This window comes from Enterococcus sp. (assembly GCF_022711995.1).
GTDB lineage: Bacteria > Bacillota > Bacilli > Lactobacillales > Enterococcaceae > Enterococcus_D.
On sequence record NZ_JALAHI010000158.1, the window covers coordinates 1 to 57,671 of the forward strand.

52 protein-coding genes, 1 riboswitch and 2 other annotated features (1 of these 55 running past the window's edge) are annotated in these 57,671 nt (G+C 43.6%); of the genes, 44 read left to right on the forward strand and 8 right to left on the reverse strand.

Features of this window, described 5'->3' with window-relative positions; all coding sequences use genetic code 11:
- Positions 1-392 precede the first annotated feature (392 nt).
- The 12 genes from Q0A12_RS15445 (at position 393) to Q0A12_RS15500 (ending at position 13,451) form a co-directional block, all read left to right on the forward strand.
- A complete protein-coding gene (locus Q0A12_RS15445) occupies positions 393-5,312 on the forward strand; it encodes a hypothetical protein (protein WP_291293518.1) in 4,920 nt (1,639 codons plus the stop codon).
- Between the two features lie 18 nt (positions 5,313-5,330).
- Complete coding sequence (locus Q0A12_RS15450) at positions 5,331-5,678, forward strand: LPXTG cell wall anchor domain-containing protein (RefSeq protein WP_291293519.1); 348 nt, start codon at positions 5,331-5,333, stop codon at positions 5,676-5,678.
- The gene (locus Q0A12_RS15455; RefSeq protein ID WP_291293520.1) at positions 5,638-6,348 is read left to right on the forward strand and encodes a WxL domain-containing protein; all 711 of its coding nucleotides are present in this window, start codon (positions 5,638-5,640) and stop codon (positions 6,346-6,348) included. Before Q0A12_RS15450 ends, Q0A12_RS15455 begins: the two co-directional genes overlap by 41 nt.
- Positions 6,349-6,362: 14 nt before the next feature.
- Positions 6,363-7,157, forward strand: coding sequence for a WxL domain-containing protein (locus tag Q0A12_RS15460; protein WP_291293521.1), 795 nt, complete (start codon positions 6,363-6,365; stop codon positions 7,155-7,157).
- A 12-nt stretch (positions 7,158-7,169) separates the two neighbouring features.
- Entirely contained in the window at positions 7,170-7,913 is a 744-nt protein-coding gene (locus Q0A12_RS15465; protein WP_291293522.1) for a WxL domain-containing protein, read from the forward strand.
- Positions 7,914-7,984: 71 nt separating this feature from the next.
- A complete protein-coding gene (locus Q0A12_RS15470; RefSeq protein ID WP_291293523.1) occupies positions 7,985-9,046 on the forward strand; it encodes a DUF916 and DUF3324 domain-containing protein in 1,062 nt (353 codons plus the stop codon).
- Complete coding sequence (locus Q0A12_RS15475; protein ID WP_291293524.1) at positions 9,036-9,824, forward strand: class A sortase; 789 nt, start codon at positions 9,036-9,038, stop codon at positions 9,822-9,824. Before Q0A12_RS15470 ends, Q0A12_RS15475 begins: the two co-directional genes overlap by 11 nt.
- 36 nt (positions 9,825-9,860) lie before the next feature.
- On the forward strand, positions 9,861-10,343 hold the full coding sequence (locus Q0A12_RS15480) for a hypothetical protein (protein ID WP_291293525.1): 483 nt from the start codon (positions 9,861-9,863) through the stop codon (positions 10,341-10,343).
- Complete coding sequence (locus Q0A12_RS15485) at positions 10,321-11,775, forward strand: helix-turn-helix domain-containing protein (RefSeq protein ID WP_291293526.1); 1,455 nt, start codon at positions 10,321-10,323, stop codon at positions 11,773-11,775. The genes Q0A12_RS15480 and Q0A12_RS15485 overlap by 23 nt, the downstream gene beginning before the upstream one ends.
- Positions 11,776-11,948: 173 nt before the next feature.
- On the forward strand, positions 11,949-12,518 hold the full coding sequence (locus Q0A12_RS15490) for a TetR/AcrR family transcriptional regulator (RefSeq protein ID WP_291293527.1): 570 nt from the start codon (positions 11,949-11,951) through the stop codon (positions 12,516-12,518).
- A gap of 2 nt (positions 12,519-12,520) precedes the next feature.
- Complete coding sequence (locus Q0A12_RS15495; protein ID WP_291293528.1) at positions 12,521-12,979, forward strand: low molecular weight protein-tyrosine-phosphatase; 459 nt, start codon at positions 12,521-12,523, stop codon at positions 12,977-12,979.
- 112 nt (positions 12,980-13,091) lie between these two features.
- A complete protein-coding gene (locus tag Q0A12_RS15500) occupies positions 13,092-13,451 on the forward strand; it encodes a hypothetical protein (RefSeq protein WP_291293529.1) in 360 nt (119 codons plus the stop codon).
- Positions 13,452-13,949: 498 nt separating this feature from the next.
- Here the strand turns inward: Q0A12_RS15500 and Q0A12_RS15505 are convergent, their stop codons facing one another.
- The 5 genes from Q0A12_RS15505 to Q0A12_RS15525 all read right to left on the reverse strand — a co-directional run bounded on the left by Q0A12_RS15505 (position 13,950) and on the right by Q0A12_RS15525 (position 20,207).
- Complete coding sequence (locus Q0A12_RS15505; RefSeq protein ID WP_291293530.1) at positions 13,950-15,455, reverse strand: helix-turn-helix domain-containing protein; 1,506 nt, start codon at positions 15,453-15,455, stop codon at positions 13,950-13,952.
- A gap of 108 nt (positions 15,456-15,563) precedes the next feature.
- The gene (gene brnQ, locus Q0A12_RS15510) at positions 15,564-16,925 is read right to left on the reverse strand and encodes a branched-chain amino acid transport system II carrier protein (RefSeq protein WP_291293531.1); all 1,362 of its coding nucleotides are present in this window, start codon (positions 16,923-16,925) and stop codon (positions 15,564-15,566) included.
- 223 nt (positions 16,926-17,148) lie between these two features.
- Positions 17,149-17,883, reverse strand: coding sequence for an amino acid ABC transporter ATP-binding protein (locus Q0A12_RS15515; RefSeq protein ID WP_291293532.1), 735 nt, complete (start codon positions 17,881-17,883; stop codon positions 17,149-17,151).
- A gap of 12 nt (positions 17,884-17,895) precedes the next feature.
- Positions 17,896-19,482 (reverse strand): ABC transporter permease subunit, encoded by a 1,587-nt coding sequence (locus Q0A12_RS15520; RefSeq protein WP_291293533.1) that lies wholly within the window; start codon positions 19,480-19,482, stop codon positions 17,896-17,898.
- A gap of 110 nt (positions 19,483-19,592) precedes the next feature.
- Positions 19,593-19,765, reverse strand: a riboswitch (Lysine riboswitch).
- Positions 19,766-19,904: 139 nt separating this feature from the next.
- A complete protein-coding gene (locus Q0A12_RS15525) occupies positions 19,905-20,207 on the reverse strand; it encodes a hypothetical protein (RefSeq protein ID WP_291293534.1) in 303 nt (100 codons plus the stop codon).
- Positions 20,208-20,443: 236 nt separating this feature from the next.
- Here Q0A12_RS15525 and Q0A12_RS15530 point away from each other — a divergent pair, with 236 nt between their 5' ends.
- The 8 genes from Q0A12_RS15530 to Q0A12_RS15565 all read left to right on the forward strand — a co-directional run bounded on the left by Q0A12_RS15530 (position 20,444) and on the right by Q0A12_RS15565 (position 28,072).
- Complete coding sequence (locus Q0A12_RS15530; protein ID WP_291293535.1) at positions 20,444-21,142, forward strand: NAD-dependent protein deacylase; 699 nt, start codon at positions 20,444-20,446, stop codon at positions 21,140-21,142.
- 32 nt (positions 21,143-21,174) lie between these two features.
- Positions 21,175-22,059, forward strand: a complete 885-nt coding sequence (locus Q0A12_RS15535) for a chorismate mutase (RefSeq protein ID WP_291293536.1) — start codon at positions 21,175-21,177, stop codon at positions 22,057-22,059.
- Positions 22,060-22,061: 2 nt separating this feature from the next.
- Complete coding sequence (locus tag Q0A12_RS15540; protein ID WP_291293537.1) at positions 22,062-22,574, forward strand: transcription repressor NadR; 513 nt, start codon at positions 22,062-22,064, stop codon at positions 22,572-22,574.
- A gap of 11 nt (positions 22,575-22,585) precedes the next feature.
- Positions 22,586-23,107 carry an isochorismatase family protein gene (locus tag Q0A12_RS15545; protein ID WP_291293538.1) on the forward strand — a complete coding sequence of 174 codons (522 nt, stop codon included), beginning with the start codon at positions 22,586-22,588 and terminating at the stop codon, positions 23,105-23,107.
- A 53-nt stretch (positions 23,108-23,160) separates the two neighbouring features.
- Positions 23,161-23,409: a binding site (T-box leader), on the forward strand.
- A gap of 73 nt (positions 23,410-23,482) precedes the next feature.
- Positions 23,483-23,721 (forward strand) — a binding site (T-box leader).
- Between the two features lie 425 nt (positions 23,722-24,146).
- Positions 24,147-25,223 (forward strand): methionine ABC transporter ATP-binding protein, encoded by a 1,077-nt coding sequence (locus Q0A12_RS15550; protein ID WP_291293539.1) that lies wholly within the window; start codon positions 24,147-24,149, stop codon positions 25,221-25,223.
- Positions 25,224-25,904, forward strand: coding sequence for a methionine ABC transporter permease (locus Q0A12_RS15555; protein ID WP_291293540.1), 681 nt, complete (start codon positions 25,224-25,226; stop codon positions 25,902-25,904).
- Positions 25,905-25,942: 38 nt separating this feature from the next.
- Positions 25,943-26,773 carry a MetQ/NlpA family ABC transporter substrate-binding protein gene (locus Q0A12_RS15560; protein ID WP_291293541.1) on the forward strand — a complete coding sequence of 277 codons (831 nt, stop codon included), beginning with the start codon at positions 25,943-25,945 and terminating at the stop codon, positions 26,771-26,773.
- A 96-nt stretch (positions 26,774-26,869) separates the two neighbouring features.
- The gene (locus Q0A12_RS15565; protein ID WP_291293542.1) at positions 26,870-28,072 is read left to right on the forward strand and encodes a M20 family metallopeptidase; all 1,203 of its coding nucleotides are present in this window, start codon (positions 26,870-26,872) and stop codon (positions 28,070-28,072) included.
- Between the two features lie 70 nt (positions 28,073-28,142).
- Here the strand turns inward: Q0A12_RS15565 and def are convergent, their stop codons facing one another.
- On the reverse strand, positions 28,143-28,706 hold the full coding sequence (def, locus tag Q0A12_RS15570; RefSeq protein WP_291293543.1) for a peptide deformylase: 564 nt from the start codon (positions 28,704-28,706) through the stop codon (positions 28,143-28,145).
- A 239-nt stretch (positions 28,707-28,945) separates the two neighbouring features.
- Between def and Q0A12_RS15575 the strand changes: the two genes are divergently transcribed.
- From Q0A12_RS15575 to manA, 14 genes are all read left to right on the forward strand, one after another.
- A complete protein-coding gene (locus Q0A12_RS15575; protein WP_291293544.1) occupies positions 28,946-30,004 on the forward strand; it encodes a MupG family TIM beta-alpha barrel fold protein in 1,059 nt (352 codons plus the stop codon).
- A gap of 1 nt (position 30,005) precedes the next feature.
- A complete protein-coding gene (murQ, locus tag Q0A12_RS15580; protein WP_291293545.1) occupies positions 30,006-30,908 on the forward strand; it encodes an N-acetylmuramic acid 6-phosphate etherase in 903 nt (300 codons plus the stop codon).
- A 13-nt stretch (positions 30,909-30,921) separates the two neighbouring features.
- Positions 30,922-32,883, forward strand: coding sequence for a glucose PTS transporter subunit IIA (locus Q0A12_RS15585; protein ID WP_291293546.1), 1,962 nt, complete (start codon positions 30,922-30,924; stop codon positions 32,881-32,883).
- A gap of 252 nt (positions 32,884-33,135) precedes the next feature.
- Positions 33,136-34,122: an LPXTG cell wall anchor domain-containing protein gene (locus tag Q0A12_RS15590; RefSeq protein ID WP_291293547.1), complete on the forward strand. Its 987-nt coding sequence runs from the start codon at positions 33,136-33,138 to the stop codon at positions 34,120-34,122.
- Positions 34,123-34,401: 279 nt separating this feature from the next.
- Positions 34,402-35,091 (forward strand): TetR family transcriptional regulator, encoded by a 690-nt coding sequence (locus tag Q0A12_RS15595; RefSeq protein WP_291293570.1) that lies wholly within the window; start codon positions 34,402-34,404, stop codon positions 35,089-35,091.
- A complete protein-coding gene (locus Q0A12_RS15600) occupies positions 35,075-36,802 on the forward strand; it encodes an ABC transporter ATP-binding protein (protein ID WP_291293548.1) in 1,728 nt (575 codons plus the stop codon). Before Q0A12_RS15595 ends, Q0A12_RS15600 begins: the two co-directional genes overlap by 17 nt.
- On the forward strand, positions 36,799-38,679 hold the full coding sequence (locus tag Q0A12_RS15605; RefSeq protein WP_291293549.1) for an ABC transporter ATP-binding protein: 1,881 nt from the start codon (positions 36,799-36,801) through the stop codon (positions 38,677-38,679). The genes Q0A12_RS15600 and Q0A12_RS15605 overlap by 4 nt, the downstream gene beginning before the upstream one ends.
- Positions 38,680-38,838: 159 nt before the next feature.
- Entirely contained in the window at positions 38,839-39,969 is a 1,131-nt protein-coding gene (locus Q0A12_RS15610) for an acetylornithine transaminase (protein ID WP_291293550.1), read from the forward strand.
- Between the two features lie 136 nt (positions 39,970-40,105).
- Positions 40,106-41,128, forward strand: coding sequence for an N-acetyl-gamma-glutamyl-phosphate reductase (gene argC, locus Q0A12_RS15615; protein ID WP_291293551.1), 1,023 nt, complete (start codon positions 40,106-40,108; stop codon positions 41,126-41,128).
- Positions 41,129-41,172: 44 nt separating this feature from the next.
- On the forward strand, positions 41,173-42,363 hold the full coding sequence (gene argJ / locus Q0A12_RS15620; protein WP_291293552.1) for a bifunctional glutamate N-acetyltransferase/amino-acid acetyltransferase ArgJ: 1,191 nt from the start codon (positions 41,173-41,175) through the stop codon (positions 42,361-42,363).
- An 85-nt stretch (positions 42,364-42,448) separates the two neighbouring features.
- Complete coding sequence (argB, locus tag Q0A12_RS15625; RefSeq protein ID WP_291293553.1) at positions 42,449-43,210, forward strand: acetylglutamate kinase; 762 nt, start codon at positions 42,449-42,451, stop codon at positions 43,208-43,210.
- A gap of 184 nt (positions 43,211-43,394) precedes the next feature.
- Positions 43,395-44,210, forward strand: a complete 816-nt coding sequence (locus Q0A12_RS15630; protein WP_291293554.1) for a VOC family protein — start codon at positions 43,395-43,397, stop codon at positions 44,208-44,210.
- A gap of 107 nt (positions 44,211-44,317) precedes the next feature.
- Positions 44,318-45,322 (forward strand): serine hydrolase domain-containing protein, encoded by a 1,005-nt coding sequence (locus Q0A12_RS15635; protein WP_291293555.1) that lies wholly within the window; start codon positions 44,318-44,320, stop codon positions 45,320-45,322.
- A gap of 48 nt (positions 45,323-45,370) precedes the next feature.
- Entirely contained in the window at positions 45,371-46,324 is a 954-nt protein-coding gene (gene manA / locus Q0A12_RS15640) for a mannose-6-phosphate isomerase, class I (RefSeq protein ID WP_291293556.1), read from the forward strand.
- 323 nt (positions 46,325-46,647) lie between these two features.
- Here the strand turns inward: manA and Q0A12_RS15645 are convergent, their stop codons facing one another.
- Positions 46,648-47,529 carry an AraC family transcriptional regulator gene (locus Q0A12_RS15645; protein WP_291293557.1) on the reverse strand — a complete coding sequence of 294 codons (882 nt, stop codon included), beginning with the start codon at positions 47,527-47,529 and terminating at the stop codon, positions 46,648-46,650.
- Between the two features lie 198 nt (positions 47,530-47,727).
- Between Q0A12_RS15645 and rhaB the strand changes: the two genes are divergently transcribed.
- From rhaB to Q0A12_RS15695, 10 genes are all read left to right on the forward strand, one after another.
- The gene (rhaB, locus tag Q0A12_RS15650; protein ID WP_291293571.1) at positions 47,728-49,137 is read left to right on the forward strand and encodes a rhamnulokinase; all 1,410 of its coding nucleotides are present in this window, start codon (positions 47,728-47,730) and stop codon (positions 49,135-49,137) included.
- Positions 49,138-49,139: 2 nt separating this feature from the next.
- Positions 49,140-50,393 carry an L-rhamnose isomerase gene (gene rhaA / locus Q0A12_RS15655; RefSeq protein ID WP_291293558.1) on the forward strand — a complete coding sequence of 418 codons (1,254 nt, stop codon included), beginning with the start codon at positions 49,140-49,142 and terminating at the stop codon, positions 50,391-50,393.
- 7 nt (positions 50,394-50,400) lie between these two features.
- Positions 50,401-51,225, forward strand: a complete 825-nt coding sequence (rhaD, locus tag Q0A12_RS15660) for a rhamnulose-1-phosphate aldolase (protein ID WP_291293559.1) — start codon at positions 50,401-50,403, stop codon at positions 51,223-51,225.
- Positions 51,226-51,294: 69 nt separating this feature from the next.
- On the forward strand, positions 51,295-52,446 hold the full coding sequence (gene fucO / locus Q0A12_RS15665) for a lactaldehyde reductase (RefSeq protein ID WP_291293560.1): 1,152 nt from the start codon (positions 51,295-51,297) through the stop codon (positions 52,444-52,446).
- Between the two features lie 373 nt (positions 52,447-52,819).
- Entirely contained in the window at positions 52,820-53,959 is a 1,140-nt protein-coding gene (locus Q0A12_RS15670; protein WP_291293561.1) for a cysteine desulfurase family protein, read from the forward strand.
- A gap of 223 nt (positions 53,960-54,182) precedes the next feature.
- The gene (locus tag Q0A12_RS15675) at positions 54,183-54,527 is read left to right on the forward strand and encodes a DUF1831 domain-containing protein (RefSeq protein WP_291293562.1); all 345 of its coding nucleotides are present in this window, start codon (positions 54,183-54,185) and stop codon (positions 54,525-54,527) included.
- A 317-nt stretch (positions 54,528-54,844) separates the two neighbouring features.
- The gene (locus Q0A12_RS15680) at positions 54,845-55,450 is read left to right on the forward strand and encodes a metallophosphoesterase family protein (protein ID WP_291293563.1); all 606 of its coding nucleotides are present in this window, start codon (positions 54,845-54,847) and stop codon (positions 55,448-55,450) included.
- Positions 55,451-55,653: 203 nt separating this feature from the next.
- On the forward strand, positions 55,654-56,217 hold the full coding sequence (gene amaP / locus Q0A12_RS15685) for an alkaline shock response membrane anchor protein AmaP (protein WP_291293564.1): 564 nt from the start codon (positions 55,654-55,656) through the stop codon (positions 56,215-56,217).
- 12 nt (positions 56,218-56,229) lie between these two features.
- Positions 56,230-56,424: a DUF2273 domain-containing protein gene (locus tag Q0A12_RS15690; RefSeq protein ID WP_291293565.1), complete on the forward strand. Its 195-nt coding sequence runs from the start codon at positions 56,230-56,232 to the stop codon at positions 56,422-56,424.
- A gap of 51 nt (positions 56,425-56,475) precedes the next feature.
- The gene (locus Q0A12_RS15695) at positions 56,476-57,000 is read left to right on the forward strand and encodes an Asp23/Gls24 family envelope stress response protein (protein ID WP_291293566.1); all 525 of its coding nucleotides are present in this window, start codon (positions 56,476-56,478) and stop codon (positions 56,998-57,000) included.
- A 98-nt stretch (positions 57,001-57,098) separates the two neighbouring features.
- Here the strand turns inward: Q0A12_RS15695 and Q0A12_RS15700 are convergent, their stop codons facing one another.
- Positions 57,099-57,671, reverse strand: partial view of a C39 family peptidase gene (locus Q0A12_RS15700; protein WP_291293567.1) — the 3' portion only. The gene runs 150 nt beyond the window's last position; the window shows 573 of its 723 coding nt (coding positions 151-723); the start codon falls outside the window, past its right edge; the stop codon is at positions 57,099-57,101.

Below are 57,671 nucleotides of genomic sequence, written 5' to 3' on the forward strand. Positions count from 1 at the left end.
AAATACAACGGTGTTGGCGATTTCTTTTTTATGGAAAAATCAATGAAACCTTTAGGATTGACGGCGTTTTTTTAGTGGAGATCATTGCTTTATTATGTGATTTTTTTAATCTTTCTCTAATCATATTCCTTGAACTTGTTTCTTTTTTTAGTATGCTTGGATGAGTTACTGCCTGTCTTGTCATATTTCCATCATTGATTCTCACAAAGAAACAATCTGGAAAATAAAAAATGAGAAGAAACAACTATTTATCATGAATCATTTATAATCATAATTTTGAAACGGACGAAAAAAAAATTATAATCCATTTTTAGTTTGAGGATAGACTATGGATAGCATGTCACGTGTTCTATGCGGTATTTTCCTCATTTTTATCAGTTAGGAGGGATAAAGTGAAGCGTTTTTTACCTACTTTTCTTGTTTTTCTATTGTTATCTTCCCCTTGTTTTTCCTATGCAGAGGTGGTTACGCAAGCAGAAAGCATACCAGAAAAAAGTGAAACTACCCACACAGTCAACGACTCGGGAAAACTAGGCAGTATCGACAAGAGTAACGAAGGTACCAAAGAAAGTAGTGGAGACACCACAAAACAAGAAAATGTATCGGCTGAAGAGACTGAGTCCTCAACTCCTGTGACCGATCACTCAGCATCTGAAGCACAATCCGATTTAGGGACTGTCCCGAGCTCTTCAGAAAATACGATAGAAGAATCAGAAGAGGCAGAAACGGTGATGGTAACCTTCAAAAGTACGGAAAATCATTTGTTTGAAACAGGGGAAGCAACTTTTCGACTTAAAAAAAGTAGAGGAGAGCGCCTGACAGCAAAGGAAATTCCTGTTTTTAAGAACCCGAAACTTTTTGAAGGCTGGCAGCTAGATGGGAAGCTGTATAGCAATGAAGATTTGCAAAATATGGTTATCGAACAAGATCAAACCTTGCAGGCAGTCTTTAAACAAGCAAGGAACCTCCGTGTTATGAGTTCTCTGGCAGAGGAATCTATCAAGGAAGTCATCGCAAGTGCGGATACTTCTCGGGTGATTGCGGTTCCAAGTCCAGCCGGGGATGGCGCAGCCTATGCGGAATATCCCAATAGCGTGGAGGGCATTCGCCAAGCATTGTTTGCCATGTACCAGAATGGGAACGGTGGTGAATTTGCGCTATACATTGGGTCAGGAGGTACTTTGACATTACCTGCAGCTTTAACTGCAAAAACGATACCAGATACGGTCGACAGTACCAATATGACTTTCTATGCTTTACAAGGAAAAATCAGTCGTTTGATACTGACCGGGCAGGCAGAGGATCCGATCACAACTTCGACCTCGCTGACTTCGGGTAGTCGAACAGTTGCTTTCGGGACGAGCACCTACTTTGGCTCCGACGTGGTTTTACGGAACCTTAATTATACGGGAACGACGATGTACATGAACGGCAACAGTCTTTCCTTGAACGGCGGGGCTACTGGAAATGGGTTTACGATATATGGTGGCACCAACAGTGGGGATTTGGAAGGCAATCCGACGATCACACTCAATGGCACAGGCTCAGGTACCTGGAACATTTATGGGGGCAACCAAAGCGGTGGCACGTTGACGGGGAATGCAACGATCAACGTCAACAATACCGTCTCTGGGATAAGCACCATTGCAGGAGGAGCCAATGTTGGAACGATCGCTGGTAATACAAAAGTGGCCATCAAGCAATTGAATGGTACATTGACAAATTATTATGGCGGTGGTGTTGGATCAAGCGCTACAAATGCAGCCAATGTGACGGGGAATGTTGAAACGACGATTGCTACGGGGAATAGTAATTTTCGTTTAGGCACATTCGTTGGTGGCGTTCAGTATGGCAAGATTAGCGGAAGTGTAAACAACACCGTTTCTGGTAACGGAGGCTGGACTGGGACAACTAATCGGTTTATCGGTGGTTCCTATTATGGGGACATTGGCTCGGATCCGACAAAAGATGCCATTCGAACGAATCTTGACTCGAGTCTCTATACTACAGGTCGGGCAACTTTTGAAGGTGGCAACCGCAATACTGGCACGATCAAAGGAAATATCGTAAATACGGTCAAAGCGGGACCTAGTGCCAATGTTGGCGGAATTGGGGACTTCAATGGTGGCGGCGGAAACAATGTCAGCACCCTCTCTCAAAGTTCGATGGGGGCCTCAAATACAACGACTTACGATAACTACACGCCAGCGCAACGGGCTCAATTAGCAGAAGCGGGGGCAAGTTTCAAAGTATACGGCAATATTACCTCCCATCTAGTCAGCGGCTCTTTTTCAAATGGTGCAACCTATACCACAGCCGCAGGTCGCGGTGGCTACATTGATGGGAATACCACGATTGAAGTGGGGTCGATTACAGCAGATAGCAGTCCAGGTGGAGACGGTATTGCTTATATAGGAACGAAGCCATCGAATCTTGCTTATTCTACCACGACCAAAAATCGCGGCGAATTATCCGGCTGGGATATTGTCGGCGGTGGCGGCTATCCAGGAACTGCTTGGGACATCTATATCAAAGGGAATACGAAAACGATTTTAAACAATACGGTTGCGCGCTGGACCTATGGCGGCTCTTTTTCAGGAGTTATTGAAGGCAATACATCGAATACATTGAATTCTGGAATCGTGGACACCTTGGAAGGGGCTGGTTATACCGGCAGAAGAGTCTACGGCAATAGCGAAACCACTGTCAATAACGGACAAGTGGATTGGTTTTTGTCTGGCGGCGGTTGGGACGATCTTCTGATCGGCGGCGATGTGGCCGTAACGGTTTATGATGGCGTGATCAATGCCTCCATGGGAGCATCTTATGGCGTCGCAAGTTCTCATACCATCAATGGAAATTCCAATAACCGGATTTTTGGGGGAGACTTTTCTGGCACACCACGAACCGGATCGAATGGTTTTTCCGGCGGTGTGACCAACAATGGCAGACTGTTAGGAAATGCCAGTTTAACATTGGATTTGCGAAATTATGATGGCGAATTTAAATTGCCTAGCGGGACCAATATTTCTGGTGGGAATCCTTACAATAGTACGAATATTGTCGGAACAGATACGTCGAATACGATTACGCTGAACATTTATACAAAACCAGGCTCGGATGTCTTAAATGGTGCCACGATTTATGGAGATGGCGGCCGAACGGCGAGCAACACAAGAAGCGGCAAAATCATAATGAACATTCAAGCACAAGATTCCAGTATTGGTAATTTATATACCACTTACTACTCGAATATTTCCTCAAATAAGATTTTAAGGGATGTCGAGTTGCGTATCCAAGGGGCCAAAAGTATCAATGGGATCTCTGGCGGGAATGCCACAGATAATTTTACCAATACCATCATTGGCAACAGTACGAACCAAGTCAAAGTGAATGTGGGAGAAAATGTAGACGGAACGAACACTTACCAAGACGTGCCGATTTCTATGACCGGACTAGGGCTTGTCAACTTTACTGAGCTGACGGTGACAAATGGCGTGACACTGATGGCCAATGGCGGAGATATCAAGAATGGCCGCTTAGCGACTGCCGCAACTCATGGAACAACCTATCACCAGTTTGGGACGATCCGGCTATCGAAAAATGCCGGTATTGGAATTTCTTCAGCTGCAAATGTCGTCTCAGGAAGTAAATTGACCATTGAAGGTGAAGCAACACTTGAATCGCCACCAGGCAATGGTCGGGTCAATATTTCTGATTTTGAAGTACCAGATCCCCAAAAAGATCATTTGACTTGGATCAAAAATACCGAGAACGATGCTGCAGCACGAGTAACAAGTCAGGGAACTTGGTTTGGAGAAGTCACTAGCTACCAAGTGTTGACTGTCAATCCAGTTGCAACGAATGCTGCGACGATCACCCCCATCACCTTTAGCGGTATTGAAAAGGCGACTGGAAAAACATTTATTGGGGACAATGATGTGACCGGAGCCAATGGCTATGGGATCGCGATTCCAGGGTCAATCATCGACTATGAAGTCACAATGCCCGGGATTGCTGATGGGCAAGGTACGATCACTCATGATGTGGCAGGGGTCAAAGAAAATAATGCGCCACTGGTGCTTCAAGCATGGGGAACAGATATTGCTGGCGTTCAGGTTCAAAAAGGGCGACTGCTCATTCCGTATACCGTCACGACTTTGCCAACATTGACCTTTACACCAGAAACCAAAAATACGGGCTCTTGGTTTTATGCGGGGAAAATCCAGTCAAGTAAAACCTCTAGTGAAACTGAAACGATCGCGGAACAAACAAATTCAGATCCAGTCAAGTGGCAGATTCCTGATGGGGAATATAGTTATCAAGTGAAAGTTACTTACTCGAATCAAGCGGAGCTTCAGGCTCAGAACGCCATTATTACGGAGCAAGAAGCGGAGAACCTTACCAAAGAAGAAGCACTGGACTACTTGCAGGCACAAGGGCGCCCTTTCTTTACCGATAGTCTGACGGAAGAAACATTAGCCGAGATTCGGGAACCACTAGGCAACGCCGTTTCTCGCAGTCATCCAGTGACTTTCAACGCCGGGACAGCAAATCAAACGGGACTTGAACAAAAGGTCAACCTCGTCGTGGTCAAAAACGAGAGTGTGTTAGCAAGTGATCGGCAATTCGCTGTCTATGCCAAAGATAGTCGCTTGACTTTAGCAGAAGCCAAGGCCATCACGAATCAAGCTGATTTGGCAGCATATACCCAAGCCACAACAATTTTTGCTGACGGCCGAGAAGCGCAACTGCCACAAGTTGGATTAGAAGCATTTGACGCAATCCAGCAAGCTACCGAGGAGGAGTTGCTCAAAAATGTTGCAACGACCTATCGTTACAGTGAAGATGATCAAACGGTTGAAAAAACAGTGAATGTGGCGATTGCCGGTGAGCTGACATTGAGCAGCGTGCCGACAACGATTGATTTTGGGGCACAAAAAATTGCCACCTCCACTCAAACCTATTGGGCAGATATTCAAGGAGATTTGATTGTCAAAGATACACGAGGATCAGAACGGAGTCCTTGGCGGCTTACCGTAAAAGAACAGCAGAGCTTGACTAGCGGTACCGATCAATTAGAAAACACCTTATTCTTTGTGAAAGATGGGATAGAGCAAGCACTAACAAATGGGGAAATTATTGTTGAAGAGCGAGAATTGACAGAAAACGGCAATTATCTTGTGAATCAAGAGTGGGGAGAAGTAGAAAATAAAGGTCTTAAACTAGTTGTTCCGGTAGAAAAACAAAAAACAGGTGACTATAGCGGAACCTTGTCCTGGCAACTGGTGTCTGCCCCCGGAAATCCATAAAAGGCAGGGAGAGTATAGATGAAAAAAATCATTATTGGAAGTATCCTTGGCTGGTTTTTCTTTTTTTCCGCAACTGCCTTCGCTACGGAGCTTGGTGCTTATGATAGCAATGGGATGGCGACATTTTACGGTGTCTATGACTATCCAAAAGAGCCAGAAGAAGAGCCAGAAACACCTGCAAAGGTGCCGGGAAATCAGCAAAGCAATCAACAAGGGGAAAAAATTCTGCCAGCAACAGGTTCAAGTCATTACAGCCCTCTTCAGCTTACGGGAGGAATCTGTTTTTTGGCAGCATTCATTATTTTATCAAAAAGGAGTAGACAAAATGAAAAAAATAGTATTTACAGCGGGTATTCTCATCTTTAGTTCAGTATTCTTAGAGACGGCAGTGGCAGCAGAATATACATCTAATGGGGCAGTCACCTTTGAAGCGGACGATTCCATTACCAAACCAGTGGATCCTACCGATCCTGAAAAACCAGTTGAACCAATTGATCCCACCGATCCCGATGGGCCAAATCCAGGGACAGCCGGACCTTTGTCGATCGACTTTGCTTCAAGCTTTCAGTTTGGCAATCAAAAGATCACCTCTGAAACCATGGATTACTACGCAAACTTGCAAGAGTTTTCTTCTGGTTCCAGAGGACCAAATTATGTCCAAGTAACGGATAAGCGCGGCACGCAAGAGGGTTGGTCACTAAGTGTCGTTCAAAATGGTCAATTCAAGACGGCGGAGAATGACGTGCTGGAAGGAGCTTCCTTATCCATTTCATCAGGAAAAACTACCTCTGTGACAGATATGCTATATGCACCAACAGTAACTGAAGCACATACCTTTGTCCCAGATAGCGAAGTGAACTTGGTCAATGCGCCAGAAGGCAAAGGGATGGGCACTTGGATCTATAAGTTTGGTGCAGATGAAACAGAAGGAGCGACTGCTGTAAAATTAAACGTTCCAGGTCGTTCCGTCAAACTCGCTAAAGAGTATCGGACAACGTTGACTTGGAAACTCAAAAATGTACCAGAGACTGAATAAGAAGGGGTAAAAAAATGAAAAGAGCTTTTGTATTTGTGGGAATTGGTTTAGGAATGACTGCTGGCGCATGGAATGTGTCGGCAGCAGAAACAGCGGATTATCAATCAAATGGGGTAGTTGATTTTATTCCTAATACAGACCCTACGAATCCGGTGAATCCAGAAAATCCTGACCCGGAAAACCCAGTGAATCCTGTCGATCCTACTGATCCAGAAGGGCCGACTCCAGGTACTAACGGTCCACTATCCATCGATTACGCCTCAAGCTTAGACTTTGGTGTCAATAAAATATCGAATAGAAATGAGACCTATTATGCACGGGCTCAAACCTACTTGAATGATGATGGAACCGTAGCAACGTTGAAAACCGCAAACTATGTGCAAGTCACAGATAATCGGGGAAACAATGCAGGGTGGCGTTTGACTGTAAAACAAAATGGACAATTCAAAAATGAACATACATTGCATCAAGAATTGACAGGATCGGTGATTTCCTTAACGAACCCTACAGTAAAGTCGAATGCAGTCGGTGTGACTGAACCCACTCCAACACAGACCATTACATTAGATGCCAACGGCTCAGAATCAGTCGTGATGACGGCGGCTGTGGGATCCGGTGCGGGAACTTGGGTCGATGCCTGGGGAAGTGTTGAAACAGTGACGGAGCTAGACAGCAATGACCAAGAAGTCGAATCAGCGATTACGAAAGCAATCGCATTAACGGTACCTGGCAGTACACCGAAAGACGCCGTTAGCTATAAAACAACATTGACTTGGACATTGGCTGATACACCAGAAAATGAAGCATAAGGAGTAGAAAAAATGAAAAAATTAGTAACTGCAGTAGCCTTCGTAGGGTTGGGAATGGCACTACCGATCTCTGTTCAAGCAGCAGAGGTAGCCGCCTATCATTCAAACGGCCAAATTATCTTTGAACCAAACACAGAACCAACGGATCCAATCAGTCCAACGGATCCGGATCCAGAAAATCCAATCAAACCAGTCGACCCGACCACACCTGGTGGAGATCCTGAGCCAGGAACCACTGGCCCGTTATCAATCGATTTTGCTTCTAGTTTGTATTTTGGTACGCAAATCATCACTTCAAAAACGGAAACCTATTACGCTGCGCCTCAAGAATATGTGGATTCAAAAGGCACAGGGCAACAAGGACCAAACTTTGTCCAAGTCACAGATAACCGAGGAACCGAAAGCGGTTGGACATTGCACGTCAAACAGAATGGCCAGTTTAAAACAGCCGAAGACCAAGAGTTACAAGCAGCTCAAATCCGCTTGAAGAATGGCACGATCGTTACACCATCCGATTCACCAAAACCTTCTCACATTAATGGTGCAATCACATTGAATCCTAACGGTGCTGAATCATTAGTCATGAGTGCACAAGAAGGGGAAGGCGCCGGAACTTACCTGATGAGCTGGGGAGACAGCTTGTCTGCAGCACTAAAAAGTGTTGAATTAGAAGTGCCGGGTTCAACAACAAAATATGCCACGAAGTATAGTACTACGCTTACTTGGTTGTTGACAGATACACCGACGAATCCTTAGTCATCCACGCCCTTGAGCACTGACCATTTTCGCTTAAGGGCGATACATAGATAGAAAGGAACAAATCCATTATGAAAAAAAGCAAGTCCCTCGTTACGTTAATACTAGCAAGTTTTTTCTTTTTCTTTTCGGTAAAAGGACTGGCATCTGAGCTCAATTTTGCTGTCAATCCCGTTATACCAGAAAACCAAATCGATAAAGCGAAAACTTACTTTGATTTAAAAATGGCTCCGGGTTCTGTTCAAACTGTGGAAGTTCAATTAAGAAATGATACGAATAACGATGTGGTGATCGAACCGAAGATTGCTTCCGCCACCACCAATCTCAATGGTGTGGTTGAATATGGTCCCAACGATATCGAACCGGATGAAACCTTAAAACACAATCTAAAGGACTTAGTGGAGGTTGCAGAGACCATTACAATTCCTAAGAAATCTCAAATCACATTGCCGATAAAAATAAAGATGCCTGCAGAAGACTTTACAGGGGTGATTTCAGGTGGTGTGACATTCAAAGAAAAAACAGCGGCGACTGCTGATTCGTCTACGGATAAGGGACTAGCCATCAAAAATGAATATGCCTATGTCGTGGGGATCTTGTTGCGGCAAACAACGGATGAGGTAACCCCGGATTTGAATTTAGTAGCCGTCGCACCGAGTCAAGTGAATGCCCGCAATGTCATCAATGTGACATTGCAAAATCCGACAGCTACTTATTTGAATTCCTTTCGGTTGATCAACGAAGTCACTAAAAAAGGACAGTCAGACAGTCTTTATTCTTCGGATACTGCTAAGATGCAGATGGCGCCGAACTCCCATTTCTCCTATCCTATCTCCTTACAAGGACAAAAGCTTGAAGCAGGGGAGTATGTGCTAAAATCCGTTGCGTATAGCGGAAAAAGTGATCAAGGACAGTATAAGGTCAAAAATGGGGAAGAGGAAGAAACCTATTTATATAAATGGGAATTTGAAAAAGAGTTTACAGTAGCCGGAGATGTGGCTCGCGATCTTAATCAAAAAGATGTCACCATCGAACAAGACCATACATGGATCTACCTGTTGATTGGGCTGCTCTTATTGATTCTCGCGCTTTTGCTTATTTGGTATCGTCGGAAGAAAAAGGATGAAGAATAACTGGTTTTGGCAAATCATCATCGATGGACTGATTATTTGCGGGTTCATTTTACTTTCTTTCCCATTTCTCAAAGAAAATGTTATTGGCATCCAGTTAGGGCAAAGCCAGCTGGTCATAGCGGAGCAATTGCCCAATGAATTTGTCGCAGAAGAGCCGATTCAGATCCCGACGATTGAAGAGGTTCTAACCGCGGACTCAGCGCAAGTTACTGCATATGGCTTTGTTTCCATCGAGGTCCTTCAGTTTCAACAACCCCTCCTAATCGGGCTGACCAATCAGCAATTGAGGCGAGGGGGCGTCGTTATGTTTCCAGAACGTTCACTGACGCAAGATAATTTCGTGATCTTAGGGCACCATTTAGGCCGAGAAAGTCTCTTATTCGGTTTGTTGAAACAAGCAAAAGTCGGAATGGAAGTGAGAGTCACTTATTTAGAACAAACGCACACTTATACGATTGATGCAATCAAAGAAGTTGCTGAAACGGATTTAGAAGTGATCGGCAATCAGCAGCCCCACTTAACCTTGATCACTTGTCCAACACCGACTAGGACGGATCAACGATTAGTGATTACGGCAAAGCCGATTTCAATGGCGGTAAAAGAAGATGCACAAACAGAGACTACCAAGAAAGAAACACAAAAGATAAGGCACCAACAAAAACAGCTGTGGCAGCAGCAAGCAAGAGATAGCTGGGGCATTCTGCTGTTGCTTTTTCTGATGATGTGGGGCTGTCTCTGGGGGACCCATCGATTAATGACACGTAAAACAAGTGACTAGTCCCTAGATAGAACTATTTAAGGCGGTGAATGATCAATGAAACATAAATTTGGCTATGTGTTAGGGGCCGTTATTATTATCGGAATGATCGATCTGGCCGCAGAACAGGTGGTATTCGCTACCATCTACAATCCATTAAATCCTTCAGAAGAAATCACTCCCAAAGATCCTCCTCTAACGGCTCCTGTCGATGAACAAGCGCCTGAGGCAGAAGAACCATCGCCTGTAAAGGAAGAGCAACCCAAAGAAACCCAACATGAGGAACAGAAATTGTCGAATGAAACCAAGCGATTTTTACCTGCTCATAAGCAATTGACGAAACGATTGACGGTGGCCGATATGTTTCTGTCAGAAGGTCTGTCGATCGATTTAGCGTTGCCTGATGAGGATTCAGGTAGTGGTGGAGATGATAAGCAGTCTTACTTGACGAACTTATGCTATTTATTTACCGGAAGCGTCCTTTATGGACAAACGAACGATGGAGGACTTAAAACACATGTTTTTGACATTTTTGAATAAGGCGGATAAACGGAAACTACAACTACTTCAATATTTGGAAAATGCCGTTTCTTTATCCGAGACCAAAGAGGTGCTGATAGACAATTTGATGATGTCGGAATTTTTGATTAATAAAACCGTACAGGAATTGAATACAGACTTTTATGAATTTGGTTTGGAGGATGAATTTGGGATTGTCACCGATGGCACAGTAATCAAATTAAACGCTTCGGGTCTAGCAACCTCAGATACGGTTTTGACGTATTATTTAGACCAATCACTGAAATTTTCGATGCTGAGAGAATGCTTTTTTGAACAGCTTGTCTCACTTTATGAATTTGCCACCAACCATTTTTTAAGTCATACCCCTGTTTACAAGGAATTCAAACTCTTTAAGCAGATTCTTAACGACTATGACATTGAAGTGACGAAGGAATTTCGGTTGGCCGGAGAAGAAAATGAGATCAGAGAATTCATACTATTGTTTTTTATGAAAGAATATTATTTGAATCAATCGCTTTTCCCTAAAGAAATTGAGATGAAACGAAAGACATTTGATATGCTTAACGATCAGGAGTGGATGAATCCCCAGCAATCAGCTCGGATGCAGATCCGCAAAGACCAGTTTTTAGGGATTATCATCACTCGAATGTGCAATGGGCATTTTCTGCAGAATGTCGTGGAGGACGGACTGATCCATGCAGAACACTTGCGCATCGTTGAAGAGCTGCAGGCCTGGCTGGCAAAAATCGTTCCGCAGGCGAATGCAGCCACCTTGGAACGAGAAGCGCGGGAAATATTGCGGTTTTTGATTGTAGAAGGCTGGTTAGTGGAAAATGATCGTTACATTAATCAGAACCAGTACATCGCGCAATTGAATGAACATTTCTTTTCCAAACTTACAGATCGTTTCGCCCTTTCTCCAGAGACTCTGACACTTCTTACAACGGAATTAACCAGCATTCATTATCAATTACTTTCTTTTTCTTTCAGTTCCCGTTGTGAATACCAGCATCTGGACGTCACGTATTTTTTAGAAACCTATCCAGAGTATGTGGCTTTTTGCCGCAAGTATCTCGAAGAAAACCGGAATCGACCGATTTTGTGGAACAATAAGGAGTTTCTTTTTTTTCGCTATTTGATTTTACTGATTTCAACGATTCCAGTAAAGGAGATCTCTGTTCCTCTTTATGTCTGTGTTGATTTCTCCTATGGCCGTTCCTATAATCAAATGATTCGGAATAACATTGAGAAAATCCTTGATTTAAACATTCAGTTTCAAAATTTTCCCGATGAGCAAACCCATCTGACCCTTTCTAATATGGCTTTTTATGGGGCGATGGGGATCGATCATATTCTATGGTTGTCGCCGCCGCGACCGGTGGATTGGGTGAATTTTACCGAGAAAGTGATTGGGATTCGCAGAGAATTTTTAAAAGAACATTTTGAATAATAATTTTATGAGCTGGCGGTTAGGACAGCAAATTGAAAGATGGAATCGAAGACAGCGATGTTTTCGATTTTTTTCATTTTGTCTCTTCCTCTGTGTAGGGATTTTTTTGCAGGAATACTTTTTTTGGTGGAAATTTGGTATGATAAGGAGAGAATTGGAAAAAGAGGTGTACCATGGCAGAAGGGAATCAAACCAAAGCAGTCATTGGGCAAACATTCGTTGAACTTTGTGAAACAAAAGAAATAAATAAAATCAGTATTCAGGAATTGGCTGAAACAGCGCAGATCAATCGGCAAACCTTTTATTATCACTTTCCAGATAAAAAATCATTGATACGTTGGATCTACCAAACAGATGCGCTGATTTATTTAACCTCCGAAAATATCTCACTGGATAATTGGGAGGAAGCAGCATTGAAAATGTTGAAGGCGATGCGACAAAATGGGCTGTTTTATCGGAAATCAGTTACCTATGATCGCGACATTTTGATGAGTGAATTTTATCAAATCACTGAGCCTTTGTTTCAGCGCTTGTTTGACGAAGTCGATGAGGAGCAGCAACTGTCGCAGCAAGACATTGCTTTTTACAGCCGTTTTTTTTCGTATGGCTGTAGCGGAATCTTAGAAACTTGGATTCGTGATGATTTTCCGGAAATGCCGTTAGAAATTGCAACGCAGCTTTTTCGTTTGGCAAAAGATGTCGAATTTTTTTCTTATCAAATTTATCAAAAAGAGGAGCAATAAGAATGACCAAAGTGTTATTTGTTTGTTTAGGAAATATTTGTCGTTCACCGATGGCAGAAGGGCTTTTTAAGCAAGCCGTAATCGAAGGGCAATTCCCTTGGCAGATCGATTCAGCAGCCACCAGTTCATGGGAAGCTGGCAATCCCCCGCATCCAGGTACGCGCAAGGTTTTGGAAGCGGCAGGGGTTCCTTGGCAGGGAATGGTCTCCCGTAAGATCACACCCGAAGATTTTAAGACCTATGACTGGATCATAGGCATGGATCACAGCAATTATGAGGATTTACTCGCCATGGCTCCAGCCGGTACGGAGCATAAGCTATATACCTATTTAAGCATCGTTCCTGAAGCGCCAAAAGATATTCCGGATCCTTATTACACCGGTGATTTTCAGCAGACATACCAATTGATTCAAGCAGGACTCCCCCTTTGGCTGGAAAAAATTGCCCGTAGCGCCAATTAAAGGCAATGTTCGCTTGTGTTTTCCTCAGAATTTGTTAAAATGAAAGCAATAAATGAGAACGTATGTGCGGTTTTGCGAGAAACCCGCTGCTGTTAGCAGAAAGGAAAGACCAATGGAAAAGAAATCATCGCCCATCAGGCAGCTGGGCAAGTTGATTGTTATGACTTCGACAACCTTGTTGGATACTTTCTTCAGTGACAATGCCGATAAAAGAAATCAAACCGAAAAGATCAATGAGATTCGGCAAATTTTGCAAAAAGCGGCCAGTGACAAGCATTTGGTTGTTTTGCAAGTCAAAACTAAGGTTGGTAGTTTTGAGACGATTGCCGGATGGATCGTTGGAAAGACGGTGGCCAAAGAACAAGTCGTTTTAAAACTGCAAAGTGATCGGCAACAGATTCGCATGATCCCTTTGACGAATGTTTTAAAGGTCAGTACATTAAAGGTCAAAGCAACGCGACCGGAAAAATAAAAAAAGTCTGTGACGCAAGTCAAAACAAGATACCTAAGCAGAGATGCCGCGATGGCGTGGGAGCCATTCAGCACAGCAAAGGTAGTTGTTTTACTGCTCACAGACTTTTTTTAGGTTCAGCAATGAATTGAGATCAGAGGCGTTTTTGCCAGCAGCTTTTGATTCAGAGGGGGGAAAGACAAAAAAAGGAGCCTGTCAGTGGGTGGCTGACAGGCTAGGAGTTAAAAATGAAAAGTGTTAGTTAGGGTTGTTTGTTGGTATGCTTATACTATAGTCGCCAAATGTGAATTTTTTGTGTAGAAAAGCTTGGAAAGTTTTAAAGATTGCAGTTCAAGAAAAAAAGACAAAAAAGTACCCGCCGGTGGGTGGCCGGCGGGAAGGAGTTAAAAATGAAAAAGTGTTAGGGTTGTTTGTTGGTATGCTTATACTATACTCATTAAATATGAATATTTTGTGACAAAAGTTTTCGGAAGTTCTTAAGAATCGGTAACGATTCGGTTACACTTGCTGATTTTTTTCATTGAAGTATTTTTTCAATGTGCGGTAAAGATCGATATATTGGGCATCCGCAGCTGCATAATCCCAAAGATAAGTGGCCATGGTTGGGTTCATTTTTTTCATTAATTGGTTGGAACTGATCACCAAGTCATAGGTATCCTTTAGCTGCGGATCGTAAGGATCTGCTTGCACAAAGGTCAAATCTTGCAGAAATTGATTAAGTGATTGAACAAGTAAGAAGTTGTCTTCCAAAACGACACCCACATGCAACCGGTTGGAGTAGCGGATCTTGTCATAAAATGGCAGCAAGACGTGAGTAAACATCGCGGCAAACTGTTCTTGATTGATGTCGTTGATATAATCTACATTGTTCGCGGAGCGATAGTCGGTAAAAAATTGATCAATATGCTGATGCAATTGTTCTTGCGGCAGTCCGTGATCCATTGACGGCGTAAGCAGTCGATAGATATTAGGAAAGGGTTGACGGAAGACATAGTTGCCAAAAGCTGCATTGATCAGATTGCCAATCAGGATCGGATCGTCCAAAAGCTCTTGTTGTTCAGCAAAATAAGTTTGCTTCATCTGGGCAAGAAAATCTGAGACCAGCGGATAGATCGGATTTTGCTTCGTTGTATAAAAAGCCAATGCCTGTTGCAAAGAAGGATCTTCCTCAGACAAGTAGAAAGGCAGCATTTGCGAGAGGAGATAGATAAAGCTGGATTCTCCTTTAAGCTGTTTTTCTGTCAGTTCAGTTTCTGCTGTTAACGTGTCGCGTAAGCGATTAAAATCATAATAGCGGTTATTTTTCATCAAAAAATTATAGCGGCGATCGTATTTAGCAAAGTTGGCTTTTCTCATACGCAAAAGGATCAGAGCAGCAAAATATTTTAATTCCAGCTTCCCTAGATAGGAACGAGAAATCGGAAAATAGCTAGCAAAGGCATCGACAAATGCTTCTGCATCAGATTCTGAAACGGCAAAGGGCCATTTGATCCCTCGAACACCTAGCCAGATAATATTGAACAAGGAAAGCCGTGCTAAGCGCTCATCGCCAACGAGATTGGATTCTGTATAAGTAAAACGCAAGTGAAACTGCTTTAAATGATTCTTTAAATATTCGAATTTTCGGGATACTGTTGAACGGCTGACATCATATTTCTTACAAAAATCCGTAATCGTCGGATTTTCTTCATTCAGCATATAAAGAACATATAAAAATGGTACGCTCTTGTTCAAAAGATAAAATCGGTACTCATCAATCGTCGCCGCAATATTTTGGGGCTGCAGCTTGCCACCACGTCCAAGTATCGACAAGTGATCCGGGGTCAACTCGTGTAAATCCTGATCGATCTCAGTTAGCTCAATAAATGTTTGCTGATAGCTCAAATCCATTTCTTTAGCTAATTGCGCGATTGGATGATTTGGATTTTGTAAAGTAAGCATGCGCCGGAATAATTTAAATTTGATCAACGTCTGCGGATCCATCATAAGTTCTTCGTAAAACATAAATATCCTCCTTTAATGGGTCTATTGTACCTGTTTTTAGTTCAACTGTCAGTCTTTTATCAAAAAAAAAGACCTACCTTGCAAAATTGGTAGGTCATTTTTAATGAATTAATGATTTTTGACGGATTTCGGTTCTTTTTTGTACCAAACCCAAGCAAGACCGAGGATGAAACCGATAACTGCGGGTGTCAGCCACCCCATACCAATCTCGAAGAAAGGCAGGTACTTCTCTGCTGTTTTTAAGAGGTATTGGACGACCGTCGTGTCCCGAAGGATCGCTGGACTCGCATTTAAGCCATCGATGATAGCTGCCACCAAAGTGAAATACGTCGTCATGCGATAGACACTGGCACGATGCTGGAACAACGGGCTGATGATCGCCAACAAAATCAATGTAATCGCCAATGGATAGATAAACATCAGAACGGGAGTTGAGAATTCAATGATCTTCGTCAAGCCGACATTTGCAAAGACTGCTGGCAGAATGCTGGCAACAGCACTGAAAAACAAGTAGCTTTTTGCTGGAAACAATTCTGCAAAGGTTTCAGCAAACGCAGTGATCAACCCGATGGCTGTTTTCAAACAGGCTAAAATGACGATCAATGCCAGCAACAGACTGCCGGCACGGCCTAAGTAGTGATTCGCTACTTGTGCCAATGCGATCCCACCATTGGCGCTGATCGCAAATTTTCCGAGGCTCATCGCTCCCATATAAGAGAGTAATGTATAGATGATTCCCATCAAAAGGATACTGATAGAGCCAGAAAGAATCGTATCTTTTGCGATTTCAGAGGGCTTGGTGATGCCCATGTTACGGATCGCAGTGACGATAATGATCCCAAAAGCCAAAGAGGCTAGCGCATCCAGTGTATTGTAGCCATTTGTAAAACCAGTGAAGAAGGCGTGTTCTTGGTACAACTGGGAAACCGGGGCTTCTTGGATCGAACCCATAGGTTGCGTAAAAGCAAAGACTAAAAGTAAGCCAAGCAATACCAGAAAGAGCGGGTTCAAAAATTTTCCTACATAATCCAATATCTTACTAGGCTTGCGAGAAAACCACCAGGCAGCGCCAAAAAACAGAATGGAAAACAAGGCCAATAAGGGGGCTTGGAGGTCTGGAGAAACGAAGGGAACCAAACCGATCTCAAAGGATGTCGTAGCCAAACGAGGCAATGCAAAAAAAGGACCAATCACTAAATAAAGTAAAACCGTAAAAATAATAGCATAACGACGATTGATCCGTGAAGCTAACTCGAAGACCCCGGTACTTTGGGAAAGACCGAATGCGATGACCCCTAAAAAGGGTAACCCAATCCCAGTCACTAAGAAACCAAGATTAGCGAGCAGCACATTGCTGCCGGCTTCTTGTCCCATATGCACCGGGAATATCAAGTTTCCTGCACCAAAGAATAGACCAAACAACATAGAACCAACGTACAAATAGTCTTGAATGCGTAACTTTTTCTTCATAAAAATTTACTCCTATAGTTCTTTAGTTTTAAAAAAAATAACAAAAAAACGATCAAATAGCAACTCTTAGTTAGTCAAAGACCAAAAAAAGAAACTAGAGAACAAGCAGCAAGACAACGACTCGGCAAGGACAAGCGGGCAGTGCTTTACCGCAATGGTAAGAGCTGTCTACTGTTCTTCTAAATCATTTCGTCTGCAACTTGTACCCTAGTTTAGTATGGAATCAATTAAGTACTCGGGATAGAAATTCTTTGGTCCGTTGTTCTTTCGGATGAATAAAGATCTCTTCCGGCGTCCCTTCTTCGGCAATCACGCCTTTATCCATGAAGATCACCCGATCAGAGACTTCTTTAGCAAAGCCCATTTCATGGGTCACGATGACCATGGTCAATCCTGTGTGGGCCAACGCATTCATGGTTTTTAAAACTTCTCCCACCATCTCTGGATCCAAGGCGGAGGTCGGTTCATCGAATAACATCACGTCAGGATCCATTGACAATGCTCGAGCGATAGCTACCCGTTGTTTCTGACCACCAGATAACTGGGCTGGTTTCGCTTTGACGTAGCGGCTCATACCGACTTTTTCCAAATTCTCCCGAGCGATTTCTTCTGCTTCGGCGCGATTTCTTTTTAGAACAGTAACTTGGCCCGTGACACAATTTTCCAAAACATCCATATTATTGAACAGGTTGAAGGACTGGAAGACCATGCCTAGATGTGTCCGGTATTTTGGTAGGCTATAGCCTTTTTCTAACACATTTTCGCCCATATAGATAATTTTTCCACTGGTTGGTTTTTCTAAGAGATTGATACAGCGAAGCAATGTGGATTTCCCTGAACCGGAGGAGCCGATAATCGTTACGACTTCACCTTTATTGACCGAAAGACTAATGTCTTTCAAAACGACATTGTCGCCAAAACTTTTCTTTAAATGATCGATTTCGATAATTGCTGACATTTGTCTTCCTCCTTAATCTGGGTTGATATCTTCTAGTTTGACGTAGGAACTAGGGCCATCCATTTTGCGTTCGACAAGGCGTAAAATCTGGGTGGCAGAGACTGTCAAGACAAGATAGATCGCACCGATGATCGCAAATGTTTGGAAGTATTGATAGTTGGTTCCGGCAGCCGATGTTCCTTGGAAGAAAAGATCGGCAACACTGATTACGCTCAACACGGCAGTGTCTTTGATATTGATGATGATTTCATTACCAGTGGCAGGTAAGATATTGCGCATCACTTGCGGCAAGACCACTTTGAACATCGTTTGCCAGTGGGTCATTCCGATTGCTTGTGCGGCTTCAAATTGGCCTTCATCTACTGCAAAGATCCCACCACGGACGATTTCAGACATATAGGCACCGGTATTGATGGAAACGATCAACAATGCCGCAACCGTTCGATTCATGGAAACACCAAACGCTAATGCGGTTCCGTAAAAGATAACCATAGCTTGCACCATCATTGGTGTGCCCCGGAAAACTTCGATATAGATCGTCAATAAGGCGTTGACCAACTTTTGGAAGAAACGGCTGACTGGATTTTCAGCAGCTGGCAATGTCCGAAAGACACCGACTAATAGACCAATCAACAAACCGACAACTGTAGAAACGATGGCGATGAAGAGTGTCAGTCCTGCCCCTCGTAAAAACAGCGAGCCATAGTCATCGATGATTTTTTTGAAATCAGCTAACAGACCTTGTTTCGCGGATTCTCCAGTGGTATCCGCCGGCTGGTCCGCAATGGCTGCATCCATCAATTTGGTTCGTTCCTCTTGAGGGATTCCTGCCAAAATTTGATTGACCTTTTGAACATCCGGATCTCCTTTGCGCATACCCACGGCAACTTGAACATCCTCTGGATTGGTTTCGAATCCTTGTCCTTTGTCAAATTCGATCATTTTCAAATCGGGATTGGCTCCTGTGGCAGTCACACCTTCAGGACGTTCGCTGACATACCCGTCAATGATGCCAGAAGCTAAAGCGACCCGCATGGAAGAGAAATCTTTCATGGCTTGTTCTTTTTGTACCTCAGGGATCTGATCGATCACCGTGTAATGGAACGTGTTTAATTGGGCGGTGATTTTTGCACCGGTCAAATCAGCCAAGCTTTTGGCATTCGCATATTTGCCATCTTTTTGAACAACAACAACTAAGTTCGATTCATAGTAAGGATCGGTAAAATCAATTTGTTCCCGCCGTTCGGCTGTAGGGGACATCCCAGCGATGACCGCATCGATGGTTCCTGATTGCAAGGCAGGCGCTAGGCCGTCCCATTGCGTTTTGACGATCACTAATTCTTTGCCCAGACCTTCAGCGATTTTCTTAGCGATTTGAACGTCATAACCGCCGGCATAGGCAGAACCTTTTTCACCGGAAATCGGCACTGCTCCGTGAGCATCGGAAGTTTGTGTCCAGTTGAAAGGGGCATATCCCGCTTCCATCCCAACTCGAAACTGATCTGCTGGGGTCTGATCATCTGCCAAAGCAGGAAGTGATACACTGACAACAGTGAAACAGAGGGCTAAAACGGCCCAAAACCAATTCATTTTCTTCATTTTCTCTTTCCTTTCACGAGTGGCACCACAGACAGGCAAAGGTAACAAAAAACAGCCGTACTCCATGATTGGAAAACGGCTGTTGACAATTTTTCGTCGACAAACCTTTCACAAAACATAGCGCAACTTAGCCAAGCTAAGACAGTACGCAAGTTGTTCACTTGCGTCCCAACAAAATGCTTCAAGCAAGAATCATTTTGTTTCGGCGATGTTCCCTAGCACTGCTTTTAACGTGTTGCTCCACTCAGCAGGATTAATGAACCTCGCGACCTCTACCTAAATGTTAAAGGATACTCGTATTTGATTATGATTACTGAATACTTATTCGAGTGTAGAAGAAAAAGGGGGATTTGTCAATTCTTTTCAACAAAAAAAGCAGCCTCTTTTCTTTGGAAAAGGGAACTGCTTTTCTTTCGGCTACTTTAAGCCACTTTAGCTTTTGGTTCACGACCTAAAACAGCTTGAATAACTGTTAGACCTACTAATAAACCTAGTGCTAGATAAATGAGACTTGAGTATTGTGTAACGCCCCAGTCTTGACCTAATGTACGATAAACCACTAGAACGATTGCTTGAATGATTGCTGTGATGACATTTAAGAAAGCGAACGCCCATAGATTTCCATTTTCTTTACGTGACAAGTAGAAAATAGAGAAGTACAAGCTAACGGCCAACCAACCGAAACTGATGATGATCATTGCCCAATAAATAATAGATGCTACCAATGTATTTCACCTCACTTTGATTCGAGAATAGTTTACCACGTTTTTTGTAGAATGTCATGAAAGAATGAATGAAATCAGTTGAAAATTACAAATGGGCCTTTCCTTTTCACAAAAGGATTCTTCAGAAAAGGTTTGTGAAAAAAATAGGATGAATGGTTATAAAAAAAAGTGAAATTAGGTATACTAAATTAGGTATACTATAAACAGTAGAATAAGCGCGGAAGGAGTTCAGCAGAATGTTAGTGTCGATTGAAACAGCGGTCGCAAGGATCCAAGCTGCCGAGTCCATTACTTTTTTGACCGGAGCAGGGGTTTCCACACCTTCTGGTATCCCGGATTACCGCTCATTAAAAGGAATCTATCAAGGGATTGAAGCACCGGAATATTTATTGAGTCATACTTGTATGGTCAGAGAGCCGGAAAAATTTTACCAGTTTGTCAAACATCTCTACCATCCAGAGGCAGCACCTAACGTGATTCATCGGACAATGGCCGCACTCGCTCAGGATCGGCAGGTTTGGGTGGTTTCGCAAAATATCGATGGCCTCCATCAACAGGCAGGGAGCAAGCAACGCATTGATTTTCATGGCAACCTTTACCAGTGTTATTGCCGCCAATGTGGCGCAGCAGTTCCTTGGCAAGACTATTTGAAAGACTGGCACCATGTCGATTGTGGCGGACAGATTCGTCCAGCGATCGTCTTGTATGAAGAAGGATTCAGTGAAGATACCATCAGTGGAGCGATCGAAGCTGTTGCCAATGCCCAACTAGTCGTTGTGGTAGGTACATCCCTGCAAGTCTATCCTTTTGCTGGTTTATTGCAGTATCAAGATAGCCAAAATTGCTTGATCATCAACCAAACCATGCTTGAACAACAAAGGATTCCGCAAGTTTTAGCAAGTGGCGAGTCTGTTTTTACAAAACTCGCCCATTGAGCATCAGAAATGAAAGAATATGGAGGCATAAGATGACAGAACGTACAGAAAAAGAAAAAATGATTGCTGGTGAATTATATTTTTCACCAGATCCAGAATTAGTCGCCGATCGCAAATTTGCCAGAGAGCAAATGCACTTGATCAATCGGGAAACCGATGAGGTGATCAAAGAACAGCTACTAAAAGAAACGTTTGGCCAAGTAGCGGGGCGTATTTATATCGAACCAAATGTGCGGTTCGATTACGGATATAATATTTCCGTTGGCAAGAATTTTTACGCCAATTATGATTGCACCTTTTTAGATGTTTGTCCGATCACATTTGGCGATAACTGTATGCTAGCCCCCAATGTTCGTCTCTTTACTGCGTCTCATCCATTGCATCCAGTCAAGCGCAATAGCGGTCTTGAGTACGGGGCGCCGATCACGATTGGCGACAATGTGTGGATCGGCGGCAGTGCAGTCATCCTTCCCGGTGTTCGTTTAGGAAACAACGTAGTCGTTGGTGCTGGCAGTGTTGTTACGAAATCATTTCCTGACAATGTAGTGATCGCTGGAAATCCCGCTCGGATCATTAAAACCATTGATGTGGGCGAAACCAGTGAATCAGGTTCACAGTCAGTGACTGCTGATCCAACAGTAGAAATCGCTGCCATCGATCAGCAGCGGGCAACCATCGATGCGATCGATCGGGAACTCACCGAATTATTAGAAAAACGCATGACTGCAGTCAGTGAAATCCTGCAATGGAAAAAACAGGAACAGACAGCGGTTTTAGATGAATCACGAGAAGAAGCGGTTTTGAACAATGTTCGCCAGTCCGTTTCCAACAAAGCATTTGAAGAAACAATCGTCGCAACCTTTGAGTCGATCATGGAACATTCTCGCACTTATCAAAAGAATCAATTGGAGGGATAAGGATGGATGGAGCAACACGTCGGGAAGCAATTATCAAAGAATTACAGACCGCCGAGAAGCCAATCAGTGCCAGTAAATTAGCGGCAGGATTAGGGGTTAGCCGTCAAATCATCGTTGGCGATATTGCCCTTCTGCGGGCAGCAGGTGAGGACATCGTAGCTACCGCTCGCGGGTATCGCTTAGAAGCAAGTGAGACAGGTCATGTCAGTAAACTTGCCGTACAACACCGGCCGGAACAAACCGAAGAAGAACTGCTGACCTTTGTGTCTTGCGGAATCGAAGTCATTGATGTGATCGTTGAACATGAAATTTATGGAGAATTAACCGGAAATCTGCGAATCAAAACAGAACAGGATGTGGCTGATTTTATGCGGAAATACCAGCATTCACAAGCCCGCCTGCTTTCTGATTTGACCAATGGGATCCATCTCCATACATTACGCTACCAAGAAGCAGAAGATTTAGAGCAAGCCAAGCGATTGTTGGCGGACAAAGGAATCTTATACCAAAATTAAAGGAGCCGCAGATGCAAGATATTCTGATTATCGTTGATTTGCAAAAAGGTGTCTGTTCGACTAACGGCACTAAACTGGACCATCTCGATTCACTGCTGACATTTGCGAATCAGCGGATCCAAACTTACCGTCATGCGCAACGCCCCATTCTATTTGCCCAGCATGAGGAGGAAGAACTCGGCTATCAAACAGACGAGTGGCTCCTACATCCGGACCTAGCTGTGCAAGCAACCGACTTGTTTTTGCGCAAAACACATGCGAATAGTTTTTTTCATACCTCGCTACAGTCTTTGTTGACACAGCATCATGTTGGCAGCATCGAATGGATCGGTGCGCAAACTGAATTTTGTATGGATGGTTCCATCAAATTTGCCCACGGATTAGGGTATCAGAATGTTTTGTATCAGCAGGCAACCACCACCTATGCTTCCAAAGGCTGGTCAGCTGCTGAGATCATTCACTGGTATGAGGAAATTTGGCAAGATCGCTATGCCCAGATTTTCCCATTGCCGAAAAATTCTGAAAAAAAATAGTTTTCTGATTGACAAGGCCCTTTTTTTCCGGTAAAGTACATTTCAACAAGAATAACTATCTGTTGATAAGGAAAGTAACCGTGGATACTTTAAAGAGAGACTCTGGTTGGTGGAAAGAGTTAAGTTTGAAACGATGAAAAATGGCCTTGGAGGATTGATTGTCGATAAGTAGGCAATCACGGAAGCTGCTCTACCGTTAAAAGGAGCACCAATCTCTTGATAGGATTTTCTTGATAGACGTTGGGGTGAGGGAAGGGAAACCTTCTGAACAAAAGGTGGTAACACGAGTGATCGTCCTTTTATCAGCAGATGCTGGTAAAAGGGCTTTTTTTGTTTTCAACGAGTAGTGAACACAAAAAGCGACAAAAAAATAGAGTCAACACGATGAATTGGTAAGTACAAAAGGAATGTTCCTAGACAGAGAGCTTCGGTAGCTGAAAAGAAGCAGGAAACAAATTTTGGAAAATGGCCAAGGAGTGATTCGTCCCGAGCAATCATGCAAGGCGGCGACGGCAGCATCCGTTATCTTGCTAGAGTATGATCGTACTTGAAGAGGAGCTATATGCGAGTATAGCTTAAACTGAGGTGGTAACACGCAAAAAGGCGTCCTCAAGCAAACCAATCATGGTTCGCTTGAGGACGCCTTTTTGCTGCGAATCACTGCGATTGGGCTTCGCCCAGAGCAGATGATGAGCAGTAGTAGGCGACCGGAGGGAGCGTAGTAACCCCACCCTGAATCACTGCGACTGGCATGCGTAGCATGACATGCAAGTTCTTCTCAGCGTCAGCTTAGAAGCAACTGTAGGCGAAGCGTAGAGTAGACGAGCAGATGATGAGCAGTAGTAGGTGACCGTGAGGGAGCGTAGTAACCCCACCCTGAATCACTGCGATTGGGCGAAGCCCATGCAAGTTCTTCGCTTAGAAGCAACTGTAGGCGAAGCGAGTAGACAAGCAGATGATGAATAGTGGCTCTACAAGGTAACGTCATTACTCAAACTCGAATCACGAAATAATCGGTAATACAAAAAGGAGGAAAAAAATGATTTCATTAAAGGATATAACGGTGACCTTCACACAACCAAACAAGGAAACGGTCCAAGCGGTGAAAAATGTGTCATTAGAAGTGGATAAAGGCGATGTTTATGGGATCGTCGGCTACTCCGGTGCTGGGAAAAGTACCTTGGTACGGGTGATCAATTTATTGCAACGACCAACCTCAGGGAGCGTCGTAGTCAACCAGACGGAATTGACGGCATTACCGGCGAAAGCATTAAGAGAAAAAAGGAAAACGATTGGGATGATCTTTCAGCATTTCAATTTGATGGACAGTCGGAATGTCTTTGACAACGTGGATTTTTCCTTGAAATATGCAGGAATTTCCAAACAGGAACGTCGTCAAAAAGTGACGGAATTATTGTCATTGGTTGGATTGGAAGAAAAAGCACAGTCGTTTCCTAGTCAACTTTCAGGGGGACAAAAGCAGCGGGTGGCCATCGCACGAGCGTTAGCCAATGATCCAGAGATTTTGCTCTGTGACGAGGCCACCAGTGCCCTTGATCCCAAGACAACCTTACAAATATTGGCATTATTAAAAAAACTCAATCGCAAATTAGGGTTGACGATCGTGATCATCACTCACGAGATGCAAGTGGTGAAAGAAATCTGTAATAAAGTCGCTGTCATGGAAAATGGCGAGATCATTGAACAAGGAAAGAGCGTGCAAATCTTTAGCCAACCGACAAAATCGCTGACAAAAGACTTTATTCGGACGGCTACTCATATTGACCAAGCATTGGAAACGATTCTTGGCAGTGCGAAATTTTCTTCACTGGCGAAAAACGAATGGCTGGTGGAATTGTCCTATGTTGGGGACCAGACCAATGAACCATTGATCGCTCAACTGTATAGCCGCTATCAAGTAACGACAAATATTCTCTACGGAAATGTAGAAATTTTACAAGATGTTCCTATCGGCAGCTTGATCGTCAGCCTGTCAGGGGAATATGGGCAACGCAAACGGGCATTAGATTTTCTCGCTGAACAAGGGGTTTACACCAATATCATTAAAGAAAATCACGCAGAACCTTTGAATAATGTGATTGAAGGAGGATTTTAGATGGGTACTTTTTTTGAACGGTATTTTCCAAATGTCGTTGCGCTCTCAGACGAATTTGTAGCAGCAACGATCCAAACCTTATACATGACCTTTTGGACAGCACTGATTGCAGGGATTTTAGGAATCATTCTGGGAATTGTTCTGGTTGTGACTCGACCAGGAGGTATCCTAGAAAGCCGTGGATTGTTTGAGCTGTTGGATAAAATCATCAATATCGTACGTTCGATCCCTTTCATTATTCTATTGGCTTTATTGGGAACCACGACTCGCTTGATCGTAGGAACGACGATAGGAGAAACAGCTGCTTTGGTACCATTGATTGCAGGAATCATTCCTTTCTTTGCTCGTCAAATCGAAATTGCTCTATTAGAAGTTGATCCCGGGGTCATTGAAGCGGCAGAAGCAATGGGAACCAGTCCACTGGGAATTATTGTGCGAGTCTATTTACCGGAAGGATTGGCAGGAATCATTCGCGTGTCGGCTTTAACGATTATCAATGTGATTGGATTGACCGCCATGGCTGGGGCAGTTGGTGCCGGCGGGCTAGGAAATTTGGCCATTACCCGCGGCTATAATCGATTCCAAAATGATGTGACCATCATGGCGACACTGATTATTTTAGTCTTGGTGTTTTTCAGTCAATTTGTCAGTAACCTGTTAGTAAAAAAAGTTAGCCATTAAAAAGGTGCAAAAAAAGTGAAAACTATTGGAGGAAGAAAATGAAAAAATTACTTAAAGCAATCGTTGTTGGAGCGGCATTATTATTTATTACTGGGTGCAGCAATAGCGCTGCTAATACGAAAGAAGAAGTAACCGTCAAACTTGGATTGATCGGTGCCGACACAGATGTTTGGGATGATGTCAAAGATCGGTTGAAAGAGGAAGGCATCAATTTAGAATATGTCCAGTTTTCTGATTACAATCAGCCGAATGCGGCGTTGGCAGATGGTTCCATTGACTTGAATTCTTTTCAACATCAGTTCTTTTTGGATAATTACAATAAAGAATTCGGCACGGATCTTGTCTCTATCGGTAATACAGTCAATGCCCCACTGGGAATTTATTCAGATAAAGTAAAAGACGTTAGTGAGCTAAAAGAGGGTGCGAAAGTGGCGATTCCAAATGATGTCACCAATGGCGGCCGTGCATTATTATTGTTGCAAAGCGCTGGCTTGATCAAAGTCGATGAAGCAGCAGGACAGACACCAACGGTTTCAGATATTACGGAAAATAAACAAAACTTGAACATCACTGAGTTGGATGCGGCTCAAACAGCCCGCGCATTATCAGATGTTGATATTTCCGTCATTAATAGCGGCATGGCTGTGGATGCTGGATTTGTTCCAAAAGAAGATGCAATTTTCTTAGAGCCTGTCGATGAGACTGCGCGTCCGTATGTCAATATCATCGCTGCCCGCAAAGAAGACCAAGACAACGAAGTGTATCAAAAAGTTGTTGCTGCTTACCAAACAGATGAAACAAAGAAAGTTATCGAAGAAACGTCGAAAGGTTCGAGTGTTCCTGCCTGGGAAACATTTGGCGCAAAGTAAAGCAGGGGATCACAAGAATCGCTGCCTTTTCTTTTAAAGAAGAAACGAAAAAAACGGAATTATTTCTATTCACTTAGACGAGGAGAGAAAAAATATATGACAACGACTGTAAAAACTTCCATTAAAGAATTTATCGCACAACGCTTACCGGAATACCAAGAACTTGCATTAGATATCCACGAGCATCCAGAAGTCAGTAACTATGAGTTTTATTCAGCTGATGCGCTGATTGCCCAATTAGAAAAAGAAGGGTTCACCGTGAAAAAAGATGTAGCTGGCCATCGCACCGGCTTCGATGCTCGCTATCAAAGCGGCAAGCCTGGCCCAACATTAGCCTTTTTGGCAGAATATGACGCACTACCCGGGATCGGTCACGCCTGTGGCCACAATCTCTTTGGCACCTATTCGGTTTTGGCAGCAAGTGCATTGCAACCTTATGTCGATGAATTAGGCGGAGAAATCCGCGTATATGGGACTCCGGGTGAAGAAGGGGGCGAAAATGGTTCAGCGAAGGGCAGTTTCGTGCGAGAAGGCTTTTTTGAGGATGTCGATGCTGCATTGTGTGTCCATCCAGCTTATCGCTATGGCAAAACGACGGCATCTTTAGCCAATGATCCTGTCGATATCAAATTTTACGGTCGGGCATCCCATGCGGCAGCAGCTCCGGAAAAAGGCATCAATGCATTAGAAGCGTTGATCCAAGTCTTTAATGGCATCAACGGCTTGCGTCTTCATTTGCCGAAAGATGTCAACATTCACGGAGTGATCACTGATGGAGGGGTGGCAGCGAATGTTGTACCGGAATATGCCGCTGGTCGCTTTTATTTACGAGCAGCCAATCGAGGAACACTAAATGAAGTTTATGAAAAAGTAGAGAACATCGTTAAAGGTGCAGCGTTGGCAACCGGCGCAACATATGAATTTGGGCTCTTCCAAAATTCCGTCGACGATGTGATCGTAACCCCTAGTTTTGATGAACTTTTCTTTGCTCATGCCGAAGAAGCAGGGGTTCCTCAAGCTGAGATCGATGTGGAAGAAAAAGCAAGTTTAGGCTCTTCAGACGTAGGGAACGTCAGCCAAGTGATCCCTACGATCCAACCGACAGTCTCAATCTCAGATGAATACATTGCTGGTCACTCCGAAGAATTTAAAGCGGCTGCCCGCAGTACCAAAGGATTAAACTCGATTGCCGTTGCAGCAGAATTACTGGCACTGACCGCCATCGATCTTTATCAAAATCCGGAATTATTGACTCAAATCAAAGCGGATCACAAAGCCAGCTTGGCAAAGGGAAATTAATCCTAATGAATGACAACTAAAGCAAACAAGAGCGCATTCCCACTTGGGGGTGCGCTCTTGTTTGTTTTAGTTAATCAATCACTAAAATACCTTCTTTTAATGAGAACGGATTTTTTTCATTGATGTGGTCATAGAACATCACACCATTCAAATGGTCGATCTCATGCTGAACAACGATGGCAGGGTAGTTCTTCAAGCGAACTTTTTGCTTTTTGCCTTGCATATCATAGTAGCTGATCGTGATTCGGGCATGTCGTACGACATAACCAGGTACTTCTCGGTCCACAGACAGACAGCCTTCTCCATCACCTAAACAAGCCTCCTGTACTGAATGGCTAAGGATTTTTGGATTGTACAGCACATCTTTGAATTCAGGCTCTGGATTTTCAGGGTCGCTGCTAGGGACTAAAACAGCAGTGATTCTTTTGGAAATGTCTAGTTGAGGTGCCGCTAATCCAACACCGCCTCGCAAGTTCAGCTCTTCTGCTTTCACTGGATCTTGACTATTTTCCAGAAACTCCATCATGTCTTTTCCTAATTGAACATCCGTTTCACTTAATGGAAAGGGAACTTCTTTTGCTACTTCGCGCAAAGTCGGGTTACCTTCGCGGATAATATCATCCATTGTAATCATTGATGATGTGATTCCTCCTACTATGTAAAGATTCGCTCATTGACTCTTTATAAAGTGTACCACAACAAATGGCTGAACAGCATTAGAAAGTTTAAGGAGTAACCTTTTTTTAAAAAATAGCGTAGTTGTGAAACTATGTTTCTATTTATTAATATTATTCGTGAAATATAGTTGCAAAAAGGAAAAGACCATTGTATAATCGATCTATAGAAAACGGTACCAGAAAGGAGGAAACAAAATTGTTTGGGTTTTCAGTATTTATGAATACCGACTGGCGTGCGGCAGAGATTGCCACCATTGAAGAAATGGCCCTACAAGGTTTTACTGGCATATTTACTTCCATGCATATACCTGAAGAGGATGCGGCCAGTTATCGCCAACGCTTGACAATCCTTGGGGAAATAGCGAAAAAGAATCGGTTATCACTAATGGTGGATATTTCAGGAGAAGCACTGGCTAAAGCAGGGTTTTCCTATAATGAGTTAAATGAACTAACGGATCGGGGAGTTACTGGACTGCGAATGGATTACGCCATCGACAATCAGACCATCGCTCAGTTATCTCGTAAAATAACTATCAGTTTAAATGCGAGTACATTGACTGAAAAAGATATGAACGAGTTGAAGGCCTATCAGGCAGACTTTTCTAATCTAGAAGCTTGGCACAATTACTATCCGCGTCCGGAGACAGGATTAGACAAAGAATGGTTTCAGGCTAAAAATCAGTGGCTAAAACAACAAGGTTTTCTTGTTCAGGCCTTTGTTGCAGGAGATGCCAAGAAAAGAGGCCCTCTTTACCAAGGATTGCCGACATTGGAAGCCCATCGCGACCTGCCTCCTTTTGCGGCAGCGTTAGAATTGCTGAATGATTGTGCAGTGGATGCTGTTTACATTGGTGATGGGATCGTGAGTGCTGCTTCATTGAAGCAATTTGGTTCCTATCTAGCCGATCAGACGGTGCTTCTACGGACAAAGGACATTGGTTCTGCCTATTATTCCTACGTCCTAGGAGAGCATGAGAATCGGCAAGATGAAGCACGGGACGTGATCCGCAGTGGGAATGCCCGTTTTGCCGAAGTGCCGTTGATTTCTCCAGAACCTGCACAAACGCGTAGGATCGGAGCGGTGACAATCGACAATCAAGACTATTTACGCTATATGGGGGAAATCCAAATTTGTAAGCGAATCCTGCCGGCGGATGACAAAGTCAATGTTGCAGCACAAGTGATCGAAGAAGATTTGCCATTACTTCAACAAATCAAAGCAGGAATGCGATTCAAAATAGAAAGAGATGAATGAAATGACAAAGATAGATTTAGAAAATTTAGCGACCGAACGACGAAATACAGCCACGTTTGGTTTAGATGAAATGACGGTGGCAGAGGCCTGTCAGAAAATGAATGCCGAAGATCAGAAAGTCGCTGCTGTCGTTGCAAAGGAACTGCCCAGCATTGAAAAAGTGATTGAGCAAACGATTCAAGCCTTTAAAAAAGGTGGCCGCTTGATTTACATGGGTGCCGGTACCAGTGGACGACTAGGGGTTTTAGATGCTGCTGAATGTGTGCCTACCTTTGGCGTTTCTCCTGACATGGTGATTGGATTGATTGCTGGCGGTGAAGAAGCAATGACGGTAGCCGTCGAAGGAGCAGAAGATTCTGTTGCATTAGGCCGTCAAGATTTGATAGATCTGAAGTTGACGGCAAAGGATATGGTGATCGGCATCGCAGCCAGTGGTCGTACGCCTTATGTTATCGGCGGGCTAGATTACGCAAAGGAAATTGGTGCGACAACCGGAACGATCGCCTGCAACAAACAGGCAGAAATCTCAAAACATGCCAATTTCCCCATCGAGGTGGAATGCGGACCAGAATTTCTTACCGGATCGACACGATTAAAATCAGGGACTGCTCAAAAATTGATTTTGAACATGATTTCCACGATTTCGATGGTAGGGATCGGAAAAGTGTACAATAATTTAATGGTTGATGTTAAGCCAACGAATGATAAACTGGTTGAACGTGCGAAACGAATCATCATGCAAGCGACTGATGCAGATTATGCCACTGCGACAGCTTATTTTGAAAAAGCCGATCAGAACGTAAAACTAGCGATCGTTATGCTGCTTACCAATAGTGAAAAAGACGAAGCGGCTGCCAAGTTGGCTCAATCAGAGGGGTTTGTCAAAGGAACGTTAGAAGGTTAGGAGGAAAAGATCAATGGCAAAAGAAGAATTGACAGTTGAACAACTCGCAGAGAAAATATTTCAGGCATCCGGCGGCATCGAGAATGTTGCCTCTGTGACCCATTGTATGACGCGGGTTCGGATGACGGTCCGCGACCAGAGTAAGGTCAGCAAACAAGGGTTACAAGACATCCCTGGCGTCTTAGGGGTGGTGAACGATGAGCAGCTGCAAGTGATCATCGGTCCTGGGAAAGTCAACAAAGTAGCCAATGCCATGGCGGCACAAGCTGGTGTCGATTTAGGACAGGAAATTCCCTTAGCAGCTACCAGTGGCAAAGAGGCCGTCAATGCGAAAGCAGCTGAAATGAAAGCGGCTCAAAAAGCCAAACAAAAACAATCACCCATCAAGTCCGTATTGAAAGATATTTCAAATATTTTTGTCCCAATGATCCCAGCGTTTGTCGGTGCTGGTCTAGTCGCTGGTATTGCTTCTGTTATGACAAACATGATTACTGCCGGTATGATCAACGGCGACACCTGGAATTATTATGTCATGATTTTAAATATTTTGAAAAACGGGATGTTTTTTTATTTAGTGATCTTCACAGGTGTCAATGCCGCCCAAGTGTTCAAAGCAAATCCAACACTAGGTGGTGTCATCGGGTCGGTGGTCTTATTGACGGGAATGAATCCCGACGCCCCCATCACCAACCTTTTTACAGGAGATGCTCTGGCGGCTGGCCAAGGAGGGATCATCGGGGTGATCTTCGCAGTCTGGTTGCTGGCAAAACTGGAAACGGTTTTGCACCGAGTGATTCCAGAAGCCATTGATATCATCGTTACCCCAACCTTGTGTTTATTAGCCATCGGTTTGGCAGAGATCTTTTTGATCATGCCATTAGCTGGGTTTATTTCAGACAGTTTGGTTGGCTCAATCAATTGGGTATTGAATGTCGGCGGTGCTTTCTCTGGCTTTGTGTTAGGAGCCACCTTCTTACCAATGGTTATGTTCGGTCTTCATCAAATCTTGACTCCGATCCACATTCAAATGATCGAAGCAACTGGCAGCACCCAGTTATTGCCAATCTTAGCGATGGCTGGTGCTGGTCAAGTAGGGGCAGCATTCGCCCTTTGGATTCGCCTAAGAAAAGATAAAGAGCTTTCTGAAATGATCAAAGGCGCGTTACCAGTAGGAATTTTAGGTATTGGCGAACCATTGATCTACGGTGTTACATTGCCACTAGGTCGGCCATTCATTACGGCTTGTATCGGAGGCGGTATCGGTGGGGCAGTGATAGGTGCATTGTCGAATATCGGCGCTACCGCTATCGGCCCTTCTGGCGTCGCATTGATTCCGTTGATTGCCAACGGTCGCTGGTTAGGCTATATCTTTGGGTTGTTAGCTGGTTACGCAGGTGGTTTTGTGGCTACTTACTTCTTTGGGATTCCTAAAGACCGTTTAGCTGCTGTCAATGCTGTTGAAGAAGTGGCGGATGCACCAACTGCGGCTACGACACCAGTAACGGCTGCAGCACCTGAAACCATTGAACTATATGCGGTGGCTGAAGGAACAGTCCATGAAATCGCAGAATCAAGTGATCCCGTTTTTTCTCAAAAAATGATGGGTGACGGTTATTTTGTAGCCCCTGAAAATGGAAAAATCTTTGCGCCGGCAGCAGGGACTGTGACAACGATTTTCCCAACGAAACACGCTATCGGAATCACGACACCCAATGGGTTGGAAATTTTACTGCATATGGGAGTCGATACCGTTGAACTGCAAGGCAAGCCCTTTAAGATCCTCGTGAAGGAAGGGCAGCAAGTCACGGCCGCTACACAAATTGCTGAAGTTGATTTGGCAGAATTGGCAGCTCATAAGAAAGCAGCCGAGATGCTTGTGGTACTTACCAATATGGAAAAAGTGGACTCGGAAACAATGACGGCGAATGGGTCTGTGACAAGTGGAACTCCTGTGATGACCCTCCAAGTAAAATAAACGGCTCTATAAAAAAATGCCTAATAGCAACGATTTCTTCAATACCCGTATCCTTTAAAATGCTCACCGTTGACGACCTGTTAACGGAAGCTTAGAGGATGCGGGTTTTGTTGTCTCGCTTTAATCGGATAAGCGGTTCGTAACATTGCTTGAATATCTTTTAAATTTCTTAAGGAAGTTTCTTTTTACATTGCAGATAATTTACTGTTGTGTTACATTTGTGTTACAAAGGAAGACCGAGGAGGTAGAGAAATGAAAAAGAGTCTATGGTTTATGAGTTGCTTATTGCTTTTACCGATAACTGCCATTGCAGATGAGGCGACGGGAGCATCGGAAACGATTCAATCTACGCAATCAACGGAGGAAATCCTTTCAACAGAATCGACGGTTTCGAATACAGTGACAGCAACAGCTGATACTGTACAAAGTAGTGAAGTTGTGGAAACCCAGCCTGAGGACGTGGTAGAAGCCATTGTTGCTCAAACGGGTGTCCAAGCAAGTCCAACAGCTGAAACGATCACAGAACAAAGTGATCTGCGATCTGCTTTTACTAGAGGCATCACCGATGGGAGTGTTACTGCCTTTACACAAGCTGAATTAGACCAATTGACGGATCAGCAATTAAAGGATGCAGAAACATTGGCATTACGATACAGCCAGGATGTGATGGGGATGGACATCGGCTATTTTGCCCGGATTGTTCGCGCTCTCTTTATCGACCAGATCTTGTCTTGGGAGACGATTGAACCGCAGCTAGCCTTTGATCCCAGCAGCTATTCCTCTTTTGCAGCAATGATCCCAGACTTGGATCGATTGCAAACGTATTTGAAAGTTCTTTATCCAACAAATGGCATATATATTTCATTCGACCAGCCGGTTTCGGATGAATGGCTGACATCGATTTTGTCACACTTAGACCAAGAAGTAGCGGCAAGTGGTTCAGATACGTTGTTTCCTGGACGAATTGGCTGGATCATGTATGCGGTGAATCAAGGCCATTATTTACCTGCATCTTCAGAACCCACAGAGGGTACCATAGAGAGTACCACCGCTTCTGAAACGTCAGCACCTGCTACTGAAGAAACAACTACCTCCAGCAAAGCAGAGGTGGAGGGGGCAACTTCAGATAGTCGCGCATTACCAAAAACAGGCGAGACGGTCAGTTGGTTCTTGCCCGTCATCGGGGTGGTTTTGCTGGTGGCAGTAGGTTGGATCCTTTGGTCTAGAAAGAAAAAATAGTTGTTATTTAAATTTTGAAAAAAATATTGTGCAGTGGCTTCCTATCGCAGGAATGAGCCGCTGCTCTTTTTATTTTCAGAAAAAAAGAGAAAATGCTATTTTCAAGTAAAGGAAATCATCAAGCCAATTTGTTTTTAGTGAAGAAGGCGAATTTCATAAAAAAGTCCAATTTTTTTACTTGCATTCTATAGTGAGGGGTGTATAATGACACAGTGTCATATGACAACCTGTCATGATGAAAGTTGTCATTTATCGTTTGAACTGAAAGGAGAGATGACGATGCCGACAGATACGTTTTTCCACTTACCAATAGACAAGCAAAAACGCATTTTAAGCGCCGCTAAAAAAGAATTTTCTCGGGTGCCGCTGAAGGACGCTTCAATCGCCAATATCATCAAAGATGCGGAAATCCCTCGGGGAAGTTTTTATCAGTATTTTGAGAACAAGGAAGACTTGTACTACTATTATTTTCATACGTTGAAAAAAAACAGCCAACGAGATTTGATTCGGTCCATTCAACATGAAAAAGGTGATTTATTTGCTGGGTTTGAATGGTATTTTTCTCGGATGATCGAAGAAGTATTAGAAGGAAAAAATGCGAAATTCTATCGCAATCTCTTCATGAGTATGGATTACCGTTCTTTGCGTAAAGTCATGCCGGATATCCATAAAAAACCGTTATACGGCTCTCATCAAGAGCATCAAGAAGCAAGACAGAAGTGGGAAGAAGAATTTTTTGTTGAAATCGACAAAGACCTGTTACGGGTCAAGGATGATCATGAACTAAAAATGCTTGTTCAACTGCTGATGCACACGGTTTTTTCTACGATTGCCGAAGCCTATCGGGAATTAGCAGAGAATCCAGCCTATGATCCTTCGCTAGCGATGGCGGATTTCAATAACAAAATCAGCTGGCTAAGAGATGGCGCACAAAAAGAAAGAGGGGAAAAGAATGACAAAGTTGATTAAACGCGTATCGATCGTTTCGGCACTGATGGCCGTTGCTTTTATGATCGTACAAGTAGTGGCAGACCTCTACTTACCGACATTAACGTCGAATATCATTAATAATGGGGTGGCGACAGGCGACATTGATTATATCTGGCGCACCGGCTTTTTAATGATCGGATTTTCATTGATCAGTATCCTGGCGGCATTAGGAAATACTTTCTTTGCTACTAGGGAATCCCAAAAATTAGGACAAAAATTGCGGACAGATATTTATGAAAAAGTAGAAAACTTTTCTGCGCGCTCTTTTGATAAATTCGGTACCGCTTCTTTGATCACTCGGACGACCAATGACGTCAACCAAATTCAAATGGTGGCGCAAATGTTCTTACGAATGATGATCAATGCACCTATCACTTTGATCGGTGCGAGTTTCTTAGCTTATCAAAAAGATGCACAATTAACCAGAATTTTCCTAGTGGTCATTCCAATCATGATCGTTTTGGTTGGGGGAATCATGTATTTTGCTGTGCCACTCTTCAAGAGCATGCAAAAGAAAACCGACCGTTTGAACTTGGTCTTCCGTGAAGGATTGACCGGTGTGCGGGTCATTCGTGCTTTCGACAAGACCGGCTACGAAGCCAATCGTTTTGATGAAGCCAATAAGGACTACACCCACACAGCTATCAAAGTAAATACGATCGTAGCGCTAATGATGCCTTTGATGACATTGATCATGAGTGGTACCAATATCGCGATCACTTGGTTCGGCGGACATTATATTGCGGAAATGACATTGGAAGTTGGGAATTTGATCGCATTTATGACGTATGCTATGCAAATCTTGATTAGTTTCATGATGCTGTCGATGATCTTCGTGATGGTTCCAAGAGCCCAAGCCTCTGCGGATCGGATCAATGAAGTATTAGACGAAGAAGAAGAAATCGTCGATGATAAAGCACCAAAAACGATTCAATTGAAAGGCAATCAAGCAACTCTTGCGTTTGACCATGTCAACTATCGTTACCATGGCGCCGAAAAATTGGCCTTGGAAGACATTGATTTCCAAGCCAAATCCGGTGATTTCGTGGCAATCATTGGTGGGACAGGTTCTGGGAAGACGACATTGGTCAACTTATTACCCCGGCTCTATGATATTGAATCCGGAGCGATACGCATCAATGGTGTAAATATCGCTGAAGTAACGCAACACAATTTGCGGGATTCAGTCGGTTTTGTGCCCCAAAAAGCAGTCTTGTTTACCGGGACGATTCGTGAAAACATGAAATACGGCCGACCAGATGCGACAGATGAAGAAATTTGGAAAGCATTAGAAATCGCACAAGCCAAAGATTTTGTTGCGAATTTGAGTGAGGGATTGGACAGTCACGTGGAACAAGGTGGCGGCAATTTCTCTGGTGGTCAACGTCAACGGTTGGCTATTGCCCGGGCGTTAGTTAAACAAGCCGATGTGTATGTTTTTGATGATTCTTTCTCAGCACTGGACTTTAAGACCGATGCGCAGCTGCGGGCTGCATTGAAAAAAGACATGAAAGACAGCATTATGGTTGTTGTTGCCCAACGGGTAAGTACAGTCATGGATGCAGACACGATCCTTGTCCTTGATGAAGGACAGCTTGTAGGCAAAGGCACCCATGAAGAATTGATGGCTACAAACCAAACGTATCAAGAAATCGTATCATCTCAATTAAGAGAGGAGGATGTTGCATGAGTGAACGGAAAAACCAAGCACCCCGCGGTGGCGGACCGATGGGTGGTGGCCCAGGGCGCAACATCGGAGCGAAAGGACCAAAAGCAAAAAATTTCTGGGGAACGGTAAAACGACTGTTTGGGTATATGTCAAAACGTTCCATCGCGATCATTTCAGTCTTTGTTTTAGCGATCGCAGCCGTGATCTTCCAGATTCAAACCCCAAAGATTTTAGGGGAAGCAACGACGGAAATCTTTAAAGGTGTGATGGTGGGGGCACAGCAAATGAAAGCTGGGCAGACCGTCACTGAATTTCCAATCGATTTTGATAAAATCGGCAAAATCATTATGATTGCCATTGGCATGTATGTTATTTCTGCCGTCTTCAATTTTATGCAACAGTTCATTATGACCCGTGTATCTCAACGGACTGTTTATGAATTGCGTCGTGATTTAGAAGAAAAAATGAATCGGTTGCCAATCTCATACTATGATACCCATTCAAACGGGGACATTATGTCACGGGCAATCAATGATATGGATAATATTGCCAGCACACTCCAACAAAATTTGACCCAATTTATCACCAGTATTGTTACTTTAGTCGGTGTCTTGTGGATGATGCTGACAATCAGTTGGCAATTGACATTAGTGGCATTGGCAACAGTTCCACTAAGCTTGATCGTCGTGATGATCGTCGCACCAAAATCACAAAAATTCTTTGCTGCACAACAAAAGAGCTTAGGATTATTGAATAATCAGGTTGAAGAAACTTATGGCGGTCATACCGTTGTCAAAACCTTCAACCATGAAGCAGCCGATCAAAAAGTATTTGAAGAAGAAAATGATCGTCTGTACAGTGCAGGGTGGAAAGCGCAGTTCATTTCTGCCATCATTATGCCGTTGATGAACTTTATCAAGAACTTAGGCTACGTCTTTGTTGCCGTTCTTGGTGGGATCAAAGTAGCAAATGGGAACATGACATTGGGGGATGTACAAGCATTCTTGCAATACACGAACCAATTCTCACAACCAATCACGCAAATCGCTAGCTTATTGAATACGATCCAATCGACCGTCGCTTCTGCTGAACGGGTCTTTGAAGTCTTGGATGAAGAAGAAATGTCAGATGAACCTTCTGGATTACCAGTGGAAGAAAGTGACTATAAAGTTCGCTTTGACCATGTTCAATTCGGTTATACTCCAGACAACTTATTGATGACCGACTTTAATTTAGACGTCAAAGCCGGAGAAATGGTGGCCATTGTTGGACCTACCGGTGCTGGGAAGACGACGTTGATCAATTTGCTGGAACGTTTCTATGATGTTTCCGGCGGTAGCATTCGCTACGATGGCAAAGACACCAGAGACTTGACCCGAGACGAGTTGCGCAGCAATATCTCAATGGTTCTGCAAGATACCTGGTTATTTACAGGATCCATCTATGACAATATTCATTACGGCAATGACAAAGCGACGAAAGAACAAGTGATCGAAGCGGCTAAAGCGGCCCATGTCGACGACTTTGTGCGGAAATTGCCTGAAGGATATGATACAGTCCTTAATGAAGAAGCAAGCAATATTTCTCAAGGACAACGACAATTGATTACGATCGCTCGTGCTTTCTTAGCCGATCCAGACGTGCTGATCCTTGATGAAGCCACCTCAAGTGTGGACACACGGACAGAAATTTTGATTCAAAAAGCCATGAACAAATTGTTGGAAAATCGGACAAGCTTTGTCGTTGCTCACCGATTATCAACGATTCGGGATGCGGATAACATTATTGTGATGAATCACGGCTCGATTGTCGAAACCGGAAACCATGACACATTAATGGCAAAAAATGGTTTTTATGCCGACTTGTACAACAGCCAGTTCTCGGAAGATGCTGCCTAATAAAAACAATCGAAAATTGAGTTGATCTCTTAGAGAAGCCTCAGGCTTCTCTTTTTTGTGCTCAAAAATGAATATTTTGTTATAAAATAAATAAATATTGCATTTTACTCGCTAAAAATGTATATTAATACATAAATATTCAAAGGAGGTCATTGATCAATGAGCCAGTTGTTTCCAAACTATACGCGTTTACCGTTAGAAATCGCTGCTGGGAAAGGCAGCTATGTAACGGATACCCAAGGTCGAACGTATTTAGACTTTACAAGTGGGATCGGGGTCGTCAATCTTGGCTATGGCCAGCCGGATATCCAACAGGCCATGCAGCAGCAAGCAGAGAAGTTATGGCATGTTCCCAATCTCTATATCAATTCACTGCAAGAGACGGTCGCGGAAAAATTAGCCAAGGGGCAGTATCTGGCTTATTTCTGCAATAGTGGTGCAGAAGCAAATGAAGCCGCCTTAAAACTGGCCCGAAAAGCGACAGGACGAACCAAGATCCTCACTTTCTCCGGCTCTTTCCATGGCCGAACATTTGGTGCCATGACAGCAACAGCCCAAGAAAGCATTCATCAAGGTTTTGGTCCGTTAGTTCCAGATTTCGCGTATCTGCCTTTCAATGATCTTCCTCCGCTGCAAGCTGCGTTAGATGAAGAGACAGCAGCAGTGATGCTGGAACTGATTCAAGGAGAAGGTGGCGTGATTCCAGCGGAAAAAGAATGGGTCCAACAGGTGGCTGCATTATGCAAAAAAACAGGTGCACTGCTGATCGTGGATGAAATTCAAACAGGAATGGGGCGCACAGGGAGTTTTTATGCTTTTGAACAGTACGGAATTGAACCTGATATTTTTACGTTAGCCAAAGGATTGGGCAATGGGCTGCCTGTGGGGGCGATGCTTGGCAAAGCCACATTGCAGAAAGGCTTCGGACCGGGAAGTCACGGGTCGACGTTTGGCGGTAATTTGTTAGCCATGGCAGCAGCCAGTGCTGTCTGTACAGTGCTGTCCGATTCTGAGGTTCTCGCAAACGTTCATGCCCGACACCAGCAACTTATGACAGGTTTAACGGACTTGTCACAGATTGCAGCGATTCGGGGCTCTGGCCTCATGATTGGCTTAGAACTGAAGGATAGTGAGACCCTTCAGCAGACGATGACCGCATTGCGTCAAGAAGGGTTACTGGCATTAAGAGCCGGCAGCAAGGTTCTCCGTTTGCTGCCGCCGCTGACGATAACAGAAGCTGAAATGGCGGAAGGCCTGACGATTTTGCGCCGCGTAATCGGACAACTCTGACCAGCCGGCAATACGAGTAATTCAGGGATTGTTCCGCAATCAATCCAAGAACCAGCGAAATTCCTTGAAAAAACAGTAGCGAGGAAAATACCTAAAGGTTTTGAAACAGGAAGGATAGGAAAAAGGGGGTTAGAAAGTGAAAGCAGCCATCGTCGGAGTTACCGGCTATACCGGGTTGGAATTGCTTCGGTTGATTCAATTGCATCCGGTTTTGGAAATAGGAACACTTCACAGTCATTCGTGTCATGAAAATTCAGCTGCTGTTTATCCCCATCTGCAGCAGCTGATCGATCAGCCTATTTCTGCGTTTGATCCGCAGCAGATCATGGCAGAAAATGAGTTGGTCTTTTTTGCAACACCAGCGGGGATCAGTAAAGAACTGGTCTCCTCATTTGTCGAACACGATTTTCCTGTAGTCGATCTATCAGGAGACCTCCGGTTGAAAGAGGGACAGATGTATCAGCAATGGTATCAGCAGCCGCCAGCGGCAGATCACTTGTTGCAGGCAGCAACTTATGCTTTGCCGGAGTTTCAGAGGGCGCAAGGAAATCTCATCGCCAATCCCGGCTGCTATGCCACTGCGGCAATTTTAGCGGCGGCACCTTTAGTCAGAAGCAAATGGTTGGCAAGTATTCCTATTTTTGACGGCAAATCCGGACTTTCCGGTGCGGGGAAAAAATTAACCGAAACCAGTCATTTTGTGACGATTTCAGAAAATATGCGGACATATAAATTGAATCAGCATCAGCATATCCCGGAGATTCTGCAACAGTTCCAACTATGGGATCCAGAATTAACCGCTATCCAATTTTCCACCAGCTTGATTCCTGTCAAACGGGGGATCATGATGACACTCTATGTGCCGGTAGCGCCAGAAAGAACCGCGGAAGACATTTATCACAGGTACCAAGAAGAATATCAAGGGCAACCCTTTATTCGCCTGCAGCCATTAGGGGAATTACCGGAACTGCGGCAAGTCTTAGGGACCAACTTTTGTGATATCGGGTTGGCTTTAAATCCCACAACCCATATCGTGACAGTCATTGCCGTGATCGATAATTTAGTAAAAGGAGCTGCTGGACAAGCAATCCAGAACGTTAATAAATGGGCTGGGTTGGAGGAAACCGCTGGATTACGACAAATCCCTTGGTATCCGTGATGCTAGTTAGGCAGCCCATTCGTTTAGAAAAAGGAGCGTAAGATATGAAAGAAATCACAGGTACCATTGCTTCCCCAAAAGGGTTTTATGCAGATGGCATTCATTGCGGGTTGAAAAAAAGAAAAGCCGATCTTGGCTGGTTGTTCTCTGATGTTCCGGCAAGTGCCGCCGCCGTTTTTACAACCAATCAAGTACAAGCGGCCCCTGTACTCGTCACAAGAGAACAGTTGAAAACAGGAACGCTGCGGGGAGTGATCGTCAATTCGGGCAATGCCAATGCTTGTACAGGTCATCAAGGAATCGCCGATGCCCGAGAGATGATCGCATTGGCTGCAGCACAAGCTGGTGTTGCCCAAGATGAGGTAGCTGTGGCATCTACGGGCATCATTGGTCGCCCGTTACCGATGGCGACGATTGCCGCAGGCATCAGTCAACTAAGCCCTTCAGGGAATCCGGCTGGCTTTCAGAAAGCCATTTTAACAACGGATCTTGTTGAGAAAAATCAAGTGCTCCAGATGGAAATTGCTGGCCATACCGTCACGATGGCAGGCTGCGCCAAAGGCTCGGGTATGATTCATCCAAACATGGCAACCATGTTAGCCTTCGTGACCACCGATGCCAATATTGCACCAGCGCTTTTACAGCAGTTGCTGCGGGACATCACGGAAGTCACCTTTAATCAAATCACAGTAGATGGCGATACTTCTACGAATGATATGGTCTTGGTACTGGCAAATGGACAAGCTGGCAACCCACCGATCGAAGAAAATACCTTTGCTTATAAGCAATTTCAAAAAATGCTCCGGACACTATTAACCACATTAGCCAAAGCCATTGCCCAAGACGGCGAAGGAGCGACAAAACTGATCGAAGCCGAAACCATTGGGGCAACCACCGATTTAGCAGCTCGCATGATCAGCAAAACGATCGTGGGTTCCCCTCTCGTGAAAACAGCGATCTATGGCAAAGATCCCAATTGGGGGCGAATCCTTTGTGCGATCGGGTATAGCGGCCAGCGGATCGATCCTGCCACTGTCGTGATCGAATTAGCAGCGATCCCGGTTTTTGCTCAAGGGTTGCCGATTGAATATGATGAAAGGTTGATGGAAGAACGCTTGACAGCCTCCGAAGTGAAAATCAATGTCACCATGCAAGAAGGAGCAGGCAGCGGGAAAGCGTGGGGCTGCGATCTTACCTATGATTATGTCAAAATCAATGCCCTGTACCATACGTAATACCGACGCAAGTTCATTCCAACACCAGCAATTATTGCCAGTTGAAGATCAGGAAAAATGAAGATTCATATAGGAGGAAAAAGCGATGGAAATCATTGTTATCAAGATGGGGGGTGTCGCTTCAGACAATTTAACCCCAGCCTTTTTTGAACAGATTACACAGTGGCAAGCCATGGGCAAGAAAATTGTGATTGTTCATGGCGGCGGACATTACATCTCGGAAATGCTGCAGAAATTAGCTCTACCAGTTCAGATCAAAGAGGGACTGCGAGTGACCGATGCACAAACGCTTGAGATCACCCGCATGGTTTTGTTGGGGCAAGTCCAGCCGATGATCACCACGCATTTTCAACAAGCGGGCTTTCAAGCAGTGGGCTTAAATGCTGGCTGTGACCAACTGATTCAAGGAGCGATCATCGATCATTCGCTATTTGGTTATGTTGGAGAAGCCACAGCAATCAATCACCAACTCCTGCAACTTTTGCTGGAAGGAAACCATATCCCAATCCTTGCTCCATTGGGGATCACTGCCGAAGGTCAATGGCTGAATATCAATGCCGACGAAGTTGCTTGTCAAGTTGCCAACAGTCTTGGAGCAGAAGGATTGGTGCTTCTGACAGATGTACCCGGAATCAAAAAAGAAAGCCAATGGTTGCAGCAAGTCTCGTTGACGGACATTAAGGGATTGATTCAGAATGAGGTGGTCACTGGTGGGATGCTGCCAAAGTTAGCGAGTGCAAGAAAAGCCCTTCAAAACGGGGTCAAAGTGGTCCGTATCACCAATCGATTGGAAAAAAAAGGAACCTTGATCCAAGCAAATCACGAAAAAATACTTCTTTGTGAATAAAATGAAAAATAGATTTAACGATAAAAAAAGAGTTCAAGTGAACTTTTTTGTCGTTAAATCTATTTTTTTATCAAAAAAAATGCGTGTTAGTGGTAGAATGATAAAGGATTTCATTTGCTAGTATATCAGATTATCAGTACAATAAAGATAATTGCACAGACAATGCATAGTAGGGGGAGAAATGATGACAGATTTTGAATTGGGGAAAAGCACAAAATTGCAGACCATTGCGATTCGCGTAAAGGATCGGGATAAAGCGATTTCTTTTTATCGAGACATTCTAGGTTTTGATTTGAAGCGAGAAGAAAATGAATTAGCTATCTTTGGATTTAAAGGAACGGATGGTGAAGTCATCTGGCTAGAAGAAAGTCCGCGGGCCAACGATCACTTTGGTGAAATCAAAAAAATGCAGCGCATTCGCTTGTCAGTTGCTTCCTTAGAAGAATTAGCTGCCATTTGTAAAAAAGCGAAAACACAAGAGGCGACTTTTGAAGAGTCAGTTTTTGAGGGCAATCAAATTGCAGTCGTTTTGGCTGATCCTGAAGAAAACCGGATCGAAGTCTTCTACGAAGGCCCACAAGAAAGTTCTTTACCGCAAACACTAGAGGCATTGATTGAAGTCGCACCAAGTGAGTTAGGCATGCTATCAAACCAAGCTCGTTTCAATCAAGTTCATCTAAACGTCAGTGACGTAGCCAAAGAACGAAGCTTCTTGGAACAATTAGGTTTGACGACTAAGGCAACCGATGGCTTCTTGCACTTGAATGAAGATGATTTTCAAATCGGATTAGTGGAAGGTCAAGGGGGAACGATCGACTTGCCGACTCATGAAGTTCTGGGATTGGACTTTTTGAAGATTACGATCAATCAAGAAGACCTATTGACTTTGGAAGCACATTTGACAGCTAATCAACAGGAATTCTTTATTGATAAAAAGAAACATCTACTAACGACATACGATGCGATCGGCATTGAATGGTGGTTTATTGTAAATAAATAAAATGATACCCAAGTAAAATGCAGATGAGTTTCCCTGGAAATGAATTCTGTATTTTTTTTGTGCAATCAAAAGGTCTCTGATAGAATCAAGTCAAAAGGAGGGATCGGATGTATCCAGAAACGAGTCATTTGATTGCTGAAAAGCAGAAGGAGGGTGTCTTTCCCGGAACCGTCTACCGTTTCATCGATCAAGGACAACGAGAAACCCACGTTTTAGGCTATGCGGCGTGCCAACCGCAAGCGGAAATTCTTACAGAAGCTCACTTATTTGATGTAGCCTCCTTGACGAAAGTGGTTTGTACAACGACGGTGATCCTAAAATTAGTGGATCAAGGCGTTCTTGCCATCGATGCCCCCCTCGCACATTATCTACCTGATTTTACTGATCCAAAAGTTACGTTACGGCATCTTTTGACCCACACTGCGGATATCCAGACGTGGATCCCGCAACGGGACCAACTATCGGCACAGGAGTTGCGCCAAGCGTATTTGAGGTTAAAAAGCGGTCAGAAACTTGGTAAAGAAGTGAAATATACAGACACGGGAACGATTCTTTTAGGCTTTATGCTAGAAGCCCTGCTTGGCCGTTCTTTGACAGACATTTTCCAGCAAGAGGTCTTACTACCGTTAGAGATGACTCACAGCGGATTCCCCCCTTTACCAGAAGGCAGCAAAGTCGCGGCCACACAACGTCAAGCAGATGGCAGCATGTTGAAGGGGATCACTCATGATCCTAAGGCGCGAGTGTTGGGAGAACATGCAGGCAACGCTGGTTTATTCTCTACGATCGATGATTTGACGAAATTCGTCCAAATGGTAATGAATCACGGCCAAACGGCAAAAGGGAGTTTTCTTTCACCAGAAAGAATCGCCTCACTTTATCAAGTTCAAACCCCTTTTGAAACAGGAAAGCGTTCCTTAGGTTGGGATCTGATTGGCACACCACCGCTGCTGTATCATACCGGGTATACCGGTACCTTTCTTTTGATTGGTTCAAATAGCAAAGCCATGCTCTTTCTCTCGAATCGGGTGCACCCCGAGGATCATCGAGACAGTTATCTCAACCATCGAGATGAAATTGTGCAAAGTTATTTAAAAGAATCCGTTCGTTGAAGGTTTTCGTGCTATAATATTAGCGAATCAATAGAGAGGGGATCAACTATGGAACCATTATTTATGAAACCTGTTTTTCAAGAAAAAATTTGGGGAGGCAGCCGGTTACATTCTGTTTTCGGATTTGACTTGCCTAATGACAACATTGGGGAAGACTGGGCGATCAGCGCACATCCTCACGGCGTCAGCGTGATTGAAAATGGCCCATTTAAAGGCAAAACATTAGCTGATTTATGGCGGGATCATCAAGAATTATTTGGCCATTCAGATGCGCCAGTGTTTCCTTTACTGATCAAAATTTTAGATGCAGAAGACGATCTATCTGTGCAAGTGCACCCAGATGATGCTTACGGCATGAAGCATGAAGGGGAGCTAGGTAAAACAGAGTGCTGGTATATTATCGATGCCGAACCCGGTGCCGAAATCATTTACGGGCACCATGCACAAACCAAAGAAGAATTGGCAGCCATGATCGAAGAAGGACGCTGGGACGATCTATTGACAAAAGTTCCTGTTAAAAAAGGTGACTTTTTCTATGTACCAAGCGGAACGATCCATGCTATCGGTAAAGGCATCATGATTTTGGAAACACAACAAAGTTCAGATACCACTTATCGGGTTTATGATTATGACCGAAAAGACGACCAAGGACAGACCAGAGAGTTGCATATCCAACAATCCATTGATGTAACGACAGTTCCAGCTAGGACGCCAGAGTTGTCGATTCGTGAAATCAGACAAGGCTCTTCTGCCATCGTAACGTATCTGGAAACCGAATTTTTCAATGTCTACGAATGGGAAGTGCGCGGTAAACTCAATCTGGAACAACGAGCCGACTATACATTGATGACAGTCATTGATGGCTACGGTCAGCTTGTGATCGATGGTCACTCCTATGAATTGAAGATGGGGACAAGCTGTATTTTACCGAACCCAATCAAAAAATGGACATTGCAAGGTGAAATGACCGTGATTGCCTCTGAACCCGGTAAGAACGCCTAATGCAATGCTTTTGTATACATTAAGTTCATCTCCGTTAAGATAGGCACCAAACACTTAGTCAAAAACAGTTAGGCCATCCGCCTAGCTGTTTTTTTATTTATAAAGATAGTCTTTAGAAATACAGACTTGAAAGGCAATAAACGGGGATATATTTAAACCATTTTTGGGAAATGTTTCCTTGTTCCCTTCCCTCTGTTGGTTTTTATCAAGGAAAAATAAAGGCAATCCTGCTAGGGGTTGTCTTTATTTGCGTGGAAAGCTTCAATTTTTCCATCTAAAAAACCTTCGTGAATCGAGGGCTTTATGAGTCTCAGCTTGCGAAGTTATCGCGAGTTCTCTGTCTGGCGATAATCACTTGGAGAAATCCCCACTTTTTTCTTAAATAAACGGCTAAAATAGGCAGTATTTTCGATCCCGATAGCCAGTGAAATTTCTTTGATGGACAAACGGGAGTAACGCAAGAGGTCTTTTGAATAGGAAATGCGTTTACTGATCTGATATTCGATGGGCGGCAACCCCATGTATTTCGAAAACTCCTTCACGATTTGATATTTGTTGATATGGTAGGTTTCTGCTAAGGACTCCAAAGTGATTCCTTGACGGAAATCTTCTTCCAATTGATCGCGGATCTGCAAAATATACGCCGGAATCTCATTGGTAGTAAAGTCCAGATGATACTTTTGCAGCAATAGTTCATTTAATAATTGATGGATCAAGACAGAACTTTGGAAAGCGGTTTTCGCATTGGGTTCGGGCTGTAAGGCCAGCAGTTCTTGGAAAACGAGATGAATCGAGTTTTGATAGCTACTGCCAGAATTTGTATGAAGAAGCGGACTGCCATTTTTGCGAAATTCATCATAAAACGCGGCAGCATTGGCACCATGCAGGTGAATCCAGTCCATTTCCCAAGGTTCTTGACTGGTGGTGCGGTAATACTGGTAGTCAGTGCAGTCGATAAAAAAAACATCACCAGCATTCAATTGATAGGTTTTTCCTTGATAGCGTAATTCTCCCTGACCCGACAATGTATATTTAATCAAATAAGACGGCAGATTTTCTCGCTCAGTAAAATAGGGCTTACTGGCTTTGAAATAACCGATTTCTTGGATGTAATAAAAGAGTTCTCGTTGTTTTTGAGTAGAGGTATTGATATAGCGGAGTGAGTCCGTTGACCATGAGTGGTTGGCTTTTTCCCAATAATCCATTGTGCTCTCCTTTTACCAAGATTGTGCAAGTGTTTATCAAAATTGTGGGATGAAAGTCTTGCTTTGTCAAGCTAAAATTCACTTGTAAGGAATGAGTCATCGAACTGTAATCGATTTATTTTTTAACAAGATAATGAAAGGTGGAGTCGTGTGAAATCATTTATTGCTATCGATATCGGTGCTTCTAGTGGTCGCTTGATGCTAAGCCAATGGAAAGACGATCAGATGACCTTAGAAGAAATTCATCGCTTTAAAAATGGCTTTCGCCAGCAGGATGGACATGACCGTTGGCAAATCGATTATCTGATTCAAGAAATTTTGCTAGGATTGCAAAAAGCAAAGCATGCAGGAATTACCTCTTGTTTTGTCGGCATTGACACGTGGGCGGTAGATTACTGCTTGGTCGATCAGACAGGTCATCGTTTAGGAGATCCAATCGCCTATCGTGATGAACGGACAAATGGGGCGATTGCAGCTTTTGGCCAGCGTTATTCCCTTCAAAAGCTTTATGAAAAAACGGGGATTCAACTACAGCCCTTCAATACGATTTTTCAATTGGCCAATGAAGACCCCCAGCTGTTGCAACAAGCAGATAAACTACTCCTGATCCCAGATTATCTAGGCTATGTTTTTACTGGGAAAATGGTCACTGAAAAAACCAATGCATCAACGATGCAGTTGTTAAATGTCACGACACAAACTTGGGATGCTGAGTTATTAAATGAAATTGGCGTGACCGAAGCGTTGTTTCCACCGCTTGTGGATGCTGGGACAACTTTAGGTACATTAAATCATGAACAGTTTCCTAGCTATGATTTGCCGCAAGCAACCTTTGTGACAGTTGCCAGTCATGATACGGCGTCTGCCATCATAGGCACACCTGCAGAAGGCTCCGATTGGGGCTATATCAGCAGCGGCACGTGGTCGTTGTTAGGGGTGGAGACGAAAGTACCGAATGTTTCGATGACTGCTTTTAATGAAAATTATACCAACGAGTGGGGCGCCCATCATACGATTCGCTTCTTGAAAAATATTATGGGGATGTGGCTGATTCAAGAGGTGGCTCGGCAACAAGATTATCGCTATTCTTACGCAGAGTTGGCCTCATTGGCGGAAAACACCCCCGCTTTTCAACAGTTTGTCGATGTCAACGATCCTCGTTTTTTAAACCCGAAGAATATGATCACAGAACTGCAGGCGTATTGTCGCGAGACACAGCAAAAAGTACCCCAAACGGCTGGAGAACTCGCCCGCTGTGTATACGACAATTTGGCACTTTGTTATGCCAGTGAATTGCAGCAATTGGCACAACTGACCGAAGACGGTAAAAAGATACAAAAATTGCATATTGTGGGCGGAGGCTCCAACAACTGCTTTTTAAATCAATTAACCGCCAATATTGCGCAAATCACCATCGAAGCTGGACCTAGTGAAGCGACAGCCATCGGAAATGTGTTGATGCAGATGATCAATGCCGGCGTTTTTGCTTCTTTATCTGAAGCTCGGCAAGCGGTCAAGCGTTCTTTTCCTTGTGTTGTCCACAAGCCCCAGTCCCATGAGTCGAACATAGTCACCGAATATCAAGAATTTTTAAAAGGAGTAGGATAAAAATGACCACTATTCAGCAACGTTATGAGGAAGCCAAAGCCGCTTATGCCAAATTAGGCGTTGATACGGATGCCGTATTAAAAAAACTCGCCGATGTCAAAATTTCCATGCATGTCTGGCAAGGGGATGATGTTCAAGGATTTTTAAGTGAGGAGGCATTATCAGGAGGGATTTCAGTTACAGGAAATTATCCAGGAGCCGCCCACACACCAGAAGAGTTGCGAAAAGACTTAGAAAAAGCCTATTCATTGATTCCAGGGAAACACAAGTTGAACTTGCATGCCATTTACTTGGATACCGATGAAGCGGTTGACTTGAATGAATTAGAACCAAAGCACTTTGAAAAATGGGTGGCTTGGGCGAAGGAACAAGGTCTAGGACTAGATTTTAACCCAACCTTTTTCTCACACCCAATGTTTAAAGACGGCTTTACGCTAGCCTCACCTGATGAAGATGTTCGTCAGTTCTGGATCGAGCATGGGAAACGTTCACGAAAAATTGCCGCTTATATGGGGAAAGAAACCGGACAAGTGTGTGTCAATAATTTCTGGATCCCAGATGGTTATAAAGATAACCCAATTGATCGCTATACCCCCCGTGAACGATTGATGACCGCGTTAGATGAGATTTTTGCTGAAGAGCTGCCAGCGGAATACACATTGGATGCTGTAGAAAGTAAACTTTTTGGTCTTGGTGCAGAAGCTTATACAGTCGGTTCTCATGAATTTTATATGGGCTATGGCTTGACTCGCGACAAATTGATCTGTTTAGATGCTGGCCACTTCCATCCAACAGAAGTGATTTCCAATAAATTGTCTTCATTGGCACTTTTCAGTAAAGGAATTCTCTTACATGTCAGCCGTCCCGTTCGCTGGGATAGTGACCATGTTGTCATTATGGATGACGAACTGCAAGAGATTGGTCGTGAATTGGTGCGCAATGACTTGTTAGCAAAAACCAATATCGGTCTTGATTTCTTTGATGCAACGATCAATCGTGTAGCAGCTTGGGTCATTGGCACCCGCAACACTCAAAAAGCATTGTTAAAAGCGATGCTTGAGCCAATAAATGAATTAAAAGAGATGGAATTAGCCGGTAATTTTACGACTCGTTTAGCTTTAACGGAAGAATTGAAAGACTATCCTTATGCCGATGTCTGGAATTACTACTGTGAAAGCCAAGGCGTTCCTGTCGGTCTCGACTGGTTGTCAGAAGTCAAAGCATATGAAGAAACTGTCTTAGCAGCAAGAAAGTAGGAGAACAATGAAAAAAATGGATATGTTACAAGCAAATTTTGTTCAAGAAATGATGGAAACAACCGCTAACCTTTACCGCTTAGGTTGGGATGAGCGAAATGGAGGCAATATTTCTTATCTGTTAACAGAAGAAGAGATCCTGCCGTTCATCGATCCTAAAATCGTTTTACGTGAAATTCCGATGATCTTTGATGCAAGCGCGTTGGCAGGCAATTATTTTCTTGTCACTGGTTCAGGGAAATATTTTAAAAATGTCGCAGCCCATCCAGCCGAAAACATTGGACTGATCCGCGTGAAAGAAGATGGACAAACATTAGAATTGCTTTGGGGCTTGGAAAATGGCGCTGTACCAACTAGTGAACTGCCTAGCCATTTTATGAGTCACATCTCTCGACTATCGGTTGACCCACAAAATCGGATTGTCATGCACAACCATGCCTCACATTTATTGGCGATGAGTTTTACCCATGAATTAGATGAACGCAGCTTTACTAGAACCTTGTGGCAAATGTGCACTGAATGTCTCGTTGTTTTTCCAGAAGGAGTTTCCATCATTCCTTGGATGGTTCCTGGAACCAATGAAATTGGTGAAGCAACCGCTGCGAAAATGAAAGAGACTCGTTTAGTTCTTTGGCCACAACACGGAATCTATGGCGCAGGAAAAGATATGGATGAAGTTTTCGGTTTGATTGAAACCGCAGAAAAAGCGGCTGAAGTTTACACCTATGTCAAAGCACAAGGCCCAATTTTACAAACCATCACAGATGAAAATCTAAAAAAATTGGCAGATGCGTTTAACGTAACACCTCGTGAAGGCTATCTTGAGAGTTAAATAGAAAAGGGTTCTCCTTTTCTATTTTAAAATAAATTGTGAATATATTAACAACCGGAGGGAAAGAACATGGCAAACAGAATGATTTTGAATGAAACATCGTATTTTGGTAAAGGGGCAATCGAACAAATCCCGGCTGAAATCAAGGCGCGGGGCTTCAAAAAAGTTGCAGTGATCACGGATAAAGATTTGGTTAAGTTTGACGTTGCGACCAAAGTCACGGCATTGTTGGATGAAGCAGGGATTGCCTATGGCTTGTATGATGGAATCGTACCAAATCCAACGATCCAAGTTGTCAAAGACAGTTTGGCTTTCGTCAAAGAAACACAAGCGGATTGTATGATCGCTATCGGGGGAGGCTCGCCTATCGATACTGCTAAAGCCATCGGCATCATTGCAACAAATCCGGAATTTTCTGATGTCATCAGTCTCGAAGGCGTAGCGGAGACAAAGAACCCTTGTTTACCAATCTTAGCTGTGCCAACAACATCGGGTACTGCAGCCGAAGTCACCATCAACTATGTTATCACAGATGAAGGCAACCATCGCAAATTCGTTTGTGTCGATCCCCATGATATTCCAATCGTTGCTTTTGTGGACAGTGATATGATGATGGGCATGCCAAAAAGCTTAGCAGCGGCTACTGGAATGGATGCGATGACGCATGCGATTGAAGGCTTCATTACCAAAGGTGCATGGGAAATGACAGATATGCTGCATATCAAAGCCATCGAAATCATTGGCCGCTCATTGAGAGATTCGGTACAAGGGGATCAAGCCGGTTGTGAAGCGATGGCATTAGGACAATACATTGCGGGCATGGGCTTTTCCAATGTCGGCTTAGGGCTGGTACACGGGATGGCACATCCATTGTCCGCTTGGTATAACATCCCTCACGGCGTCGCTTGTGCGTCATTATTGCCAACCATCATGAAATACAACAAAGATTTTACCGGTGAAAAATACCGGGAGATTGCCATCGCATTGGGGATCGAGAATGCCGAAACGATGTCATTAGAAGCTGTCCGTGATGCCGCTTGTCAAGCGATCGATCAATTAAGCAAAGATGTAGGCATTCCAGCAACGATCTCCGAATTAGGTGTGAAAGCAGAAGACATCCCAGCAATTGCTAAAGATGCGTTGAATGATGTTTGTACCCCAGGAAATCCAAGAGACACCACAGTCGAAGAGATTATCGACCTTTATCAATCATTAATGTAAGCTGGTTCAGAGGATTATCATTCCTGATTCCTATTTTCGACTCAAGCGCAAGAGGTCATTGAACAGCAAAAGGATTTGGCGAAAGGTTTTTCAATTTTAAACGAATCCATAACGATTCTGCCAGTTCATTTTGCAGAGCGCAGCAATTCGCACCGTATCCTAAAGAGTGAATCACTCCCGGGACTGTGACATAAGTCATTCTCCAACAAGTTAAACCGAATAATAGATAATGTTCGGATTATGCTACTTGTAGGAGACTTATGGCGCAGTTCTGTTTTTTGTTATGTGGTTCGATCCAAGAAAATCAATAGTTTTGGATAGACGGTTGGCTTAGATTTGTTATAATGGCTGTAATAAAGGATAGGTGAAAAGAATGATTTACTTTGATCATGCAGCAACAACCCCAATGCACCCTGCGGTCATTCAAACCATGAACGACACCATGGCAGCATTTTTTGGCAATCCCTCTAGTATTCATAGTTATGGTCGGGATGCCCATACCAAACTAGAAGAAGCGCGACAAGTGATCGCTGAACAGCTAGGTGTCAAAGCGCATGAGATCATTTTCAATAGCGGCGGCACAGAGAGCGACAACACAGCAATCATTGGAGCAGCTTATGCCAAGCAAGCAGAAGGCAAGCACATTATCACAACGATGATCGAACATCCAGCGGTTATCGAAAGTATGAAATTTTTGGAACAACAAGGTTTTGAGGTGACCTATCTGCCAGTTGACAAAAAAGGCCAGCTTTTTGCAGAACAAGTCGCAGAGGCGCTACGTCCTGATACGATTCTGGTATCGATCATGTTCGCCAATAATGAGACCGGGAATATTTTACCGATCCCAGCCATTGGCGAGCTTCTAAAAGAGCATTCCGCTGTCTTTCATACGGATGCTGTACAAGCCTATGGCAAGCTGATGATTGATCCAAGTGCTTTTGGCATTGATATGTTAAGCATTTCTGCCCATAAGATCAATGGGCCCAAAGGCGTCGGTTTTTTGTATAAACGAGATGGCCTGTCGCTGCCGAATTTGTTGCATGGTGGCGAACAAGAAGAAAAGCGCCGTGCCGGTACAGAAAATCTTGCAGGAATTGCAGGGATGGCGAAAGCTATTTCATTATTAACGCCAGCCGAACAAAGCGCCCACAAGCAAACGTATCAACAATTTGCTGCACAAGTTTTTTCAGTTCTGCAAGAAAAAGGGGTCGACTACCGCTTGAATGGCGATCCTGACAGCAAACTGCCTCATATCATCAATCTGCAGTTTCCAGGGGTCAATAGCGATCTCTTGTTGATGAAACTGGATCTCAAAGGGATTGCTATCTCAACGGGGTCTGCCTGTACCGCGGGAAATGTGGAACCTTCGCATGTATTAGAAGCGATGTATGGCAAAGAGCATCCAGCTGTCGGCGAATCTGTCCGAATTAGTTTTGGCCTAGGCAATACAGAAGCAGAAGTACAACGTTTCGCTGAAATCCTCGCTCAAACCGTTTTAGAAACTAAGAAGTAATAAGATCATCAGGTGACTTCTAGAGGGCAGCGATTCTTTAAGGACAAGGCAAAGGATTGTGAAAAGCAAAAAAACGCTGGCATTTATACAGCCATTCATGATAATCTGAAGAAAGAAAGAGCGAATTTCAAAGAGCTTCAGCAAGCAGGAAGTAAAGAGCAATCACTTGCGCTGTTTCAAGGGAAGTTTTTTGAAAAAAACGTCAAAACGAGGTGGAAAGCAAATGGCATTTGAAACAACAACAACTGTCTTAGGTGCGAAGACTCGCTATCAACTAGCGCCAGAAGCAAAGAAATATACGTTACGAGACAATGGGTTTACTGAAACCAACAGCGGCAATTTCCAATTGATCCGTGGATTAGAAGCAACACCACAAAGCAAAGAAGGCTTCAAATTAAAAATCACTGTCGCTAAAGATATCAAAACCTTTAAGATGTCGATCACGACAGCAAATGGGTTAAAAGCGGTCAATATCTTTAAAGACCCACAACACGAAATGCTGCAAGAAAAATTTTATTTCTTGATGGATGGCTTTATTAGTCGCGGACTATTCGTCAAAGTGGATTAACTCGCGTTTTTTCCAACCATTGGAGCCTTTCAATAAAAGCAACCGAAAGATTTTCGATTCAAAAGGGTATCTGTATGACAATCATTCATGAATAAAAAAGGAGTGTGTTAGACTGCAGTGGGCTGTAGGCTAGCACTGATCCGTGATGTGCAACAGCGCATCGTGCTTTACGTTCATGTCAATTTGTCTCATACTCTGAAGAAGGGAAAACTTTCGGTTGTTTTTTTGATAGATAGAAAAAGTTCTTCCAATATTTTTTTAAAGGATAAAATCGCTCCAGAAGGACAAGCAGTCAGATCCTTAGAAAGGAAGAGTCCATGCAATACTTTATCTCAGATACGCATTTTTTTCATGAAAAGTTACTAGGTCAAAATGATTTTGCCCCTCGTCCCTTTGCTTCGGTCACAGAAATGCATCAGACGATGATCGCCAATTGGAACCAAGTAGTTCAAGAACAGGATACTGTCTATCATTTAGGCGATATTGCGTTACACCCAAAACATGAAGCTGGATTTGCTGATATTTTAGCAATCTTAGTTCAGTTGCAAGGAAAAATCACGTTTATCAAAGGCAATCATGACACTCGAGCTTTCTTTCGCTATTTAGCAAAGCATGATCCGGGCGTCTTGGGGGAACCTAAATTTTCCTTTGCAGATGTGGGGCTGTTATTGAAGTTTGATCACCATCAATACTTTTTAAGTCATTATCCGATGCTATTGGGTGTGACCAAAAATAGTCGCAACCTTCATGGACATATCCATCATCATAGTTTACCTATCGCCGAGAACATCAATGTCGGTGTCGATGCGCCAGAACTGTCATTTCTTCCCCAGCCGTGGCCCTTTGGCCGCCCGATTTCCGAGAATCAATTAGCGCAGATTTTTCAAGCTAAGCAGGCAGAGCTTCAGCAGGCATTTCACTGAGAAATAACAAGGAAAACCACATTTAAAAAAGGATAGCGATCTATCCTTTTTTAAATGTGGTTGATAGCAAGACCAACTTTCTACTTTTAGGGGCTCAAAGAGGGAGCCTGAAAACAAAAAATAAACGCTCTCAAGCTTTATCATTTGATGGATATTTAAGAAATGTGTATGCTTGAATTAGAAAGTAGTAAAGGAGGTTGCCTATGCGTAAGATTTCTAAAGTGGTCATGATCGTTGGGTTGCTGTTATTGTTACTCATCTTTTTCTTTGGCATGATTGTGAACCAGCAAGCAGTAGATTTGCCATTCTACTTGATTCCGTTGCGAGAATATCCATGGATCGGAACATCGATCAATATGTTTCTATTCTGGGCTTGTGTCGGATTTGCACTGTTGACGATCATTGGTATTATTGTGGTCTTGTTCTTTCCAAGCCGCTCGGATCAGCTAGTCATCCAGCAAAAAACTGGGGAATTAGTGATTCAGAAGAAAGCGTTGGAACATTTTGTTTTGCAAAAGGTCCAGCAAGCTGATTTTATCCATTCGCCATCAGTCAAGGTCAAGATCATCAAGCACAAAGTCCGAGTCATGATCGATGGAGAGATGAAACAGACCGCAGCCATCCCACAGCAACAAGAAGCATTGGTTGGTGAGATCGGCAATCAACTTCAAACACTCTTTGGTGTTACCCATGATATTCAAACCGAAGTTGTTTTGAAAGATGCTGAAGAAACACGAGAACATCACACACAACCACGTGTCGTTTAGGAGGAGAAAAAGATGAAAGAATGGCTCGAACAAAATAAGATCCCAGTTATCTTTGCAGCATGTGGATTGATACTAGCAATTCTCTTTCTGACCGTTGGCTTTTTGAAAGCATTGCTGCTACTGATTTTTACAGCACTAGGAGGGTATCTGGGCTTCTACCTCAAAGAGATCGGGTTCTTTGATCAATTTCAAAAGCCGCGGCGTTAATGTTCAATAAGTATGCGTATAATTTTTAAAAAGATATAGGAGGAATGGACAATGGAAAATCAAGTAAAACCAACAACTACTGCAGGTGTTAAAGGAGAATTGACTTACGAAGATAAAGTGATTCAAAAGATCGTCGGAATTGCACTGGAATCCGTAGATGGATTATTAACGGTTGACGGTGGCTTCTTCTCAAATATCGCAGGAAAATTAGTGAATACAGATGATGTTACTTCCGGCATCAATGTGGAAGTTGGTAAAAAACAAGTAGCAGTTGATTTAGATATCGTAGCAGAATACGGTAGCGATATGACTGCCATTTACGACCAAATCAAAGAAGTCGTTTCGACTCAAGTCAACAAAATGACAAACTTAGAAGTAATCGAAGTAAACGTCAATGTAGCAGATGTTAAAACTCGTGAACAATTTGAAAAAGATTCAGAAACGGTTCAAGACAAAGTGAGCAGTGCAGCAGAAACAACGGGGGATTTTGCTTCTAAACAAACACGTAAAGCGAAAGGCGCATTTAACAAAACGGCTACTCGCATCCAAGAAAACAACGAACCACGGGTTCAATAATTACGACAACTATCAAAAACAGGCTAGCTGATGGGCTAGTCTGTTTTTTTGTTCAAATCGTTTTCAGTCAAAACTGGATTGAAAGCTGCCTCTGTAAGTCACAGCCAAAAACACCAATAATTCATCCCTTCAGCAGCGAGCAGTTCATTCGTGAAAGCTTGTTTGTAGTGACTTTTTTCAGGTGAATCATTGGGATCAAGCACTTGAATTCCGCCTTCTTTATTTAATGCCAACACCATCAGATGACCAGTAGTGGTAAAGGTTCCCGGCTTTACGGAGACAATGACAGGAAAACCTTGCTGGATCATTTTGTAAGCTTCCGCGAAAGAATTCCCCAAATCTAAGAATTGATAGCCAAAATGTTCAGCAAACTGCGGAAAAATTTGCCAGCTAGTGCCTTGATCAGCAAGATAAAATCGGTTGCCTGCCCAGTTGAGAATATCATCAGGTTCAGGTGCTTGGTTTCGCCAAAAAGCATCGATCATTGCTAAAGATGCAATAGCACAGCCATTAGCCGCAAAGGTGTTTTGCTTTTCCACAGAGCCATAATGTTTCATGCCCCAACGTTCGTCTCTTTGCAAAATCAAAGGCACTTGTTGCGTACCTGGCAATACTTCTTGCAAGGCTTGATTGGCTTCTTCTGAAAATGCTTGAGGTACTAATTCTACCGC

Coding starts and splice junctions, on each gene's coding strand:
- Q0A12_RS15450 (WP_291293519.1), top strand. CDS start 5,331: ATGAAAAAAATCATTATTGGAAGTATCCTTGGCTGGTTTTTCTTTTTT.
- Q0A12_RS15455 (WP_291293520.1), top strand. CDS start 5,638: ATGAAAAAAATAGTATTTACAGCGGGTATTCTCATCTTTAGTTCAGTA.
- Q0A12_RS15460 (WP_291293521.1), top strand. CDS start 6,363: ATGAAAAGAGCTTTTGTATTTGTGGGAATTGGTTTAGGAATGACTGCT.
- Q0A12_RS15465 (WP_291293522.1), top strand. CDS start 7,170: ATGAAAAAATTAGTAACTGCAGTAGCCTTCGTAGGGTTGGGAATGGCA.
- Q0A12_RS15470 (WP_291293523.1), top strand. CDS start 7,985: ATGAAAAAAAGCAAGTCCCTCGTTACGTTAATACTAGCAAGTTTTTTC.
- Q0A12_RS15475 (WP_291293524.1), top strand. CDS start 9,036: ATGAAGAATAACTGGTTTTGGCAAATCATCATCGATGGACTGATTATT.
- Q0A12_RS15480 (WP_291293525.1), top strand. CDS start 9,861: ATGAAACATAAATTTGGCTATGTGTTAGGGGCCGTTATTATTATCGGA.
- Q0A12_RS15485 (WP_291293526.1), top strand. CDS start 10,321: ATGTTTTTGACATTTTTGAATAAGGCGGATAAACGGAAACTACAACTA.
- Q0A12_RS15490 (WP_291293527.1), top strand. CDS start 11,949: ATGGCAGAAGGGAATCAAACCAAAGCAGTCATTGGGCAAACATTCGTT.
- Q0A12_RS15495 (WP_291293528.1), top strand. CDS start 12,521: ATGACCAAAGTGTTATTTGTTTGTTTAGGAAATATTTGTCGTTCACCG.
- Q0A12_RS15500 (WP_291293529.1), top strand. CDS start 13,092: ATGGAAAAGAAATCATCGCCCATCAGGCAGCTGGGCAAGTTGATTGTT.
- Q0A12_RS15505 (WP_291293530.1), bottom strand. CDS start 15,455: ATGTTTTACGAAGAACTTATGATGGATCCGCAGACGTTGATCAAATTT.
- brnQ (WP_291293531.1), bottom strand. CDS start 16,925: ATGAAGAAAAAGTTACGCATTCAAGACTATTTGTACGTTGGTTCTATG.
- Q0A12_RS15515 (WP_291293532.1), bottom strand. CDS start 17,883: ATGTCAGCAATTATCGAAATCGATCATTTAAAGAAAAGTTTTGGCGAC.
- Q0A12_RS15520 (WP_291293533.1), bottom strand. CDS start 19,482: ATGAAGAAAATGAATTGGTTTTGGGCCGTTTTAGCCCTCTGTTTCACT.
- Q0A12_RS15530 (WP_291293535.1), top strand. CDS start 20,444: ATGTTAGTGTCGATTGAAACAGCGGTCGCAAGGATCCAAGCTGCCGAG.
- Q0A12_RS15535 (WP_291293536.1), top strand. CDS start 21,175: ATGACAGAACGTACAGAAAAAGAAAAAATGATTGCTGGTGAATTATAT.
- Q0A12_RS15540 (WP_291293537.1), top strand. CDS start 22,062: ATGGATGGAGCAACACGTCGGGAAGCAATTATCAAAGAATTACAGACC.
- Q0A12_RS15545 (WP_291293538.1), top strand. CDS start 22,586: ATGCAAGATATTCTGATTATCGTTGATTTGCAAAAAGGTGTCTGTTCG.
- Q0A12_RS15550 (WP_291293539.1), top strand. CDS start 24,147: ATGATTTCATTAAAGGATATAACGGTGACCTTCACACAACCAAACAAG.
- Q0A12_RS15555 (WP_291293540.1), top strand. CDS start 25,224: ATGGGTACTTTTTTTGAACGGTATTTTCCAAATGTCGTTGCGCTCTCA.
- Q0A12_RS15560 (WP_291293541.1), top strand. CDS start 25,943: ATGAAAAAATTACTTAAAGCAATCGTTGTTGGAGCGGCATTATTATTT.
- Q0A12_RS15565 (WP_291293542.1), top strand. CDS start 26,870: ATGACAACGACTGTAAAAACTTCCATTAAAGAATTTATCGCACAACGC.
- def (WP_291293543.1), bottom strand. CDS start 28,706: ATGATTACAATGGATGATATTATCCGCGAAGGTAACCCGACTTTGCGC.
- murQ (WP_291293545.1), top strand. CDS start 30,006: ATGACAAAGATAGATTTAGAAAATTTAGCGACCGAACGACGAAATACA.
- Q0A12_RS15585 (WP_291293546.1), top strand. CDS start 30,922: ATGGCAAAAGAAGAATTGACAGTTGAACAACTCGCAGAGAAAATATTT.
- Q0A12_RS15590 (WP_291293547.1), top strand. CDS start 33,136: ATGAAAAAGAGTCTATGGTTTATGAGTTGCTTATTGCTTTTACCGATA.
- Q0A12_RS15595 (WP_291293570.1), top strand. CDS start 34,402: ATGCCGACAGATACGTTTTTCCACTTACCAATAGACAAGCAAAAACGC.
- Q0A12_RS15600 (WP_291293548.1), top strand. CDS start 35,075: ATGACAAAGTTGATTAAACGCGTATCGATCGTTTCGGCACTGATGGCC.
- Q0A12_RS15605 (WP_291293549.1), top strand. CDS start 36,799: ATGAGTGAACGGAAAAACCAAGCACCCCGCGGTGGCGGACCGATGGGT.
- Q0A12_RS15610 (WP_291293550.1), top strand. CDS start 38,839: ATGAGCCAGTTGTTTCCAAACTATACGCGTTTACCGTTAGAAATCGCT.
- argJ (WP_291293552.1), top strand. CDS start 41,173: ATGAAAGAAATCACAGGTACCATTGCTTCCCCAAAAGGGTTTTATGCA.
- argB (WP_291293553.1), top strand. CDS start 42,449: ATGGAAATCATTGTTATCAAGATGGGGGGTGTCGCTTCAGACAATTTA.
- Q0A12_RS15630 (WP_291293554.1), top strand. CDS start 43,395: ATGACAGATTTTGAATTGGGGAAAAGCACAAAATTGCAGACCATTGCG.
- Q0A12_RS15635 (WP_291293555.1), top strand. CDS start 44,318: ATGTATCCAGAAACGAGTCATTTGATTGCTGAAAAGCAGAAGGAGGGT.
- manA (WP_291293556.1), top strand. CDS start 45,371: ATGGAACCATTATTTATGAAACCTGTTTTTCAAGAAAAAATTTGGGGA.
- Q0A12_RS15645 (WP_291293557.1), bottom strand. CDS start 47,529: ATGGATTATTGGGAAAAAGCCAACCACTCATGGTCAACGGACTCACTC.
- rhaB (WP_291293571.1), top strand. CDS start 47,728: ATGCTAAGCCAATGGAAAGACGATCAGATGACCTTAGAAGAAATTCAT.
- rhaA (WP_291293558.1), top strand. CDS start 49,140: ATGACCACTATTCAGCAACGTTATGAGGAAGCCAAAGCCGCTTATGCC.
- rhaD (WP_291293559.1), top strand. CDS start 50,401: ATGAAAAAAATGGATATGTTACAAGCAAATTTTGTTCAAGAAATGATG.
- fucO (WP_291293560.1), top strand. CDS start 51,295: ATGGCAAACAGAATGATTTTGAATGAAACATCGTATTTTGGTAAAGGG.
- Q0A12_RS15670 (WP_291293561.1), top strand. CDS start 52,820: ATGATTTACTTTGATCATGCAGCAACAACCCCAATGCACCCTGCGGTC.
- Q0A12_RS15675 (WP_291293562.1), top strand. CDS start 54,183: ATGGCATTTGAAACAACAACAACTGTCTTAGGTGCGAAGACTCGCTAT.
- Q0A12_RS15680 (WP_291293563.1), top strand. CDS start 54,845: ATGCAATACTTTATCTCAGATACGCATTTTTTTCATGAAAAGTTACTA.
- amaP (WP_291293564.1), top strand. CDS start 55,654: ATGCGTAAGATTTCTAAAGTGGTCATGATCGTTGGGTTGCTGTTATTG.
- Q0A12_RS15690 (WP_291293565.1), top strand. CDS start 56,230: ATGAAAGAATGGCTCGAACAAAATAAGATCCCAGTTATCTTTGCAGCA.
- Q0A12_RS15695 (WP_291293566.1), top strand. CDS start 56,476: ATGGAAAATCAAGTAAAACCAACAACTACTGCAGGTGTTAAAGGAGAA.